The following is a 46,212-nucleotide window of genomic DNA, read 5'->3' as shown; positions in this document are numbered from 1 at the left end:
TTTCCAGTGAATCCAGCAATGAAATTGAACTGCTTCTCAGCATATTCTTTTACGTCCGATAATGCAAACTTATTGGACATAGCGAGGAATCGCAGGGTGGGGCGGTTTCTACACTATATGGTAGGCAAAAGCGCCGTGCTAAGATAGTGTAGTGGCATGCGCAATCAGCCCGCAACCATCTCTGACGACCAGACGAACCTACCGAAACTCCCGGGCTGGGTCACCTCCGGGCATGCAGAAACCCTTGAAACTGTGGCTTTCAGGTCAGGCGCGGCGCTGACAGTGCTGGATGCGTTGGTATCCGATCCGACTCACGGCGTCCCGGTGAAATTGCTTGCCAATCGGTTATCTCTGGCCGCTGCGACCGCTACCTCGAAGCTGGAAGGGCGCCTGGCACAGGAGGGCGATATCCGCGACGCCTTTCATTTGGCGCCACCCAGTGAGGTCCGCGGACCGGACGGCGATCTGCTGGCGTTCTGGCGCAAAGCCACGCAGATTCGACTGACCGGGCGCGATTGGCAAGTGGCGCTCGTGGCTCTCATCGGCTCCGACTTTGATCTAGAAGTCGATGCCTGGCTCGAAGCCGGGACTGCCCGTGCAAAGACCCACGGGCCGCTGGCTGGGTGCGTTTCGGTGATGCGCGCGGTTCTGGAGGTGGACGACCGGGCGGAGCGGCTGGCCTGTCTGCTCTCTGATGTTGCACTGGCGCGGGTCTTGAGCTGGCCGACAGTCTTGCCCGTCTCGGGGCACTGTCTGACGAAGGCGATGTTGCGCGATCTGGTCGGGGACGGGCAGGGGGCTGACTTGATTGTGCAACATCGCATGTTGCAATCCATTGAAGAGACGATCCGTCTGGCGCGGGATTTGGCGCAGCGCGGCGTGGCACTTCAAGGGATTGCCCCGAAGCTGCGGTCCAAGGGATCGGACGCAGCGGTCGCTCTGTTTCTGTCTGAGGATGCGGTTGCACCGTCAACGATGTTGTCACCAATGATCCAAGGGACCAAGATCCCCATGACCGACCGGGCAGCGCGGCGGCTCTGTGACCGGCTGGTCGCGCTCGGGGTTGCTCGCGAGCTGACCGGGCGACCGACCTTCCGGCTCTACGGGATCGCGCCATGACGACCGCAGCGACTAAAAGTAAGGCAGCCGATGAGGGCGGAGGCGTTTTCGACAGGGAACTGGAGGACCTGCCGCAAGAGCTGCGTTGGCGCGAATGGATGGGGCGGATCGAGGCCGTGCTGTTTGCCAGTGCCTCACCGATTGGTCGTGACGATCTGGTACGCGTTGTAGGGCAGGGGGCCTCTGTCGAGATGTTGATTGAGGATATTCAGGCGGAGCTGACCGGCCGACCTTATGAGCTCGCGCAGGTCGCGGGCAAGTGGATGTTCCGGACCCGTACACAATTTGCTGACGCCATTAAGGCAGCGGCTGATCTTGGGGAGCAGTCGCTCGCCTTCACCGAGATGGAGATGGGCGTGCTTTGCGCCATTGCCTATCACCAGCCGATCGATCGGGCTGGACTCAAGGGCATCTTTGGCAAGGAGGTCAGTCGTGATCTGTTGGCCCGGCTGCGGTTCAAGGACCTGATTGCAAGTGGTCCGCGCGCGCCGCGGCCTGGCGCGCCGCATACCTTTGTGACGACTGAGACATTTCTGGCGACGTTTGATTTGCAGACATTGCGGGACTTGCCAGAGTTGGAGTTGGCTGATGGAAACGCAGATGAGGCGACCCGAACGAAGCTGGTCTGACGCTCTTCGCTTTCAATTGGTCGGGCTTCGACTTTCAAGCAGTCAGAGGTGTGAGCAGACTTCACGTGCAAATGCACAGCAGAGTTTACGTGTATTTGCACATCTTTGAGGTATAGGATTGACTTCTATACCTCAAAAATGGTCACAATGTGAGCTATAGAAAGGAGCTCTATACCTCATGGCATGGAATTGGCAGATACCCGGTTGGCCGGAATTTCGGTATGACGCGGCAGCACTGGCACCGCTCGAGCAGCGTTTCTTGCTGTCGTCGGGCGAGATCCTGGGTGCCGTTCACCATGTCAGTCCAACTGAGCGCGATCAACTCCGCATCGACCTGCTGAGCGATGAAGCCATGAAAACCAGTGCCATCGAAGGCGAGATGCTGGATCGTCAAAGCGTGCAGTCCTCGCTGCGCCGTCAGCTTGGATTGTCGCCTGACAGCTACCCAACCAAGCCCAGAGAGCAGGGTGTGGCCGAGATGATGGTCGATGTCTATTCGACTTATGCCGAGCCACTCACGCATGAGACGTTGTTCAGATGGCATGACATGTTGTTGTCCCACGATCGGCGGTTAGAAAGCATCGGGGCCTATCGCCAGCATGAAGACGCAATGCAGATCGTATCGGGTCGTGTGGATCGGCCAATCGTTCATTTCGAGGCGCCGACATCGGCGCAGGTTCTGGGCGAGATGGAGCGGTTTGTGGATTGGTTCAATGTGACCGCGCCAGGTGCAGAAGAACCACTGTCGGCGCTGACACGGGCAGGTCTCAGCCATCTTTACTTTGAAAGCATCCATCCTTTTGAAGACGGCAACGGACGATTGGGCCGCGCTTTGGCCGAGAAATCACTTGCGCAAAACATGGGCCAACCGAGCCTGATCGCGCTGGCCTACTCGATCGAGCGGGAGCGGAAGGCTTACTATGATCAGCTTGAGCGGCACCAGAAGACGTTGGATGTCACGCCCTGGCTAGAATGGTTCGCGGAAACTGTTTTGTCAGCGCAAAAAGTTACTCTTGATCGAGTTGGTTTTTTCATTGCGAAGGCACGTTTCTATGATCGGCATCGCCTCCAGCTGAACGACCGCCAAGCCAAGGCAATCGAACGCATATTCCGGGAAGGACCAGATGGCTTCAAGGGCGGTTTGAGTGCCGAGAATTACATTTCGATCACGGGCACGTCGCGAGCGACGGCGACCCGAGATTTGCAAGAGTTGGTTGAGATCGATGCCCTGAGGCGGACCGGCGAACTAAGGTACACGCGTTATTGGCTGAACTTGCCAAGCACGAACGCATAATTAGGCGTTTAAGAGCGTCTCATCTATCTCTCTGAGAGTCCGCCGGTCCGGGTTGTCTGACGTCAGCGCCCATGGGTCCAAATAGCGTTATTTGCTAAGAGAGTGTTTGTTGCTCATCGTAGCCACTGAGGAGTGGACGATGAGAAAGACAACGAAGAGCCCTGGCGAGAAGATCGTCAAAGACATCAAGCGCGCCACGCGCAAGCATTATTCATCCGAAGAGAAGATCAGGATCGTACTGGATGGGCTGCGTGGCGAGGACAGCATTGCAGAGCTGTGCCGCCGTGAAGGCATATCGCAAGGCATTTACTACAAGTGGTCCAAGGACTTCATGGAAGCCGGTAAGCGGCGTCTGGCAGGCGACACTGCGCGGGCTGCAAACACCGATGAGGTCAAAGAACTGCGCCGTGAGGCCAAGGATCTCAAAGAGGTTGTCGCGGAACAGACGCTCGAATTGCGTCTTCTCAAAAAAAGCATGACAGGCGATGGGGGCGACCACGAATGAGGTATCCTGCATCAGAGAAGCTGGAGATCATTCGTTTGGTTGAGGGCAGCCATCTGTCGGCGCGTCTGACACTGGCCAAGCTGGGTATCCCACGCACGACGTTCTACCGTTGGTACGATCGGTACCTGCAGCGCGGTGAGGCCGGATTGCAGGATCAATCCCCCAAGCCCAAGCACGTTTGGAACCGCGTGCCTGACGAGGTGAAGCGCAAGGTTGTCGACTTCGCCTTGCAGGAAACGGAACTGTCACCGCGCGAGTTGGCGGTGACGTTCACGGATCAGGAGCGCTATTTTGTCTCAGAATCCACAGTGTATCGGGTGCTAAAGGCGCATGATCTAATCACTAGCCCGGCCTTCATCGTCATCAAGGCAGCCAGCGAGTTCAAAGACAAAACAACTGCGATCAACCAGCTTTGGCAAACAGACTTCACCTACATCAAGGTTCTGGGATGGGGTTGGTTCTATCTCAGCACTGTCCTCGACGACTACAGCCGCTACATCGTCTCCTGGAAGCTCTGCACCAACATGCGGGCTGAAGACGTTACCGATACGCTTGACCTCGCATTGCAAGCATCCGGCTGCGACCAAGTTCACGTCGTTCACAAGCCACGTCTGCTCAGCGACAACGGATCGAGTTACGTCTCTGGAGATCTGGCGGAATGGTTGCAGGACAAAGGCATGAAGCATTCTCGCGGCGCGCCATACCATCCGCAAACCCAAGGCAAGATCGAGCGTTGGCATCAGACTTTAAAGAACCGCATCCTGCTGGAAAACTACTTCCTGCCGGGTGATCTTGAAGCTCAAATCGAAGCCTTCGTCGACCACTACAATCATCAGCGGTATCACGAGAGCATCAACAACGTCACACCCGCCGACGTCTACTTTGGCCGTGACAAAGCCATTCTAAAACAAAGGGAAAGGATCAAACGAAAGACACTCGAAGCGCGGCGCTTGCATCACCGACAGCACGCCGCATAATGAAACCAACCAGATGAGCCAAACTCTCACTTAGTTTAAGCTGCCATTGGTTCCAAAAACCCTGACGACGGACAGAGCGGGACACGCAGGCGGATGGAGCGGCGGGATCGTTTTGCACCGCAAAACAGACCAGAGTGGAAACCGCAGGCGTGGCCGGATCACGACGTGCTCGCGAGACGGGCAAACCGGGACGCCAAGTGCGCCGCCGCGGTAAGGCCGCATGGCCGCATGCGCGACGGACCGCAGGGCCGTTCTCACCTGCAAACCAGCCTCGCCGCGCCACAAATACCGATCATACCAACGGTAAAATGTCGTCCGGGGGATACCTAGCTTGGCCAGCGTCATGCGGGCGGACAGATTGCTCTCTTCGACCAACCTGATGATCTCCAACTTCACCGGTGCAGGGTACCTCATTCGTGGTCGCCCCCATCGCCTGTCGTCCACAATCTAATAGCATTTTCTCTATTAGCCCCGATGCTGCCAAATTTTTGCACCGCCAAAAACACATGAACCCGCTTTTCCTGAACTCACCATTCAGCAAGAGGGTTTCATACGATGTCTACGGTCGCGCAAATCACCATTGAAGAGAATAGTGGAGTCTTTGTTACTGAAGACCATTTCGGCCTCAACCACGTCTTCGAGTTTGAAGCGATTGGGGATAAGCCCTGGGAAAAGTTTGATGACCTTATCGAGTTTACTGGCCTCAAGACCATTCGTTACCCTGGAGGCGTAAGCGCTGAAACTATCTTTGACATAACGAATCCCAACGCATCGACATACATTGATGAAAACGGGCAAACGAAATCGCTCACGCCACTTAACGACTTCCTATCGTTTGCTAGTGACGTCGATGCTCAGGCCATAATCGTGATACCCGTCGCGCGGCTCTTGACTGATGACATGCCTTATGGCCAGCGCGCCTTTGATTTACAGCACGCCGAAGCAATCCGTAGCTTTGTCTTGGAAGTGTTGGAAACCAGTTTTCCCAACCCAATCAGCGCGTTCGAATTGGGTAACGAATACGAAGGCTACATGACTGCCGCTGAGTACGGCAAATTATCCGGCGATATCGCGACCATTGTGGATGAAGTTATTGAACAGTTTTACAATAATAATACAACTTACTCGGGGCTCGAGCAGCCAGGCATCCTTATCCAATCATGGGTTCAGAGCGTTACCGGGCTCACCAGTGTTGATGAACTTCTTGAGCGTGCACAAAACCAACTCAATGAATACTCGATCGACGAACTCTCGGTGATCGACGGAATTGTAGGCCACTTCTATTTTCGAGATGAGTTGCTTTCTGGTCAAGACGGGACAAACACTTTCAATAATTTGGTGAGCGCAATCGAAGACTCGGTAGGAATCATGGGATTCTGGGAGGATGCTAGCGGCGTCGATCTAGACTTAATGATTTCAGAGTGGAACGTCCTCCACAAATCATACGAAAGTCATGGGCTGGAGCAAGCGGGCTTAATGCTCGAAATGTTTAATACCTTTCTGGTTAATGGCGTCGATATGCTATCCTTTTGGTCTGCACAATATCACCCCACAAGCATAGCGAATGCTGCTGGCGACATCATGGTCGCCGGTGAGGTTTTTGCTAGCTTGACCGAGAACACCCTCGGCGATGCGGTCTTGACTGTGTCTGGTCTACCCGATGGGATCCGGGCACAGGCATTTTCTGGCGAAACTGACCTAGACATGTATGTGTCTTCAATTGACGAAGGGGGATGGAATGGCGAACTGGACCTTTCGGCATTCGGGACGCCGTTACGACTATTGTCGGCACAAGTCTTGTCGGTGGATACAAGTAATGCAGATGGCGAGTATGGCAGTCAAGCTGGGCTTGCGTATTGGAATGAGCCAGATTTAACACCGACATGGACCGACATCAGTTTTGAGCAGATCCTTGATGGCAGCATTCTCGGCTTCCCCTTGTCGCCCTACGAGGTGCTGCATGTAAAATTTGAGATTGCAAACGAAGTTGTCGGCGAAGCAGATCAAGTTGAATTGTTTGGAACCGCCGGTTGGGATTTGATTCTTGGCAATGATCTTGACAACAGGCTGGTAGGCCACGGCGGTGGCGATGAGTTCTTTGGAGGTGCTGGCAAAGACATGGTTTCGTATCAAACGGTATCACAAGGCATCGTTGCGGACATAATGGGCTTGAATAATAACGCTGGCGCGGCAGCAATGGACGTCTACCACTCGATAGAAAGCCTTGAAGGATCTGAATTTTCTGATCAGCTCTTCGGAAATCATGCGAGCAACTATTTGGTCGGCGGCGCTGGCAGTGATAAGATTAACGGGCGCAATGGCAATGACGTACTCGATGGCGGTGACGGTTGGGATTTTCTGGTCGGTGGCAAGGGAGCGGACCATATTATTGGCGGCAACGGTGTCGATACCGCTGCCTATCAAACTGCATACTGGCGGGTAATCGTCGACCTCGTTAATCAAAGCACGAACATTGGCGACGCAAAGGGCGATCTTCTTGTTGGGATTGAGAACATCTTGGGGTCAAAATACAATGATGTACTGCGCGGCGGCGGCGACGCAAACAAACTTAGCGGCGGTCAGGGCGATGACAAGCTCAACGGTCGCCAAGGAGACGATCGGCTTTTCGGCGGCAGTGGAGACGATATCTTGTTGGGCGGTGATGGAGCCGATCTTCTCAGTGGTGGATCAGGAAGTGACACAGCGGCCTACTGGACGGCATGGAGTGGCATTACCGCAGACCTAAGTAACGCCACGAGAAACACCGGCAATGCGGCTGGTGACACGTTCGTTAGCATCGAGAACCTGATCGGATCAAATTTTACCGACCAATTGTATGGTAATGCTCTGGATAACGAAATTTCCGGTCGTGCCGGTGCTGACACCCTTCATGGGCGCGGCGGCAACGATACTCTTTCCGGAGGTGTCGGAGCCGACACGTTTGTCTTCATGAAGGGTGATGATCACGATGTTGTTTCAGATTTCGGCCTTGGTGCCGACCGCATTCAGCTTGATCAAAACCTCACGAACGACTCAAATCTCACAAGCGCAGAATTGATCGAGACTTTTGGAACACTCGAGGACTACGGTCAGTCACTGACTCTCGATTTTGGCGACGGCGATGCAATCCAAATCCTCGGTGTCGCTGGATTTGATTTCCTAGCGACGGAAAGTTGGTTCGAGATTGTTTGAAAACCAGAAAATACCTCAGAGTATCAGCTGAAATCAGACTCAGCATCTACGTCATGCGCGAGATCTGCATACCGTGTTTCATAAGGGTTTATCTGCCCTTCTGCGACTCCTCGAAGCAGTTTGATGCTATCAAGCATCTGATTGAGATAGGCGTCGGCCTCAAGTGCCAAGGCAGAGATTACAGCCGCCTGCGAAACTGGCAATTCAGTTTTGCTTTTGGTCAGTTCTACTGCCACCCTCGCCAAGACAGCAGCCAAACTACGTTCAATAACTAGTCTCACAGCGTCATCAAGTTGACCGACCTGATCAATCGGTAGGTCTTGCGTGTGGCGCAGGAGTTCTTCACCATCTACTTCTAGTATAAGTCGTGTTTGCATTTGCTGCCTCCGGTCACGCAGTTCTTTAAGATCTTCGGCCAACGGGCCGCTGTTGTCTATCATTGCATCTTGCATACCGCCTCTGTTAATGCACGAGAAACAGAGGTCGGAAATTCTGATCATGAGTAACGACAAGCGAATTTTCTTACATCTAGGTGCGCGTGGGAACCTTGGCCCAGCGTTGGAACTGGTTCTGCGTCGAAACCCCGAGATTAACTCGAAAAGCGGCCTAACTTGCCCTGTTGAAAAAGTCCACAAGCCTGTCCTTCGTGAACTGATGTCTGGAAAATACTTTGCAAGCGAAACTAAGGTGCTTGAGGCTCTTGGTATCTCGCATGGCTCAAATAGAGTATTTATCTCAAACCAACACGCTTGGGCTAGTCCGCCCAATGTCCTAGATAAAGGGGATGTTTACCCCAAGCCACTAAAAAATGTGCTGCATTGGCAGCCGCGTTCCCGACTTGGCATGTTGTGTTGATGATTGAAATCATGCCAATCCATGAACTACTTCTCAGCTTTGAAAACGAACAACTCAACAAAGCAATAAAGGCGACGGATTGGGCCGATCTCTATGAATTTTCGTGGAGCGAACTTGTAAAAAATATTAGGCAGCGGATGCCGTCAATATCGATTGAAATCCTTCCGCGCACAGTCGTGCCATACCGCTTGGCCCCAATTCTCGAACTGGTTTCAGGACTCAGTTTCCCCGATCGACTAAACAATGAGTATCATTTGGCATTTCATATGGCAGATCCAATCGGCCGCAAGCTGTTGAAAGGGCTCCTCCATAGAGCAGACTATCGCGGTAAACACCTACCTGACGCTGAACTTCGAGTGGTTACGCAGCATTTCAGTCCACACCATAGCAGCGCTGAAGCCAACGCTCTCGGCCTCGACTCTCAAACAATAGAATTGTTTGATTTGAGCTACCAAAGCGACTTGGAAAAGCTCAGAGGACTAGAACGCGTGCGAATTTGGAACTAGTGCTAGTTTCTGCGCAACATTGAGCTCAGGCACAATTGTCGTGTCCGTACATGCCGGCAGTTAAGCAAGAAGTACGGACAAATATATGGCAATTGAAGTGTTCAATTTCGGTAAACAAACGTTGGCGGTTTTGCCCGAATCTCGCGCTCTAGGGTTTCCAAAGCTTGCTCCAGCAATTTTGCAAACTGTGGACATTTGTTGTCGTGTGCCACCCTTACCATGTCTCTGCTGATGCAAAGCATTGGGTGCTCGTTTATGTGATCTCGTGCCAAATTCTATGCCTTTCCCGTTGATTCGATTCGTCCCTGTTCCCGCTGGCTAAGGTGGTACGACATAGTTAATGAAAAACTAACACTACAGTTAACACTCGGAGCGAATGTTGTTGGTGAAGCATGAGAGCACGGTAACCGTCCGGTCTGACCGCCCTGCTATACGCCAGTCGTGCTTTCGCTAGGCGACGTGCTTCATATTGACCTGGCTCCTCGGGTTCGCCTCGCGCAACCGCTCAGCCTCATACCGCTCCATCGCTGCATCCACGTCCCATTTCTTGATTTCTTTGGCCAAGAGTTGGCCCTTCTCTTTGAGGTGTTTGGCAATCTGGCGTTTGACCGCGCCCACCGTCAGGCATTCCCGCGCTGGCGGACCGTTCAGGGCCGCGTCGTGCGTCGGGGCAGACCCAAAGATATCCGTCACTGCCTGACGCTCGGTGGCCGTCAATCCATTGACCACCATCGGCCCAAGCAGCAGCGATTCCGACAGGCAGCCATTGGCGGTGACAACTTCGTGCCGGTCGCAGGCGAAATGTATCCAGGTGATTTTGGTTTTGCCCTTCATGTGGCGGATGCCGGGCACGGCCGTCAGGGATTTTGCGGGCGCAAACGCCTCGCTGGTGAATACCGGCTGCAATTGCCCGGCCCCGCCGACAAGGATGCGGTGTTGCGGCGACACGATCAGGTCGTGGGCGGGCAGGTTCCGGCCCAAGGCACCGGCCTTGATCTGCACCGGCTTGTCGTCAACTTCGGCGTCTTCCAGCGGATGGTCGCCGCTGTGGGTCCAACGGATCGGCTTGGGTCCGTGATCAAGCGTCTTCACCAGATCGCCGACTTCCAGGGTTTCCACGGCGCGCGGGCCATCCGGCGTGTCGATCATTGTGCCGGGAGCATAACACGGTGGTACGTCCGTGAAAGAGGAGTAAGCAGGTGCAGTACCCGCGTTGACATCACCAGTGGCGGATTGTGAGTACGTGGTCCCTGGAGTCAGTGGCGCATTTACGATGTAGCCGACATGAACGCCTGCAATTTCGACACTTTCGATATAGATATGCGGATTGATACCGTCCCAGACGGCAAAGAACTCTTCGTCATAAATTTGGCCCGACGCGATCAGGTTGCCAGCCATGTCATTGATAACAGCCGTCTGGTTTGAATCGGTGCCAATTTCGTCTGGGCTCGAGTTACCAAGAGATACAGCGGGTCCGGTAGTGGAATCGCCGTCCAAAACGCCGTCATCGTCAGTGATCGTGATATCTACCCGGTGCAATGCCGGATCGTAGTCAGGGCGCAAAGACCAAGAATTGTCTGACGTCAGCGCTTATGGGTCCAATTAGGCGTATTTGCTAAGAGAGTGTTTGTTGCTCATCGTAGCCACTGAGGAGTGGACGATGAGAAAGACAACGAAGAGCCCTGGCGAGAAGATCGTCAAAGACATCAAGCGCGCCACGCGCAAGCATTATTCATCCGAAGAGAAGATCAGGATCGTACTGGATGGGCTGCGTGGCGAGGACAGCATTGCAGAGCTGTGCCGCCGTGAAGGCATATCGCAAGGCATTTACTACAAGTGGTCCAAGGACTTCATGGAAGCCGGTAAGCGGCGTCTGGCAGGCGACACTGCGCGGGCTGCAAACACCGATGAGGTCAAAGAACTGCGCCGTGAGGCCAAGGATCTCAAAGAGGTTGTCGCGGAACAGACGCTCGAATTGCGTCTTCTCAAAAAAAGCATGACAGGCGATGGGGGCGACCACGAATGAGGTATCCTGCATCAGAGAAGCTGGAGATCATTCGTTTGGTTGAGGGCAGCCATCTGTCGGCGCGTCTGACACTGGCCAAGCTGGGTATCCCACGCACGACGTTCTACCGTTGGTACGATCGGTACCTGCAGCGCGGTGAGGCCGGATTGCAGGATCAATCCCCCAAGCCCAAGCACGTTTGGAACCGCGTGCCTGACGAGGTGAAGCGCAAGGTTGTCGACTTCGCCTTGCAGGAAACGGAACTGTCACCGCGCGAGTTGGCGGTGACGTTCACGGATCAGGAGCGCTATTTTGTCTCAGAATCCACAGTGTATCGGGTGCTAAAGGCGCATGATCTAATCACTAGCCCGGCCTTCATCGTCATCAAGGCAGCCAGCGAGTTCAAAGACAAAACAACTGCGATCAACCAGCTTTGGCAAACAGACTTCACCTACATCAAGGTTCTGGGATGGGGTTGGTTCTATCTCAGCACTGTCCTCGACGACTACAGCCGCTACATCGTCTCCTGGAAGCTCTGCACCAACATGCGGGCTGAAGACGTTACCGATACGCTTGACCTCGCATTGCAAGCATCCGGCTGCGACCAAGTTCACGTCGTTCACAAGCCACGTCTGCTCAGCGACAACGGATCGAGTTACGTCTCTGGAGATCTGGCGGAATGGTTGCAGGACAAAGGCATGAAGCATTCTCGCGGCGCGCCATACCATCCGCAAACCCAAGGCAAGATCGAGCGTTGGCATCAGACTTTAAAGAACCGCATCCTGCTGGAAAACTACTTCCTGCCGGGTGATCTTGAAGCTCAAATCGAAGCCTTCGTCGACCACTACAATCATCAGCGGTATCACGAGAGCATCAACAACGTCACACCCGCCGACGTCTACTTTGGCCGTGACAAAGCCATTCTAAAACAAAGGGAAAGGATCAAACGAAAGACACTCGAAGCGCGGCGCTTGCATCACCGACAGCACGCCGCATAATGAAACCAACCAGATGAGCCAAACTCTCACTTAGTTTAAGCTGCCATTGGTTCCAAAAACCCTGACGACGGACAGTGCTCGTGTTTCCTAATGTCTTTCTTAGTTGGCCTTGTAAGGGCGCGAAAGATTCTGATTTGACACATTGGCGGGACGGGCAGTGTTCTTTAGCCTCGCATGTTCACAAATCTCATGTTTGGCTATCCGTCGCGCCTGTTTGATAGTCATCCCGAGCGCAGGCAAATTGTTGCGTTGCGCGTAGGTTCCTAGATCTTCTAATACCGAAAGAATCCACTCGTGTTCCGACATAATTTCCCCATCCCTGTTGCCTCTTTCTATCTAGGGTTGAAAAGGTTACTAGTTTATAAACGAGGCACCACAGTTTGATAAAGATGAGTCGGAATTCGAACTGAGTTGTCAATGCGCGCAGAAGTCTAACGCCTTCAAGGCCAACACAGATCTAGCATCTATCGATTGATCCGTTGCGAACAGTTTGTGTGCTATTTCAATTAGAGCATCACGGGTGTTGGTAAACCCTAGCCGGTCGGCTTCAGAAATCGCTAGCAATGTACGCTCAACTAATTCTTTGTTTTCCATGTTAGTCCCCAAACTACTACGTTGCGTCAAGTTTCGTTAAGAACCCTTAACGAATGCCTAACGAACAGACCGCTGCGCGGACCTCCGCTCACCATATGGTAACCATTGGTTCGTGACATGGTGCATTTGGAGTTCGAGCGTTGTCAAAAACCACCTCGAGCTGAAGGAGATCGAGCTCCCGTCACTACGAATGCGGTCGGACTCTTAAGTTGAGTTTGGGCTGCATACGAGTTGCAAACCACCACAACCTGAGGGGGAAATGCAATGCCATACTTAAGGGCCATGGAAATTTGTGCAGTTTCCAGCTAGGTAAATGGCTTGTTTAGGATCAACCGATAATGTTGTCGGAGTATATCCTGGAGACGAGACATTGAAGATTTTTGGTATCGGGCTGAACAAGACTGGCACGCAGTCCCTACACTATGCTTTGCTTCAGCTTGGCTACAATTCGCAACACTGGCTCCCAGCAAACTTTGATCTTTTTGCACGAGGACGGTTTGACGAACTGCTTTCGATTGCCGAAGGATTTGATTGCTTGTCTGACTGGCCATGGCCCTTGATGATGGATCAATTACTTGACCATTACGGCGACAAAGCAAAGTACATCCTGACGACGAGGCGAGATTCCGTAGCATGGCTAAACAGCATTAAAAACCATGCCAATCGGCATGACGACGATGCTGCCCGTTCGATCAGAACGCGAATTTTTGGGTTTGCGAACCCCGTTGGTGTGGAGGAACACTACCTTGAGCTTTACGAACAACATAACAGGAGCGTCCGAGATTACTTTGTGAAACAGGGGTTGACTGACCATTTGCTTGACGTCTCATGGGACAAAGGCGATGGATGGCATGAACTGTGCGATTTCTTAGATGTATCAATCCCTAAGGTGAGCTTCCCTCACCAAAACAAGAGTGCCACTCTGCGACGGGGCAGTCTCTTGAAGCGTGGGAACGCCAGTATGATGCGACGCGTTGACTAGCGATTTCGCAAAGTGCAGTTTGTGTTAAACGAGTGACGAGCGGAGGCTCCTTTGATGGCAAACACTTCAGTTCAAGCCACTTCAATTAAAGCTACTTCGGAGATCGCCATTCCCGAGCCGAACAAAATATCTCAACGGCTTTTTGTAGTTGACGGTTTTCCTATTCGCTACTTAGTGATCCCGAAGTGCGGTTGCACCTACGTTAAGAACGTGCTTTGGCGACTTCAACATGGCCAATCGCACGATGCTCCTATTAGGGTTCATGATGATGATGAGCGTTTCGCGCGAGCCAGTGATCTGAACCTCACTCCCGTCGACATCGCCCATGAAGAACATGCGTTTACGGTCGTGCGCAAGCCGATCGATCGGTTTCTGTCGCTATATTTCGACAAAGTAGTTGGGCCCGGACGTAAGAATTACGTTCCCCTTGCAGCAACTTTGGAGGCAAAGAGAGGACTGATTGGCACTCCACAAGGCGCGGAGGAGCATCGCAAGAACATTGCCATTCTCATAGACTGGCTCGGCGACAACCTGTCCGACGAGGTTGATCTCCCTAAAGAAGCGCATTGGACACCGCAGATGTATCGAAAGAACATCTTGGAAAAATGCGACCTAAAGCTGCTCTTGGTCGAAGACCTTACGGTTCATCTCAGGGTTCTTTTGTCCGGGATCGTTCCTGGGATAGAAGACTTGTTAGGAACATCGGAAAGAAACGAGTCACCAAAGAAGGCTCAAAAGAACAGTATTCTTACCCCGAAGCTGCGCAATCGCATCAACGAAATTTATGCAGGTGACAAAAAGCTATATCAGCGCACGCGGAATGCATGGAAAGCTATTGACCTCGACAACGCAGATGCGGCGTCGGTTCCACGATACCGGTCAATTATTACCTAGTTTGTTGCTGACCGGAAATCGGATCGCTTTAGCGTCTTCGGAGACCGCTGTACGCCAAAGTTGCCTATGGACAAGTGGTGCGTCATGCGAATGCAACTTTGAGCAATGAGGCCGGACGCTTGCGGTGTAAGCGTCCGGCCTGGCTGCTCTGACGGTTCATAGAGTGTGTTGATAGTGTTCACCATTGATAGTGGACATCTTGAGGGCAGATATGGCGGGCAAGAAGGGTCAGAAGAAGCGGTTCTGGTCGGATGAGGAGAAGGTGTCGATCTGTGCGCAAACATGCGCGCCGGGGGTATCGGTAGCACAGGTTGCGCGGCGGTACGCCATGAACACCAATCTGATCCACAAGTGGTTGCGTGATCCAAAATTTGCGCCTGACCTGAAGGCCATCGAAGAACAGACTGCCCCGGAGCCGTGCTTTCTTCCAGTTGAGATTGTTGACCGACCTATGGTGTAAGCGTCCGGCCTCACTGCCCTATGGAGTGGTTTTCCAAGGCAGCAAGTCATCGACGCGGTTGATTTTGTAGTCTGGGATGCGGGCGAGAGTATCAGCCAGCCATGCCTGCGGGTCGACATCATTCAGCTTGGCGGTTTCGATCAGGGTATAGGCGATAGCGGCGGCGCGGCCGCCGGTCTGTGATCCAACGAACAGGTAATTCTTATGACCGGCATCGCCCCCAGCTGAACGCCCGCCAAGCCAAGGCAATCGAACGAATGTTCCGGGAAGGACCAGATGGGTTCAAAGGGGGCTTGAGTGCGGAGAACTACATTTCGATCACAGGAACATCGCGAGCGACGGCAACTCGTGATCTTCAGGACATGGTTGAGATCGCAGCTCTGACCCGTGAGGGCGAGCGGCGGTACACTCGATATTGGCTGAACTTGCCATGCGCGAACGCCTAATTAGGCTTTTAAGAGCGTCTCATCTATCTCTCTGAGAGTCCGCCGATCTCAAATAGCCTTGAAAGAACGAACCGACGGATTGCCGACCTTCGCTGCGCCGCGTACGGACTCACAGAAGGCGGACTTTGCTGCCGTTCATCGCAACCACTGCAAAGTCTGCTTTCGGTTTGGTCGCGGCCTCTCAACAGTAGTGATTAGAAGGCGGTACAGACGAAGCAAACGCGAGAGTGGCAAGATGATCTCTACAAAGTGTCTATCGACGAATGACTTGGCTATCCAGCTTGTCGCCCAAAAATCTGCGCGCGCGAAGAGCTGAATTGGTGGAGATTGTGCCTAAGCGTCAATATGGCGATGGCGTCGAGACATATAGGGATTTCATCCGGCATCAGCACGTTAGGGATGTGAACCAAAGAGCAGCTGCGAAGGAACTCTATTGGGTGCGTGTTTGGCGGGGCGAGATTTAGAAAACCAATGCCAATGATTTTGCCGATGGGATTGCTAGGGCTGCGACACGGGCGCGCGACTTTCTGCCGGATTACGGAATCGATTCTAAGGAGATGGGCTAGACCTATGTTTTCTGGTCCGAAAGCCGCTGCCGACATGTCCAAATTTGACGTGCCGCTGTTTGGAGCCGCTCCTTTGGATAGTATTAGCTGTACCAAAGGTGACTGTTTATGGGACTGAAACGGACGCAAGGAGGATTAAACGAGCACAAAGGGTTGCAGAAAAACGCGATGGGTCCAAATCTCTCAGAAAGAAGACCAATCCAGCGCACGGTTGTCCCTTTACCCGACCCTAACAAAACGAGTGATTTCCGCGACAAGACTCGATATATAAAAGCAGGGTGTTGTTTTTACCGAGTTTCATTAGTTTTATTGACAAAGACTAAGCGTCGGCAAGCCTTAAGACCTTGCCTCACTGGAGCGAATGCTTGGGAAAAATCGACAAACCATTCGAGCTCCTTGAGCCGCGTATTTTGCTGAACGCGTCTTTAGACTTTTCGTTCTCCGACACGCTCGATCTGGAAGCCACGATTGAGAGCATGTCCGCCCTCATCCGTGCCTTCGAAGAACAGTTTGATCCCGAGCAGGCAGGCCTTCTTAACTTGCTGCAAACAGAACTCGGCGTTGGCCTTGATGGCATGGACGATCTGTTTTCGTTGGTGGAAGGACAGGACGGCACGGGCTTTGGCGAATTGGAAGATCTGTTTGAACGGGTGCGGCTGTCTGGCATGCAGGTCGTTGAGGAATACCGCACTGACCTGAACGAGATATTCAGTCCCGCCACGTTTATCGCCACCGACGCGCTTGATCTGGACAGCTTGCGGAGCGGTTTAACAAACCCCGTCATCCTGACCCCGCTTGAGCTGATCGACAGTATCGGTCCTAGTTTGCGCATCAACGGGGATGTCTATCCGCCGAGCGCGACGTTGTCGGATATTTTATACTCGGACGCGGTGATCAACCAGATTTTCGGCGACGACCTTTTGTGGACGGGTGAGGACGCCGCAGATCGCATTGATACGTTCTTTGACGGCATCACGATTGAGTTTCGAACCGGAAACAATGCAGATGGCCCCACCTTTGCACCCGTGACCGCCTTTTTGACCCCGGCGGATCAAATGCTGTCGGACTTGGAATTTGAGTTATTTGTCGACGACCTAAAGGCCAATTTCCTTGCCGCCTATGATTCCGTTTTGGCAGGCGCCGATCTCGCTGAAATCCAGAATGTGTCTTTGGTGGATGTGGACGACGAAAACAACAACAGCATGATTACTTTCACCCAGACCACCGCGGATGAAGTCGCGGTGACGGTGCAATTGCCGCAAGTTCAAACGTTGCTGGATCGTCTTGATCTGGACGCGGACCTGCGCACCATCCTGCCGATTGATTTCGCCTTTACGGGCGAGAGTGCCGTGTTTGAATATTCGATCAGCGCCAGCACGGTGGCGGATGATCTTGGCGCGGTCGGGGCCAGCGATGAAGATACCGTCACGTCCACGTTATCGCTGACAGATATCGGCCTTGCCAGTGATGAAACCGACCCCACAGCTATTGCCGCGCTGTTTGAATTTGGCCTGAACACGGGCACGGGCATCAACTTCACCGATCCGCTGCTTGGCGGCAATATTCCTGAGACTGCCGTTGGGCTTTTGACCGGCACGGTGACATCGATTGAGACGGGGCATTTCGGCCTGTTTGATGCGGGCAACATGTGGACCGGCCTGAGCGTTGATGTGCAGTCGGTTTATACTGTGGACCCGCTGATTGATGCGGTTCAAACCGCGACGATCACGGGGGCAGGGGCCGTTGATTTCACCATGCGCGCGACAGAGCTTGATGCGGACGTTGCCGATCAACTGCTGGAGCTTGATGCCGCCGCGATGCTGGACCTTGTGCGGTTCAACTTTGATATGAACCTGCCGCTGTCGCTGGATTCCGGTGTGAGCTTTGAGGCGAGCCTGACGCAATCGGTCACCTTTGGTGGTGTGACCGCCGACCCGACCGTTGCGGGATTTGGCGACAGCGTGGATGTCGATTTCGACGTCACCAGTTTTGCAGGCATTGATCAGCAGTTTATCGACCCGCTGAACCGTTTGGCCAATGCGTTCTATGAGGCGAGCACCGATGTCTTTTCGGGCTTTTTTGACTCGCTAGGTGACGGGGTGTCATCTGTTCTCAATGATGCGGGGTTCTCTCTCGGGATACCGTTGACGGATTTTGACATCACTGAGAGCTTTGGCCAGATCGCTGATATCTTGCAGGCGATTCCTGATGTCTTCGCGGCCAACCCTGGTGACTTCGGGTTTGCCGAAACGGTCGGTTTTGTCGATTTCAACGAAATTGATGAGACGGGTATTTTTGTTGACCTTGCCTCAGATCTCAGCAGCCAGACGGGCAGCGCCTTAAGCGATGATCAGGCCAAAGCAATTGCGCTGGAAACGTCGCTTACGTTTGCGATTTTCGGGTCGGATGCGGACGGCATTGAAACCCGCCAAGACGTTGTCATCGATATCACCGATTGGGCAGAACGCGATGATTTTGGCAACATCACTGATGAGGCGTTTGATGCGCTCGCCAGTTTGATCGATGCCCAGCTGAGCACCTATGGTTGGGCTGTGTCTATTGCCAACCGCGCAATCACCTTTGCGCTGAGCGGGACGGGCCCTGTGCAGTCCTTGGGCATGGATGTGAATTCTGGCGGGACGTCTTTGCGCGATCTTGGCTTTGTGCAGCCGCAGCTTGATACGGGCGATGTGGGCGGGGTTGAGGTCGCGACGTTGGATGTCCACCGCGAGATCAGCAGCGTGACCTTGAACGAGATGGACCTCGACGTGCTGCGCGGTATGAATTCACTGCGGTTTGATATTCAGATCGGCGATGAAATCCAGACCGTCAACATCAACCAGCCGACAGACGGTTGGGGCGCCAACATGGGCGGCGATCTGTTGCAAGGGTTTGTGGACGAATTCAACGCGGCGCTTGATCTCAAGGGGATCGGGATCACCGCCGTCAGCACAACGATCACTGTGCCTGTCGAAGGCACCGATCCTGTCGTGTTCGAAAACGTGCCAGCCCTGCAGTTTGATTTGGACGCGGGGACGGTAGGAGACTTCAAGATCGGTCTTGATCTGGACTCGCTGACGCGGGCCAACAGCCTTCAGGGTATGTTTGGCTGGATGATCGAGACGGTCGGCGATTTGCCCTGTTTCCCTGGCACACCGGGCAGTCCCGGATTTGAAATTGAGGTTGATCTTGAAACAGGCGATGTGATCTTTGATTTTGATCCGTTCGTGGCCTGCGGGATCGACGCGGACGGCGACATAACCACTGGCCTGCCGACGGTCACGGCGGGTCTGTCGATTGACGGATCGTCTTTGGGTGACTTTGCCAATGTTGATCTGCAAGCCCAGCTGGAGGGCACGCTCAGCGCCGAACTGAACCTTGCCGCGGGCTTTAACATCTTCGACATCCAAGAAGACTTTGCGCAAAGCGAGGACATCTCTGCCTCGATCCTCGACAACGTGTTTTTTGATGAACTGTCGCTGAACGCCGTACTGGATGCGAGTGCGACCAATATCGTTGCGGGTCTTGAGATCGGCATGGTTGAGATCGGGGTTGGCACGGGTGACAACGCAGGCGACCCTGCAAACTTTATCGCGATCAACACCGAACTTGATATCACAATCGTCGGCCAGTCCGATGGGGCGTTTTCCAACCGTTTGACGGGCACGCAGCTTGCGAAATTGGGCACCGACATGGGCGCGGGCAGCCGTCTGACTGATTTGCTGGGCCGCGTTGATCTGACGGGCGGCATTGCTGTCACGCCGCTCGTGACCGACCCGACCGCCGATGACCGCGATTTTATCATAGATGACGGGGCAGGGGGCGCGTTGATTTTGATCTTCCGCCAAGCACTCTTGCGGATCCCGATGACGCCGCCGCCGAGGACCGCCAGAACGTCCTTGATCTCTTGACCATCCACAACGGCGATGACCGTGTGGACGGGCAGGATTATGTGATGGTCGCGATCAACCTTCAGGGGATTGATCTTGGCTTTGGGGGGCTGACGCCCGCTGGCCTTGAAGACACACCGATCTTTGCCTCGATCGGCGATATTTTTGACCCGGTGAACACGACCGACATCGTCTATGACATCGAAGAGCTTGCCTGTCTGACGCTGGTGGACCCGAACCTTATTCTTGATGCGATGATCGGCCTTGGCGATGTGATCGCGATCTATGAAAACAACCTGCAAGAATTCCTGCCGTTCCTGTTTGAAGATGTGCCGCTGCTTAACGATTCACTGCTGGCCACGTTTGATTTCACGTCAGGGTTTAACGACGCGCTGCAAGACCTGCGCGATGCGGGGGGCTTTAGTTTTGAAAACATCAATGATGTGTTTGCCTCGGTGTTCGGGGAAAACGTCGTCACGTTGGAATTGCTGACCGAAGACCCAGTCACAGGCGCCTCTGTGTGTGAGCTTTTCTTTACCCTCGATATCGATTTCCTGAGCGACTTTACGCAAGAAATTCCGTTTAATTTCAATCTTGTAGAACTTCTGGGCACCGAAGGTCTGACCACGTTGCTAGAAGGGGCCGACGACAACGAAGAAGCTGAAAACCAAGGCTCGGAAACGGTTGATGTTCTGGGCGATCTGCTGACCAATCTGGTGGATGCGCGGGCGGATGCGGCGCTTGTGCTGGACCCTGAACTTGGTCTCGATCTGCGGTTCGGGATTGATATTTTTGCCATTGGTGGCTTGCAGGTGTCTGATGCCCAAGCCGACACCACTTTGGCCGAGATTGCCAATGTCACATCCCTTGTGACCAATGGTGCGGGTTTTAACGATCTGCGCATTGATTGGGTGGATACCACCACAGGCGATCAGGCGACTTACCTTCTGGATGTGGACAGCCTGCTTCCCCAAGCCGAAGGCGATCCAGAAGCGACGTTGGACGATGTGGTTGGTGCTATTCGCGCCCTGTTTGATGCGGACGGCACCAACGGGCTGACCATTGATCTTGTCACCAATGACGACGGTGATTTCGTGATTGAGATCAAGGATCCCAATTCCACAGACCGCAACACCGACGGACTTGAGGCGTTGTTCGGGGGCACTGACACGATCACCGTTCCCGCCGCCGATCTTGTTGTTCCAGATGAATACCCTGCGCGGGTCATTCCATTGGCGGATCCCGTTGATCCGGAAGCGGCCTTTACATTCACCATCGACATTGCGGGATCAGGGCCGATCACGATTGAGGTCGCCGCCGAAGTGGGTCGTGATGTCGAAGGTCTCGAACATGCGATTAACACGGCCTTTAATACCGCTGACCCAAGCATTCCCGCCGCCACGGCAAATGCCATCCTGATCGACAATTCCGTTCTTGACCCGTCTGACACATCGGGCGACGGCACACCGCTTTTGCGTTTGTTGCTGGTGCGTCTGGATGGGGACACGGGCGCATTGACGCTTGAGACAATAGCATTTGCCAACAGCCAAGGTTGGGATGAATTCTCTATTGATATCGTCGATGTGACAGGCGCGCTGTTTGATGGCGGCGCATCTGATGCAGGTGGCGCGTTTGTGCAGTTGGAAGGCACCGATCCTTATACCCGCGTGAGGTCACTCTCACGTCGCTGGATGTTCTGGTTCCCGATGAATTTGAGCCGCGCACATTGATCATCGCGCCGCCGCTGCCTGATGCGACGATCCCGCCGACGATCCCGCAGATCAGTGACGGGTTCACGCTGACGATTGATGTGACAGTGCCCGGATCAACGCAGACGGATACGCTTGATCTTGTGATCGCCGATGACCCAAGCCGCATGACCGCCGAAGACCTGGTTGAGGCGCTGAACGAGGCATTGCGCTTCACTGCCCCGGACACCCTGCGAGAGCTGAGCCTTGGCACCCTGACGACCTCTGCAGAATTCGGGTCCATGACCATCAACACAGATCTGGCTGAGGTTATGATCCTTGCCGGCAATATCTTTGAGTTTGAGGTCAATGATCTTGGGCTTGTTGCCCTTACGACAACGGATGCGCTGATCAAGTCGGGCCTGCCCGAGTTCGGGTTTGAGGTGTCTTACACGGCCGTGGCCGCGGGCCTTCAGACGGGCGGGGCCGCCTTTGGAAATATCCACGCCACGGGCACCCCGTGGGAAGCAACCGATGCGTCAAAGGGCTACAGCTTTGCCATTCAAATCGGCGATGGCGACCCGATTGATGTCATCCTTGAGGAAGATTTCAGCCGTGTGGCGCGGGCTGATTTGGTCGAAGCGCTGAACGAGGTCCTGCTTGAGACGGGCGTGGATCGTGACCTGTTGTCTGACACGGCAGTGATTGGCACGACAACAACGCTGAGCCAGTTGTTCCGGTTTGTGGCGAATGGCGATGACCTCACCTTGCAGACGACGAATTTCGCGCAAGTGAACGGGTATGATGATTTTGCCTTCAGCGTGTTGGGCAATGACACCAGCCATGACATCACCTTTGAAGTGACTGAGCTTGAGGAATCCAACATCGCACAGGCACTTGGATTTGCCTCTGCGATTGAACTCGCCGATCTGCTGAATGATCCGACCTATAATGTGGTCGAGGGGGACATCACGTCTTCCGCGCTCAAGGCGAAAGATATCAGCCATGATGCGCCGATTGTATTTATTGACACAGAGGCCACTCAGATTTCCGCGAACCTGAGCGTGGGAACGCCAGACGGGCTGAACATGGTGCTGGCCCTTGGTCCGCTTGAAGTCGGGATTGAAGGCGGGTCTGCGTTCATTGGCGCCAGTGGCGGCGAAGGACGCGGCTATATCGCGGGTGTGGTTGAAGACATCGATGGCACTGATGACGGGCGCTATGACTTTGCCCATCTCTATGGCATTTTCCAATCCGATGACCCTGATTTCCTGCCCTTGTTCGGGCTGGATGTTGATTTTGAAACGCGGATTGACCTGCCGTTCAGCGGGGCCTTCGGGCTGTTGAATCCTGATGATCACGGCTTCATCTATGAATCCACTTTGCTGCGCACCACGGGCAATCCGAGCGATCCAAACGACAACGTTGTATCTGCCGCCGACCTGTTTGGCACCGTTGAGGATGCGCTGAACGCGCTTTATCTTGATGATCCCTTTGCCAGTGACACGGACGCTGCGCGTGCTGCTGCGATTGCTTTGCTGGACGAACATTTTGTCGGTGACGCGCAGTCATTGGCGTTGATCGGTTTTGCCCTGACGCAGGATGAACTGGACGGATTGTCTGAACCCATCGCGGACCTTGCAGTGCTTGGCGACACGCGTGCGGGTGATCTTTTGCCCGATGGCACCTTGCCGTTTGATTATTACGCGCCGTCTGGCGGTGCCGCGTATGGCCCCCACTATATGGAACTCAACCTGCCCGGGGTGGGTCTGTTTGATTGTGCGGGAATTCTTGATCTGCTGAATGATCCATTGGCAATTGTGAATGGCCTCGACATGATGGCGGGCACGATTCAGGGCTTCATTGATGAGTTCATGGCAGACCTTAATCTACCGTTAATTGGCGAGAATCTCGCTATTGGGGCAGGGTTCTTTGATGATCTGGTCTATGACGTGCTGGACGAGGTGCGCGCCGATCTGGAAACACCGCTGGCGGAAACGGGCGCGTTGCCGACGACGCTTGATCTGATCAACGTGTTGATGAACCGCGCGTTGAACCTGATGCTTGATCCCGAGGATACAGCTGCGGACCAACAGTATATTGCTGCTGCGATCTATGGCGGTGCGGGGGAGCCTGCGATCTACGGCAGCATGTCGTTCAATTATGAGGTCTTCAACGCCGACCTTGCGGTGGGCCTTGCGCTCGAGATTCCGGGTCTCAACCTTGAGGCAGAGAGCGGATCAACGATCAACCTGACCACGACCATGGATATTGACCTGGGCTTTGGGCTGGATTGTGACGGGTTCTTTGTTCTTAACGATACAGACAGCCCCGAAATCGCCCTGATCTTTGCTGCAACGGCCAATGATTTTGAGGGCGGTTTCAACGTCGGCGGGGTCCTCGACATTGAGGCAACGGCGACGGCGGGCGCACAGACCAGCGTCGTTTCAACCGTCGGCCTTGATCTGTTTGGCCAATCAGGGATCGACACGGGCGCGGGTCTGGAACTGGATCGCTCATACGGGTTTGCGGAAACCGAACTGCAGGGCCTTGTGGCCACAGATGCGGGGAGCGCCAACCAGCTTGGGCCTGATCGTTTTGACAAGACGGTCTACCTGCCGCAGATCGACTTTGGCGATTTTGCCACCTTCACATTCAGTGCCGATGTCCAGATGCATCTTGATCTGCTCGCGCGTTTTGATGTTGGCAGCGGCGCGCCGGAACTGACGACAGATTTCATCTTTGTCGCGGCTATCCCGCCCAATCCTATCGGTGAGGCCACGTCAAACGACATCATCATCACCGAGTTGAAGTTTGACAATATTGCCCTGCAAACGGGCACGATTGCAGAAATGGTTGGCACGGTCCTCAACCCAATTGGCGACATGTTGGCACCGGTAACGGATGTGTTTAACCAGCTGTCCACGGTGACGCCGCTGAACTATGCGCTGAGCGCAATCAGCACAGTGTTTCCGGTCATCAATGTGGGCAACCAGATCAACAGTATTCTTCAATCGTTGGGGCCTGCGGGCGATTTGCCGACGAGCGCAGACGGCGGCATTTGCATCGGCACCTATAACTTCCTGGGCTTCAAGTCGCAGGTCGCGTTGTCCGATTTCCGCGCCAGTGATGCGATCTTTTTCCCCTGCATCGGCATCGACTATAATTTCGGCTTTTCGTCGGCAGTGTCGGGGCCGGGCATTAGCATTGATATTCCGCTGCTGACCGATCCATCCAATGCGCTCAATATGTTGCTTGGCAATTTTGACCGCGTCAGTCTGGTTGAGGTGGATTTCAACCTTTTGGATGCGGATATCAACGCCAATATCTCTGCAGCGATCACCGGCAACCTTGGTTTGCCGAGTTGGATCAGCGGTGCTGTGCGCAATGCGTTTACCGCCGAGGTCGATATTGATTTTAGTGCCGGTATGACGGTGGGCTATGATCTGAGCGGGATCGTCAACTTTGCCAATTCCTATGATCCTGAACGGCTGCTGGACGGTGTGTTCATCGATGCCGCCCCTGGTGCGCTGATTGACGGGTCCATCCGCGGGAACTTTGGTCTTAACGCCAGCATTGCAGGCGCGTCGGGCAGCATTGGCGGCGATGTTAATCTGACGTTCACGGACCCCAACAACGACGGCAAGCTGCGTCTGACAGAATTGATAGCACAGGTTGAACTGCTAGGAACGCTTGAGACGCCGAGCCTTGATGAAATCCTTGGTGTGTTCTTCACAGGCGAAGTCAGCTTTAGCGCGGCGTTGAGCATTTGGGGTGGCATCAACTTCCCGTCGCCACTGCCTGATCTGAGTTTTTCAACCACGGTGTTTAACGAGACATTGTTTAGTTACACGCTGGATCCGACGCTGGTGCCGCCTGAAATCGCCGATATGTTCGGATCAGGCAGCAACACGACAGCCGTTCTGAATGTCGGGGCGCGGGCAGGCAATAACCTGTCCTCGATTTCCCAAGACGGGGACGACACGATCGTTGTGAATGCAAATGGCTTCGTGAATTACACATCCAACGGACAGGTATTTTCGACATCGGGTGGCCAGACGATTGACCCAACACGCGGGCTTGTCATTGCGGCGGGTGAGGGCACCAATACGATCGATCTTTCTGCACTGACCAGCGGCACAAGCGCGTCGATCACCTATACAGGGGACGGCAACGACACGATCAATCTGGCGCAAAACGGCACTCATGTGGTGTTTGCGGGCGGCGGAACCGATACGATCAACCTCGTCAATGGCAGCGGCACCTATTACATCTTTGCCGAAGACGGGGCCGACACTATGAACCTGACCACCGCAGCGGGCGGCACGGTCTATGTGTTTGGTGGCGATGATTTCGGGATGCGGGAGCACTTCCTCAGCACGTTTAATGCCAACGGTCAGTCAATTTCGCAATTTGTCACTCCTGCGACGATTGCTGCACAGTTCACCAACGCCAACATGCAGCTGAGCGGTGTGGGCAACAGCCTCTCTACGTTCGAAGACCTTTATACACGATCAACCCAGTTGACGGGGCAGGGCGATGACGAAGTCATCACCATTGGCGGATCAGGTAATGCCAATATCTTTACAGGTCGCGGGGATGATCTGATCGCTGTCTCGGGGGCAGGGGACGCGAATGTCTACACGGGCGGCGGCAATGACCAGATCAACTTTACCGGAACGGGCACGACCCAAACCGAAGCAGGGGCAGGCGCTGACCTTGTGACCTTCACCGGCGGTGCCAACACCGCCTACGGTTGGGGCGAAGTCTCTGCGAGCGACGAAGCCTCTGGCGCGCTGGATCACCTGATGCGCGCGGACGGCGATGACATCATCATCGGTGAAGCAGGGGCTGACAGTTTCTTTGGCCAATATGGCAATGACATTCTGGGCGGCGGTGAAGGCAATGACCTGCTGGATGGCGGCTTTGACGATGACCTGATGTCGGGCGGCAACCTTGAGGTGCGCACGCTGGATTCAGATGGGGTGCCCAGTGCAACCCTGATCGATCTGACCGATCCGAATGCCGTTGATAACCTGCAGTCGCGCCTTCAGGTCACGACGCAAGACCTCAACGATGGTCGCGATTCACTGCGCGGCGGGGCAGGCAATGACATCTTGCTGGGCGGTGGCGGCAACGACACGCTTGCCGGCGGAGATGGTGCCGACCTTGTGGTGGGCGATTATGGCCAGATCAACGTGTCCACCAACCGCGTGGCCGAAACCTTTGTGTCCACGGGCATGGAGTCTGTCACAGCTGGAACGGATGTTCTGGATGGCGGCGCAGGGGGTGACATCCTGATCGCGGGCGGCGCGCAGAATGTGGATGTCACCGAAGTTATCGTCGATCTGGTGGGCGACAACATCGTGTTTGGCGACTTTGGATTGGTCGAAGGGTCCCGTATTCTGGAGGCCGTCGACGGCTACCGCGCAATCGCATCCGACACAGGCACACGCGACGACATCACGACAGGTGCGGGCAATGACGTTATCATCGGCGGTGAACGCTCTGATACGATCAATGCCGGCCTTGGAGGAGATTTCGTCATTGGTGACTTGGGTGATTTCCTGCCGACAGGGGGCCTTGTAAACGGCGAAGACATTCGCGATGCGGTGATCGTCAGCACAGTTGATCCCAACGATGGCGACGATCAAATCTCGTTCGGTGTTTCTGGCGAAGATGATCTGTTTGATGTCGTCGTTGGCGGTGGCGGGGACGACGATGTGACCTCTGTCAACGGTGGTCTGGCGATGATCGGGGATTACGGTCAGATCTTCCTGAGCCCCGCAGGTGTGCGCGCATTGCTGGGGCTTCTGCCTTTGTCCACCACCGCAACACCGGAGCAAATCGAGGCCTATAATGCCCAGATCGCCTTGATCGAACGGTTGGTCAAAAGCATGGAAACCATCGATGCGGACGGCAACGTCTATGGCGACATCGGGGCCGGGTCCCTGTTTGGTGATGACAGTATTACCACGACAGAAGGTGGCAATGTCTTTGCAATTCTGGGCGGCAACACCATGGCGCCCGATGGCACCATGGGCGGAGACACGGCAACGCTTGCTGATGGGCTGAGCTATCTGATCACCGATGATGGCCGTCTGACGATTGAACAGATTGCAGCGGATGTGCCTGGCGGGTCCTTTGGCGCTGTCACGGGCGACGCGTTCAGCACCCAATTTGCGGGCAACGACACTGTGATCACGGGGGAGGGGCGCGATATTATCCTCACCGGTGATCTGGATGACGTGGTGTCTGCGGGCGATGGGCTGAATATCGTGATGACCGACAACGGCACGCTGCTGACATCTGATGTGCTGACAGCGGCCCCCACCACACTGACCAGCCGCGCTGGGCGGGCGATGGCAATGACACATACACAGGCGGAGCAGATGACGATTTGGTCGTGCTCGGGGTGGCATCAATGATGGCACCAACCCGACCGATGTCGCGACATTGGGCGAAGGCGAGAACTTTGCCATGGGTGATTCAGGGCAGATCAGCATCACCCTTGGCGTTGATGGATCACAGGTGGTGTCTTTGGTGTCTGATCCGGTCGTTGTGGGCAACAACGACGGGATCGACCAGATCACCGCAGGCAGCAGCGACGACTTTATCGTGCTGGGTGGCGGCGGTGATATTGCCGATCTTGGCGATGGCGTAACCTATGTGCTGGCCTCATCTGGGTCACTGAACACGACCACATCCGCCGATGGTCGCCTGACTGTGCAGATCACGTCCGCTGATATTGTGCCGGGTGCCACAGACGGCGATGACACCGTCACCGCGGGTCTGGGCGATGATTTCGTGGTGCTCGGTCTTGGGTCTGACACGGCTGATCTGGGCGACGGCACAGTGCATGTGATCGGCGGCGAAGGCACGCTGACGTATGAAAGCACGGCGGACGGTGAACGGGTTCTGGATCTGACCAGCCAGCTTCCTGTCCTCAGTGATCTGGACGGAAACGAACGCATTATCGCAGGCAACGGGGATGATTTTATCATCCTTGGCCTTGGCGATGACTACGTTGAAACAGGCGACGGCGACAACCGCGTGATTGCCGACCAAGGTCGGTTGACACTGGACACTGGCGCGGGCACCGAAACGCTCACCTTCCTGTCACCTGAACTCGGCGGGGATGACACGGTGTTTGGCGGCGCAGGAGATGACCAAGTGCTTCTGAGCCAAGGCGATGACTTCGCCGAAACCTTTGGGGGCAACGATTTGGTCGCAGGGGACAATGCGACGATCACCCGCGACGAAGTGGCGAACCTGCACACAATGGTGGCCGACACGGCCCCGTTTGGCGGTGATGACGAAATTATCGCAGGCGACGGCAATGACCTCATTGTTGGCTCTTTCGGGGCGGATGAGATTGAGACGGGGATCGGCGACGATTTTGCCCTTGGCGATCTTGGCACCCTGACGTTCCGCAATGAAACGGACGTTGAAACGCTCGACTATACCAGCACCGATGTGGGTGGTGATGATGTCATCACCGCGACGGGCACGGGGTCTAACATTCTGATCGGTCAGTTTGGGACAGACATCATCACGGGTGGCGACGAAGATGACGTGCTGATCGGTGATCTCAGCGAATTGCAGCTCAGCAGTTTTGCCGATGTTTTGCCTGGTCAAAGCCATGTGGAGCGGATCATGTCCGTAACATCAATCGCGCCGGAATTCGGATTTGACGACACGCTAATCGGTGCGGGTGGCAACGATGTACTGGTCGGCGGATTTGGCGCGGACAGTCTTTTGGGCGGCGAAGGTCAGGACTTCCTGTTCGGGGATATGGTCGATGTGACCCGCGACTATGACCCCGACACGCAGATCGAAACGATCGATTTTGAAACCAACTTCGCCTTTGAAACCGGCGGTGTGGACGTCATGGATGGCCAAGCAGGGGGCGATGTTGTGGTCGGTGGCCTTGGCGCTGATCTGTTCTTTGGCAACACAGAGACTGATATCCTTGCGGGGGATGCGTTCACGGCGAAATTCATCACGTTCTTGCCTGAAGGTCTTGTCGGCCCTTCCCTGAACGGCTTTTGGAGGAGGCCAATTTCGCCGCGTTCTCGCCTGTTGATGTGCTGACCAATGCGCAGGTCTTAGCTTCTGTTGGGGTGTTTGCGGGCGCTGGCTTTTATGACTTGGAAGACGAAGATGACAGTGCGCGCGGTTTTGTCTTTACCTCTGACACGGCCCCCTTCGGTGAGAAAAACACCTTTGAGCGGGGCGACGGAGTTGCGCCTGATCGTTTGTTGTTCCTGCGCGTGATCGAAGGGTTCCTGAGCGATGAGGACATCATCAAACGCATTGCGGAAACCATGTATTTCGGCGCGGACATTGATCTCGCCGTTGAAGACCTGACTGAGGCTTTCCGCGCTTATATGATCAGCATTGGAGTTGCGGAGAGTGACGTGGATATGGCCGTGTTCGAAACCTTGTTGCGCCGCGTTCTGGCCGATGCGGCTGAAACCGGTGAGGCCCCTGAAACGGCCGCAGAGCAGGATCAGACCATTGATCCCCAGATCGCATTGTGACGTGATCGGCACCTGTGGAACAGATGACCCTGACACCCGACTTTATTGCCCCGCTTACCGCTCAGGGGCTTGGCCCGCCGACAACAGGTGAATGCCCCGATTTTTCTAGTGAGGGCCTTGATAAACTGCGCGGCGCGCGCGCGACGGCTCACAAGATTGATGGCTGGATATTATGCGCCGCTCCTGTGGCGCAGGGGCATAGCCTTGTGCATGGATACCGCAGCTTGCCCAAAGGCGTGCCCTTGCCTGACCTGATCCGCGCGGTTGAAACACAGGCCCGACAGCAAACCACCCAAACCACAGCCACTCCGCAAGACAACATTCAAAGGTTGAAAACGGCTGCGGTTGCATTGTCCCAAATGCCGCCCAAGAAACGTTTGGGCCAAGCGCTTTATGCAATCCGTGACGCGGGCGTGGTCGGTGTTGCGGCCATGGCGCAACTCAAGGGCGGTAAGATTGCGAAGCTCTATTTCACCGACAAGTCAGCTACCAATTCCGCGATGAATTGGGCGCTGTGATTGCAGCGCCACCAGATCAGGACATCACAACAGACCTGAACCTGATTGCGTCTAGTTTGGGTGGGCGCACTGGCACGCTTTTTCGACCTGACGATACGGACAACGGTTTGGTATTTTTCGGGGTCGATCTGTCGGACGCCAATGCGGCAGCGCTGGAAAGTGCCAATGGGTTTTTTGCACTTCTTATCGACAAGCCGAGCGCGAAGGGGCGAAAACTCGGAGGGCTTTGGGGCCTTGCAGGATTTGGGGCCATCGTTGCCGCTGCAATCTATTTGATGATGCCGCCCCGGTCTATGTGTCCAATTTCGCCCAAGCGCGGCCCAGTCAATCGGTTACGATCGCACTGCCGTTCGGCGCGTTTCTGGAAGACACTCTTGTGCGTCCTGGTGATGTTTTGCAGAGCGGTGAAATCGCGGCAATCCTGCGGTCTCCTGAAATTGAAAACGGCATCGTCGAACAAACCGTCACTCACAGTCTGGAATTGATCAATGCCCAAGACGCCCTGAACACAGGCAACCTTGGCGAATTCCAACTGGCCGAAAAGCGTGCCGAAATCGCGTTGCTACGGCGCGATCAATTGCAAAGCCAGCAACAGCAATTGACCGTCACAGCGCCGAGCGAAAGCCGTGTTGTCACAGCCCTACCACAGGGAGAACGGGGCAATTTCCTGCCCACAGGGTCACCCGTTGTGGCATTGCAGCCGATGTCAGGATTTGATGTGTTGATCGATGTCGCCCCCTCGGACGCCGCATTGATTGAGGTCGGTCAAACCGGTCATGTCTTTTTTCGCGGGTTAAGCGATGAGACCTTCCCGCTTGAGGTCGTCAGCGCGCCAACGCAAACCACAAACCCCGATACCGGCGAAACCCGCACTCAAGTGCGCGCGCGCCTGATGGAGGCCGGGCAGGCCGATCTGTTGGTCGGACTGTCGGGCTTTGCGAGACTTGAAATCCGTACTGCCCCGCGCATCGTCGGGCTGACACGACCCTTGGTCGATTACATGAGGCTTCTGGCTTGGAAGACACTTGGCTTCACTTTCTGAGCGGCCTTGAGGTCAGCTGTTCCAGCGGCGATGGCATGCGCTATGCGGTGCATGAACCGCGCAGTGGCAAAATCTTTCTCACCAATGAGATTATCGCCGGGTATTTGAACGCCCTGCAAAGGCCGCGTTGATCCGCAATCGGTTGATCCCGAAGAAATGGCGACGGTTTACGGCTTTGTTGAAACCGTGCGCAGTGCATGCACCAGTGATCTAACGACCAAGCCAGCGTTCAATCCGTTGTTTGTACGCTGGCAAGGCATCGATCTTGGACAATATGATGATGGGCTGGCGCGGTGGCAAGGCGGTTGGCACTGGCGTGGCCAGTGTTGCCGCGTTGTTTGTCGTCTGCATCTGGCTTGGTCTGTTCAGCGAATGGGCGATCCTTGGGGCCGCGGCGCAGGCCATTTCGCTGGAGGGACTGGCGACTTTCGCGCTGTTGTCGCCGTTTCTGAAACTCCCTCACGAGCTTGGGCATGCCTTGGTGGCGCGGCGCTGTCATGTGCCGTTGCGCCGTGCGGGGATCATTTTTGTCGGGTTGTTTCCTTTGCCGTTCGTGGACACCTCGGCGGCAGATATTTGCGCCAACCGCGCCCAGCGTATCCGTATCAGCCTTGCGGGTATCTTTGTCGACCTGTTGATCGCCATGCTCGCCTTTGTGGTGGTATCTGTTGGAGGGGACATTCTTTAAGACCATCGCCGCGAACATTTTTATTTTCAGCAGCCTCAATTCGATTCTGTTTAACGGAAACCCTCTGATGCGATTGGACGGCTATTTCGCATTTTCCGACTGGATCGGGCACCGCAATCTCTCAAGCGCCTCAGCGCAGATTTACAAAAGCGCGCGCAGCTACGTGGCGACGTTTGGAGGGCAGGGGGCGTGGCCCGAAACGCGCCGTGATCGTGCCTATCTTTGGTATGGCGTGGCATCGGGCCTTTATAAGATCAATCTTGCTGACGATCCTCTGGCTGACCCTACCGCGGTTTTTCGGCCTTGGATTGCTGTTGGCGATCTGGGGCGGCTATGCGATGTTTTTCTCGCCCTTGTTGAACAAATTGCAGGCAGAGCCCGTGGCGGACAAACAGACATTTATAGGTCGACGTATGGTCTTTTGGGGCGGTGTCTAGGAGTCGTGGCGGCCTGTATGTTCATCCCGCTGCCGTTCAAGGTGACCGTGCCCATGGCGCTGGATGCGCAAGGTACCTACGCCGTGCAGACCCAACAGGGCGGCACGTTGGACTTCGTGGCAAACAGCGGAACCGTGACCGAAGGCACGCAACTTTACCGCCTCACCAACAGCCTGCTGGACGGGGACATTGCGCTGGCCCAAGCGAATTTGGAATTGGCAGAGCTTCAACGCGCCACCGTCGTGCAAAGCAACGCCACTCAAAATCTCATTGCCACCACCCAACTTGAAGCACCCGAAACCGAACTGGCGTTGCTTTTGAATTCTCAAAAACTGCTCGATGGGTACGCAAAGCAGGCAGGATTTTTCGAACCCGGCTTTGAAGTCCGGACAGGGGCGTATCTGGTGGAAGGCTCACGCATCGGCGCGCTTTATCCTGCCGGCGACACCGCAGTCTTGATCGGCCAGTTTCCGGAAAACCGCATTGCACGGCTGCGCGATGGCGATCCGTATTTTCCCTTTGGAACGGCGCGCAAATCCTTGGGATGATGCGGTTGCCGCGTTCAATCTGGTGCAGATCAACCAGTTGGCGGCGGACACGGGCCAGCGGTCTTACCAGTTGATCGCCACGATCAATGCGCCACCCGAAGCGCTTCATGGTCGCGCCCAATACCTGAAACTGCGACTGCAAAACGCGCCGATCTATGAACATCTCTATGATGTGTTCCTGAACCTGCGGCGCAATTATCTGAACGCGCGGATTGGACAAACGGCGCAATAGGGCGCGGCCCTAAAACTCAAAATTCAGGTTAAGCGATACTATCTCTTCCTCATCAAACTTTGGCTTTGAAGGGGTTTGGCGACATTGACCTGCATCAGGCCAATCGGCGTATCCCAATACACCGCGATCCCTGCGGAACTGCGCACGAACTGGCTGTCATCAATCGTGCCTGATGCGCCGCCGCCGTTACATCAAGATCCCACAAAGACCCCGCATCGACAAAAGCGCCAAACGAAACGGCAGGATTTGCGGTTGGCGTGCACCTCAAGAGAGGCGGTCCAATAGGTTTTGCCTCCAAGGGCTGTGTTGACGCTGCCATCGACAAAATCACGCGGTCCGATGCCCGTGTCTGTAAATCCGCGTGGGGCATCACTGCCAATAAACGCGCGATCAACGATGTTGACGATGCTGTCGCCTCGTCCCTCGATTCGCCCTGCATCCGCACGCATCGCCAGCACCAGACCATAGGGCAGGGCGGTGTTATAGCGTGTACCCACTTCGGCGGCCATCCATTCACGATCCCCAAGGGACGTGGCGTACGTGAGCGTGCCGCCCATATCAAAGCCAAGTGCAAGCGGGCCGCGATCTGTAAAGGTCGAATACCCCAGTCCAATGGAAACACCCGTTGCCGTCGACCCATCCGTATCATTGGCCACAAGGGGCGACACGCTGGGATCAAAATCGGCCAAGGTGTCCGATTGCCAGAACAGTTGCGCGTCATAGGTCAGACCATTTGCCGCCGTGGCCCACATGGTGACATTCGCACTGAAATGCTCGATCGAAAAATCACGGGAGTCGAAATTCGCCGTCTGCGCGCCGAGACCCACACGCACGAAGGTATCAAACCCTAACGCGGTGTCGCCCAGCCCATAGCTTTTCGCGATAAAGCCGTTCAGCGCTTCGCCGTCATCGCCCGCCTGATAATCCAGCGACAGATCAATACCTGTGCCCAGCAGATCATCCGCCTGCACCCCGATAAACGCCAAACCACCGTTGAGCGATGAATAGCTGACACCTGTAGTTAGGCTCGCTGCGCCGCCATCTTGGGCCATCGCCATGCCTGCGCTGAACCCCAGCACCGCGGCCCCATGCAGAACTTTTTGGATTGGCGCGCCCATTAGTTTGTCTCCAGCGGGAACAGGCATTGATAGCCCGGCAAAATCTCATCCGAGGTGAGCGTGAAGTAAACACTTTGGGTGCCCGACGACAGATCAGCCACCTGCGCGACATAATCGGGTGTCACTTCGACAGGGGCGCTGGTGTTACCATTGACGACAATTTCAAACGTCTCGCGGGCAAGAAAATCCGCCAGCAGGGGGGTGGCAACAAAGGCCTCAACCCGAAGGGGCGTGTTCACATAGATGATGGCAACATGACGCCCTTGCGGACTTTCGCCCACATCAATGAGGTCTTCACCCACTTGCCCTGCCACAGGGCTGCGCACTTCGGTTTTGCAAGGCAATGCGGGCTTCTTCGGCCTCAAGCGCTGCCAGTCGCAGTAATTCGGTCTCACGGTTGAGGGTGCCGATGGCGGTCGCTAATTCGAACCGTGCTGCTTCCAGATCGGCCTGACTGACCGCTCCGCGCGCCACACCTTGGCCCAACCGGTCCACCCGCGCCACGAGAGCCGCACGCTGCCCTTCTGCCGCATCGCGCCCTGCCGTCGACGCCGCGCGCGCTTCGGCTGCGCGCAGCTGAACTTGGATCAGGTCTGAATCAAAACTTGCAATCAGATCGCCCGCCGCCACCGTATCACCGGGCGCACGTGCACCGCGCTGACAATGCCGGGCACCGGGGCCGCGACTTCAACAACCTGCAAAGGACGAATGGTGCAATTGATACCGAAGCCGCTGGTTTGCGCGGCCAAAGGGGTGCTGCACAGGGCAAAACCCACGACAAGGCTTGCAGAGCGCAGTCCCATCACAGGCCCCGCGCTTGCAAAGATGCGCCCGTCAAAAACTGATAGCGCCCCCAGGCCTTGAGGTACTCCAACTGCTGGAACTCCAAGGCGTCTTGCGCGGAATTGAGCGACAGTTGACGGTTCAGCACAGCCAGTTCCGTACTTTCGCCCGAGGCCACGCGGTTGCGCTCGAGGGTCACATTGCGCGATGCCAGCGACACCGCGGATTGCGACTGCGCGATGGCATCAGACAAGTTGCTCATCCGCTCATAGGTCGACGTGATCTGTGAGCGCAACTGGCGACGGATCGCGAAATATTCCAATGCGGAACTGCGCAGATCAACGGTCTCGACCGCTGTGCGATAACCTTGACCGTCGGCGTTGAAAATCGGAATGGTCAGGCGCAAACCAACAGTTGTGTCGCGGGTTTGGGACCCACCCCCGAAACGAGATCCTTCGCGCGTCTCATCCTCAAAACTGGCAAACGCATCAAGCACAGGTGCGAAATCTGCCGCGATGGCTTGTCTGCGGCTTAACTCCGCTTCGACCACGGAAATAGCTGTGGCCAGCAAGGCAGGGTTGTCGTCTTCTGCTGCCGCAATACCCGCGGCAATAGATGTGCTGCGTTCTGCACGGCGAATACCAGAGGGCAGGGTGACTGTGTCGATATTTGTGACAGTCGTGCCCGTCAGTTGGGACAGTTCGGCCAAAGCATCCGCCAGCCGCGCCTGTTCAATCGCTTCTTCTGACGACAGGGACGCAAGTTCTACAGCGTAATTGTTGCGCACAGCCGCTGTGTCGAGGCCGAGTTCAACCCGTGTGTTTTCCGCCGCGATCTGGCTGCGCAACAATGCGGCGCGGGCCGTCAGACTGCGCGCCTTTGCTCGCGCTTGGGCGGCGTCCACATAGGCCACAAAGATGTCAAAACTGACCCGTTGAACTGCCGCGATATATTCCACTTCGGCCACTGTCTGTGCCGTGGTTTGAAGCTGGATGTTGAAAATTTGGCTGAGATTGAAGATCGGCTGCACCAGATCCACCCGCAGCGACGTGACAGGATAGTTCGCCGTGCCCTCATTGAAGACCGCGTTGTCAGATTGCACGACTTCTTGGTCGATTTCGCTGTAGGTCGCGCTGGCTGACAGTTGCGGCAGGTAGCCATAAATCGAATTCATCCGCGCAACATCGGCACGGTTGAGGTTTTGCACCGCGCGGGCAATATCGGTATTTCGATCCAGCGCCCGGCCCAACAAAAATTCGAGCGATTGCGCCCTGATCCCACGGCAGGATCTTCGGCAAATTCTGCAACCAACGCGCCCGTTGCATCATCGCGGCTTAGGGCGGCGTTGAGCCGTTCATCCGCTTGGGCCAGAGCCTCTTGATCGACACCCAAGCTGCGCAATTCTGCCAGACGATCCGATGTGGCACGGTTGGTTTGCGCATCTGTGCAACCAAAAAGGGCCGCCGTTGCCAACGTCATCACCGCAGTGTTGTAAAACCGTTTAATTGTCTTTCCCCCAAAACGTCACTCTGGCCGAAATATAGCCCCGTAAACGCACCCATCGCTGGCACAGATAGACACATTAACAGCTGTCGACACAAGACCACTGACGTTCACGGCAGGTTTTTAAGGACCGCATCGCAAATTTGCATCACACCCCCAATGCGCAGGGTTTGGCTTGTGATTGCGCGTCGCAACGTTCACATTGATTAGGAAAGACTATCTGGCATTTGCACCCCAACGTGTTGGCAGCAAAGGGCCCTTCATTTGGGAGAATGAGAATGGCGAAAGAAGACAAGACAGACGTCGTAAAAGGCACTGAGGGTACCACATCAATGGCATGTCGATCAATTGGGACGATGGCGAAATGGAAAGCATTTATGCCAACATCGCCACAGCCACAGCCAACCGTGAAGAGTTCTTTTTGCTGTTTGGCACCCATCAGAACTGGCGGGGCACGGATATTGAACGCAAGTCTGTCGATGTTCAGCTATCAAAACGCGTCGTGATGAGCCCCTTTGCCGCAAAGCGCCTTGCAATCATCTTGCAGCATTCCATGAAAGCCTATGAAGACCAGTTTGGCGAAGTGAAACTGTAGGGGTAATTAGGGTAATTTTCGAAATAATGGACCTTGCGCGCCGTCGATGTTCGACCCGCTCGAAGCCATAGAGGCCGGTACAGTCTCGCCACTCCACGGGCAAAGCTCTGGCGTGTCCGTCGTCAGGGTTTTTGGAACCAATGGCAGCTTAAACTAAGTGAGAGTTTGGGCTCATCTGGTTGGTTTCATTATGCGGCGTGCTGTCGGTGATGCAAGCGCCGCGCTTCGAGTGTCTTTCGTTTGATCCTTTCCCTTTGTTTTAGAATGGCTTTGTCACGGCCAAAGTAGACGTCGGCGGGTGTGACGTTGTTGATGCTCTCGTGATACCGCTGATGATTGTAGTGGTCGACGAAGGCTTCGATTTGAGCTTCAAGATCACCCGGCAGGAAGTAGTTTTCCAGCAGGATGCGGTTCTTTAAAGTCTGATGCCAACGCTCGATCTTGCCTTGGGTTTGCGGATGGTATGGCGCGCCGCGAGAATGCTTCATGCCTTTGTCCTGCAACCATTCCGCCAGATCTCCAGAGACGTAACTCGATCCGTTGTCGCTGAGCAGACGTGGCTTGTGAACGACGTGAACTTGGTCGCAGCCGGATGCTTGCAATGCGAGGTCAAGCGTATCGGTAACGTCTTCAGCCCGCATGTTGGTGCAGAGCTTCCAGGAGACGATGTAGCGGCTGTAGTCGTCGAGGACAGTGCTGAGATAGAACCAACCCCATCCCAGAACCTTGATGTAGGTGAAGTCTGTTTGCCAAAGCTGGTTGATCGCAGTTGTTTTGTCTTTGAACTCGCTGGCTGCCTTGATGACGATGAAGGCCGGGCTAGTGATTAGATCATGCGCCTTTAGCACCCGATACACTGTGGATTCTGAGACAAAATAGCGCTCCTGATCCGTGAACGTCACCGCCAACTCGCGCGGTGACAGTTCCGTTTCCTGCAAGGCGAAGTCGACAACCTTGCGCTTCACCTCGTCAGGCACGCGGTTCCAAACGTGCTTGGGCTTGGGGGATTGATCCTGCAATCCGGCCTCACCGCGCTGCAGGTACCGATCGTACCAACGGTAGAACGTCGTGCGTGGGATACCCAGCTTGGCCAGTGTCAGACGCGCCGACAGATGGCTGCCCTCAACCAAACGAATGATCTCCAGCTTCTCTGATGCAGGATACCTCATTCGTGGTCGCCCCCATCGCCTGTCATGCTTTTTTTGAGAAGACGCAATTCGAGCGTCTGTTCCGCGACAACCTCTTTGAGATCTGTCCGTCGTCAGGGTTTTTGGAACCAATGGCAGCTTAAACTAAGTGAGAGTTTGGCTCATCTGGTTGGTTTCATTATGCGGCGTGCTGTCGGTGATGCAAGCGCCGCGCTTCGAGTGTCTTTCGTTTGATCCTTTCCCTTTGTTTTAGAATGGCTTTGTCACGGCCAAAGTAGACGTCGGCGGGTGTGACGTTGTTGATGCTCTCGTGATACCGCTGATGATTGTAGTGGTCGACGAAGGCTTCGATTTGAGCTTCAAGATCACCCGGCAGGAAGTAGTTTTCCAGCAGGATGCGGTTCTTTAAAGTCTGATGCCAACGCTCGATCTTGCCTTGGGTTTGCGGATGGTATGGCGCGCCGCGAGAATGCTTCATGCCTTTGTCCTGCAACCATTCCGCCAGATCTCCAGAGACGTAACTCGATCCGTTGTCGCTGAGCAGACGTGGCTTGTGAACGACGTGAACTTGGTCGCAGCCGGATGCTTGCAATGCGAGGTCAAGCGTATCGGTAACGTCTTCAGCCCGCATGTTGGTGCAGAGCTTCCAGGAGACGATGTAGCGGCTGTAGTCGTCGAGGACAGTGCTGAGATAGAACCAACCCCATCCCAGAACCTTGATGTAGGTGAAGTCTGTTTGCCAAAGCTGGTTGATCGCAGTTGTTTTGTCTTTGAACTCGCTGGCTGCCTTGATGACGATGAAGGCCGGGCTAGTGATTAGATCATGCGCCTTTAGCACCCGATACACTGTGGATTCTGAGACAAAATAGCGCTCCTGATCCGTGAACGTCACCGCCAACTCGCGCGGTGACAGTTCCGTTTCCTGCAAGGCGAAGTCGACAACCTTGCGCTTCACCTCGTCAGGCACGCGGTTCCAAACGTGCTTGGGCTTGGGGGATTGATCCTGCAATCCGGCCTCACCGCGCTGCAGGTACCGATCGTACCAACGGTAGAACGTCGTGCGTGGGATACCCAGCTTGGCCAGTGTCAGACGCGCCGACAGATGGCTGCCCTCAACCAAACGAATGATCTCCAGCTTCTCTGATGCAGGATACCTCATTCGTGGTCGCCCCCATCGCCTGTCATGCTTTTTTTGAGAAGACGCAATTCGAGCGTCTGTTCCGCGACAACCTCTTTGAGATCCTTGGCCTCACGGCGCAGTTCTTTGACCTCATCGGTGTTTGCAGCCCGCGCAGTGTCGCCTGCCAGACGCCGCTTACCGGCTTCCATGAAGTCCTTGGACCACTTGTAGTAAATGCCTTGCGATATGCCTTCACGGCGGCACAGCTCTGCAATGCTGTCCTCGCCACGCAGCCCATCCAGTACGATCCTGATCTTCTCTTCGGATGAATAATGCTTGCGCGTGGCGCGCTTGATGTCTTTGACGATCTTCTCGCCAGGGCTCTTCGTTGTCTTTCTCATCGTCCACTCCTCAGTGGCTACGATGAGCAACAAACACTCTCTTAGCAAATACGCCTAATTGGACCCATAAGCGCTGACGTCAGACACGGGGGGCATTTGCATCTGGAAAACCGAACCGGACGTGGATTATCAGCCACTGTAACCTTCCGTGCCGCTTTAACAATAAATTCAAAGGAAAAAGAATGAGCTTACCCTACGACTCTGCACACGAGGAACTGCATTACATCAATCGTGCTGGCTGGCTGCGCGCGTCTGTTCTAGGTGCCAATGATGGCATTGTATCAGTTTCGTCGCTGATCGTAGGTGTCGCGGCAGCTGATCCCAGTCCCACCGCAATCCTGCTGGCAGGGGCTGCCGGACTTGCAGCGGGCGCGATGTCCATGGCCGCTGGCGAGTATGTTTCAGTCAGTTCGCAGTCAGATGTAGAACGGGCCGATATCGCGCGTGAAAAGCAGGCGCTCATCGATACGCCAGAGGCGGAAGAAGCGGAATTGGCATCGATCTATCAGGCACGTGGGCTGACCGTCGAAACAGCTGCGTTGGTTGCACGAGAATTGACGGCCAAGGATGCACTGGGCGCTCATGTGCGTGACGAGCTGGGATTGTCTGAAGTGCATACGGCAAATCCATTACAAGCCGCGATCGCTTCAGGTTTTACATTTACAGTTGCAGCAGCTCTTCCGCTCGCCGCCGCCATTCTTGCACCAAGTGACAAGATCATTCCAACCGTCGTTGTCACAACCTTGATCTGTCTTGCGGGTCTGGGTGCATTGGGAGCCCAAGTTGGAGGCGCGCCGAAGCTACGCGCAACAGCCCGCGTGTTATTTTGGGGCGCGGCGGCTATGGCCATCACTGCAGGCGTGGGAAGCATATTTGGCGTAAGCGTTTAGCTTTAGGCGGACTAACTGTAAGCACGCAGTTGCCACACTTCCAGAAAGAATCCTATTGTTCGGATATTTTCCAACTTTGACCGTTCCTAAATACTAGTTTATGAAGCGGCTGTCGTTTTATTCCATTGCTACCAAAGACCACGCCTAAAACCTGAGCGGCTAATGAAGATTCTTGTCTGAACTCCGACAGCCGCCATTCGCTGCGAAACAGCATTCTGGCAAGATGGGCTTTTTTGACACCTTCGCTGCGTAGATCACCAATGGCTGCTTAAACCTTACCGTAGGATTCTGCCCCCTTCGTCATCAGCCACCCCTAACGAAGGTCGAAAACCTGCCAAAACAGCGACGGTTTTTTAGGGGAGTTTTGTCATAGCCAAGCGCCTGATTCCACGTGGGCGCGGATGGAATGACCAAATGGACCGTTTTTGGAACAGGCAGCGTTGCAGTCGATCTGAAGGTCTTTCTTCGACACAAAGCTGCCGCTGGTGCAACCGCAGCGAATTCACACTTCGTCCGCTCTGCGGGCCTTCAATTCAGCTGCGGCGAATGACCGGTTCAACACAAACCTGCTCCGCGGGCTCAACTGCGCCATAGCCCACTCAACCAGAGATACCCTCCCCCTGCTTCAACTGGCTTTCCAGCCCATCCAAATCATCCACCACATTATCGAGCCGATCTCTATCGCCACCATCGATTTCCTCAATTTGCATCTCAACCTGGTCGGCAAAGCTCATTTCAATTTGCCGCTGCTCCTCTTCGACAACGGCTTGAACAGCTTTTGAGCTTTTCTTGGTGGGCGGCACAGATATACCTGAGCTGATTTCTTTTGAGCCAAGTAGACGCTCATAATGCGCATTAGGCTCCGCACTCGTTCCAGCTTGGCTCGGGCCCTGCTTTGACCCGCAAGAATCTGGCCCGTGCGCCTTACCGCCACCCCCACCCCTCGCTGGAAACGGCAGCTCACCCTTCTGCGCGCTATGGATCGCCGCAAACAGCCGATCATCAAAATACTGGATCCGTTTCGCCCGTACTGGCATCTGCGCATCCACGACCATGATAATTTCATCCAGCGGCAAACGACGGGCTTCATCTTCGGGCAGTAGCGACGTTTCTTCCGTCCGTGTGGACTGACTGCGCCCCTCGAACGGATTCTTGCCAATGGACCGTGACCGCGTGACCACCGTTTTGGTCGTCTTGCCTACGGCCTTGCTCAGCTCCTCAATGGTCTTTTCATCTGACGGGGTGAGGTAGAGCTTTACGCCTGCGTTTCCCTGCAAGGCGCGGCGGGTGTTTTCACCATAGATTTCATCGAGAGCGGGAATGGTTTGGGTCACCACCGCCAAGTGGCCGCGATACGTGCGCAGGGTTTCAATGCTCTCGACCACAATGGGCATCTTGCCAAGGCGGTTGAACTCATCGAGCATGATCATCACAGGCCAAGGCTCATCTTTGCCCGGTTCCTTCTCTTGCATCGCCGAGAGAAGGTCTGAGAAAAACAACCGGATCAGTGGCGCAAGCGGCTTTACCATCAAGGGCTGGACAACGAGATAGACCGTAATTGGCTTTTTGCGGATCGTGCGGAAATCAAAGTCGGAAACCTGCGTTGCCTCATCAATCGCGGGGTTCTGCCATTGGTCCAGACCTGAGGTCATCAGAAGCGAGACATAGGAGGTCAGCGTGTCGTTGTTGGTGGAGGCCAGCCGCGTAAAAATCAGCTTTGCTGCTTTGTTGTCGATCTCGTGGCCCCGCGCCACATATTCTTTCTGCTTGTTGCCCCCCGAGGCCGCGATCCGGTAGATCTCGCCCAAGCTCGGCTTTTTGCGCTGGAAGGCCAAGAGGCCTGCAGCCACAAACAGATCAATTCCTCCCTTCAAAAGCCCTTGAACGCGATCATTGTCACTTTGCAGGAACAGGGTCGCCAGTAACTGCAATTCCATCTGCTGCCGCGCGGGGTCTTTCAGCTCATAGATGCGCAAAAGCGGATTGTAGCGATGCGTCCGCTTGCCTTCCCAGTCCGTGGGCGCGAAGCGGTAGACCTTGTCACCTTGGGCCGCACGATGTCGCGCTGTCGCCTCAAAACACTCGCCCTTTACATCCAACGTGACGGCAGACCCCTGCCATGTCAGCAGGTTCGGGATCACAAAGCCGGTGGTTTTACCTCGCCCGGTTGGTGCCACGATCAGCGCATGTGGAAAGACCTTAGAGGTGATGTAGCGGGCCCGCGACTTTGGGCCGCCCAATTTGCCCAGAATAAACCCGGTGCCAGGCTTTCCAAAGAACCCGTTAGCTTTCATCTCACCGCGCTTTTGCCAGTGGGTCTGACCAAAACGAGTAAGGGCCGATCCGGACAGGGCAAGGCTCATCATCAGCCCCGCGACGGCAGCACCGCCGATGATCAGATTGATCAGTTGGAAATCATCAGGCCGTCTGTCTCTGATCCAGAGGTAATTCTGCGCGATATATCCAAAATCGATATCGGCGCTGAACCCAAGTGCCTTGAAGGTCAGCACAGCCGAGGCAATGGTGTAGCCCATCGCACCCGCCACCAAAGTGACCAGAACTACCCCGATAGCAATCCAAGCCTTGCCCATGGATCCACTCAATGGACCTGGCCCCGCTCTGTCTCGCCGTCCACGTCCGCCGCGCGGTGTCTCTCGACTTCAACATCTGCCAGCTCATCGACAACCTGTCGCAACGCCTCCGAGTTTGCCGTTGCCGCATCCGATTGCAAATAGACCTTTGCGGCATAGAGACGGTCGAGGCGATCTTCGATGATGTTTTCCAAAGCATCGCTGTCGCCATCGTTCAGACGATCCAGCTGCGCCGCGTCCAAAACCCGCGCCACCTCGGTGCGGAAGGCCTCACGTTCGGTTTCGGTCTCAAAGGGCGACGACAATTCCCCTGCCCGTTCATGGACGAGAACACGGGACAGTTCGGGCGTTTCATTCCGGTCCGTCTCGCGCTCCGTAAGGTTTTCCTCCCGTTCAGCGTCGCGCGCTTCATAAACCCGCTCGTATGTGTCGCCGAGACCATCCGCCAATTGCTCGGGCATATCGGGATATCGCGCCTGTAGGTCGCGCGTGACGGAAACCGAGATTGGCGTGCTGCTGTGTGCGCCCAACCGCGCCGCTTCAACCTCAATGATAACCCGCTCTGCAGCGGCCCGATCTACGATCACCGCCCTGCCCTCTTCATCCGTGCGGATCACATCGGTCGGGCGTGCAATCAGCTCTGGATGGTCGCGCAGATAGTCCCGCTGTGCGTCTTCCAAACGCTCTACGGCACGGCTTTCGATCACCGCTTCGTCCCGATCTTTAGTCCCGGCCTCAATCCGAGTCTCGATGCGAACGGCATTGGCAGCGGTTTCGATCTGAGCATCAGTCACATGCGCCTGAACCTCGCGGGCTTCTTCAATGACCCCGTCACGGCGCAGCACACTTTCCCGCTCCAGCATGGTCCCCAGCTGCACATGTACATCATTGAGGATATCCCGCGCCTGTTCCAAATCCGCACGGCGCTCGAGGTTCAGATCCTTCGCCTCGGCCACCTTGGACAGATCATCCGCAATCCATTGATGTTCCAGAGCCGCGTTCTGTGCCCCTGTCTCCATCCGGGCCACAACCTGCGCTGTGCTGATCCCCGTGCCGCGCAATGCTGCATCAACGCGGGCGCGCACCCGTGGCTCAGACAGACGCTCCAGTTCGCTTTGCTGAATATTGGCTTCAGAATAAACCCCACCCTCTGACGGACCCTCCGAGAGGGAATTGGACCGCAACCCGAGCGGCTGCATATGCTGCACCCGCGCTTGAATGGCGTTGAGGGTTTTCTCCAGCGCGGGCCGCTCCGCATCCGGCTTTGCCGCGATCAGGTCTGTGATGTTAGTGACCTTTTCCGCGCAACGGCTGCGCAGATCCTCGAACGTTTCGTCTTCGGCCATGTAAATGCCTCCTGCGGTTTCAACGTGACCACCCTTCGCCAGTACCTCGCCGGCACGGAACAGCACTTGGGCAATATCTGCGCGGTTCTCGGAAGACGCTTCCGCTGCCAGCGAGTGAAATACGATCTTGGTATTCGCGATCTCGGCAAGCGTCCGGGTCAGATCCTTACTAACGCGTTCCCGTTCTTGGGGCACCCTGCCCTCTTCCTTGGCGGCATAAACCTCGCGGGTCTTGGCCGGGTAATGCACCTCGCCGCGATCCACCCGCCGCGTGGCTTCCAACCGCACGCCATACTTTTCCGCTTCTTCGACCATCGCCAGCCGGAAGTCGTCATAGTTGAACCGATGATTGCGCGCCAAATAGAAGAACTCGCCCTCTTGCGAGCGGCGGTTCAAAACGAGATGCGCATGCGGGTGGTCACGGTCCTCATGCACGGCGATGATGTAATCAAAGTGCCCCTCATCGGTTTGGAAAAACCGCTCGGCCACGTCGGTCGCGATGTCGCGCACATCCTCCCCGCGTGTGCCAATTGGGAAGGACATCAACAAATGTGTGGTTTGCCCCAGCTTGGGTTTGAACCCGGCGCTCCAGCGCTTGGCAAAGCGCTCTGTCAGGTCTTTGATCTCGCCGCGCTCAAGCTTGGATTTGCCATCCAGGAACCCGCTGCTGTCGACGATGTGGGTGGACTTTGTCGTAAGATATTCGAGCTGGTTTGCGAGCTGTGATTTGGTGTGCGTGCCCCCACCCCGGATCGCCTTGAACACAGCTGCCCGATGTCCAGCAGCAGCACGCACCATCTGCTTTTGCTTGGCCACATGCAGACCCTGCATCGAGCCCCGGATCCGGCTCCACCCATCCTCAAATATCTCTCCGGTGACGGCACCAACCGCATCATTCCGCTGCATGGGCGAACTCCCTCAGAGCGGCTGTCGCGTCCAGCTGCATCGCATCGCGACGGCGGCGCACCAGCAGGTCAATCTCGTCTGCACTGTCGAGAATGAACCGCGCTAGCCCGCGCATTTGCGCAAGCCGCAACTCGGAGAACTCTGCACCAGATCCCTGCCCCGCCCGATTGGCCTTTTGCATCTGCTTGACAATCTGGGCGACA

At 55.3% G+C, this 46,212-nt stretch carries 33 protein-coding genes and 6 pseudogenes (1 of these 39 cut by a window edge); 23 read left to right on the top strand and 16 right to left on the bottom strand.

The window, feature by feature from the left end; genetic code table 11:
- Positions 1 to 156 precede the first annotated feature (156 nt).
- The 4 genes from FTO60_RS17565 to FTO60_RS17550 all read left to right on the top strand — a co-directional run bounded on the left by FTO60_RS17565 (position 157) and on the right by FTO60_RS17550 (position 4,524).
- Positions 157 to 1,119, top strand: coding sequence for a DUF1403 family protein (locus FTO60_RS17565; protein WP_148057328.1), 963 nt, complete (start codon positions 157 to 159; stop codon positions 1,117 to 1,119).
- A complete protein-coding gene (locus tag FTO60_RS17560; RefSeq protein ID WP_148057327.1) occupies positions 1,116 to 1,748 on the top strand; it encodes an SMC-Scp complex subunit ScpB in 633 nt (210 codons plus the stop codon). Before FTO60_RS17565 ends, FTO60_RS17560 begins: the two co-directional genes overlap by 4 nt.
- A 178-nt stretch (positions 1,749 to 1,926) precedes the next feature.
- A complete protein-coding gene (locus FTO60_RS17555; protein ID WP_148057326.1) occupies positions 1,927 to 3,042 on the top strand; it encodes a Fic family protein in 1,116 nt (371 codons plus the stop codon).
- 139 nt (positions 3,043 to 3,181) lie between these two features.
- Positions 3,182 to 4,524 (top strand): IS3 family transposase gene (locus tag FTO60_RS17550; protein ID WP_148057338.1). Its coding sequence is split into 2 segments (ribosomal slippage): positions 3,182 to 3,508 and positions 3,511 to 4,524, totalling 1,341 coding nucleotides; the frame shifts between segments, so codons are not numbered across the junction.
- Between the two features lie 30 nt (positions 4,525 to 4,554).
- On the opposite strand, the pseudogene FTO60_RS17995 reads toward FTO60_RS17550, so the two are convergent.
- Positions 4,555 to 4,962 (bottom strand): annotated as a pseudogene (locus FTO60_RS17995) (helix-turn-helix domain-containing protein); the annotation flags it as partial.
- Positions 4,963 to 5,079: 117 nt separating this feature from the next.
- Between FTO60_RS17995 and FTO60_RS17540 the strand changes: the two are divergent.
- Positions 5,080 to 7,716, top strand: coding sequence for a calcium-binding protein (locus FTO60_RS17540; protein ID WP_148057325.1), 2,637 nt, complete (start codon positions 5,080 to 5,082; stop codon positions 7,714 to 7,716).
- A gap of 23 nt (positions 7,717 to 7,739) precedes the next feature.
- On the opposite strand, the gene FTO60_RS17535 is transcribed toward FTO60_RS17540, so the two are convergent.
- Positions 7,740 to 8,168 (bottom strand): hypothetical protein, encoded by a 429-nt coding sequence (locus FTO60_RS17535; RefSeq protein WP_148057324.1) that lies wholly within the window; start codon positions 8,166 to 8,168, stop codon positions 7,740 to 7,742.
- A gap of 402 nt (positions 8,169 to 8,570) precedes the next feature.
- Here FTO60_RS17535 and FTO60_RS17530 point away from each other — a divergent pair, with 402 nt between their 5' ends.
- The gene (locus FTO60_RS17530; RefSeq protein WP_148057323.1) at positions 8,571 to 9,077 is read left to right on the top strand and encodes a hypothetical protein; all 507 of its coding nucleotides are present in this window, start codon (positions 8,571 to 8,573) and stop codon (positions 9,075 to 9,077) included.
- 450 nt (positions 9,078 to 9,527) lie between these two features.
- Here FTO60_RS17530 and FTO60_RS17525 read toward each other — a convergent pair whose 3' ends face one another.
- Positions 9,528 to 10,475 carry a Hint domain-containing protein gene (locus FTO60_RS17525; protein WP_148057322.1) on the bottom strand — a complete coding sequence of 316 codons (948 nt, stop codon included), beginning with the start codon at positions 10,473 to 10,475 and terminating at the stop codon, positions 9,528 to 9,530.
- 262 nt (positions 10,476 to 10,737) lie between these two features.
- Here FTO60_RS17525 and FTO60_RS17520 point away from each other — a divergent pair.
- Positions 10,738 to 12,080, top strand: a protein-coding gene (locus tag FTO60_RS17520) for an IS3 family transposase (RefSeq protein WP_148057338.1) whose coding sequence is annotated in 2 segments (ribosomal slippage) — positions 10,738 to 11,064 and positions 11,067 to 12,080 — 1,341 coding nt in all. Because the reading frame shifts where the segments join, the coding sequence is not laid out codon by codon here.
- Positions 12,081 to 12,494: 414 nt separating this feature from the next.
- Here the strand turns inward: FTO60_RS17520 and FTO60_RS17515 are convergent.
- Complete coding sequence (locus tag FTO60_RS17515) at positions 12,495 to 12,674, bottom strand: hypothetical protein (RefSeq protein ID WP_148057321.1); 180 nt, start codon at positions 12,672 to 12,674, stop codon at positions 12,495 to 12,497.
- Between the two features lie 370 nt (positions 12,675 to 13,044).
- On the opposite strand from FTO60_RS17515, the gene FTO60_RS17510 reads away from it, so the two are divergent.
- The 3 genes and pseudogenes from FTO60_RS17510 to FTO60_RS17950 form a co-directional block, all read left to right on the top strand.
- On the top strand, positions 13,045 to 13,656 hold the full coding sequence (locus FTO60_RS17510) for a sulfotransferase family protein (RefSeq protein ID WP_148057320.1): 612 nt from the start codon (positions 13,045 to 13,047) through the stop codon (positions 13,654 to 13,656).
- A gap of 54 nt (positions 13,657 to 13,710) precedes the next feature.
- On the top strand, positions 13,711 to 14,550 hold the full coding sequence (locus FTO60_RS17505; RefSeq protein WP_148057319.1) for a sulfotransferase family 2 domain-containing protein: 840 nt from the start codon (positions 13,711 to 13,713) through the stop codon (positions 14,548 to 14,550).
- A gap of 292 nt (positions 14,551 to 14,842) precedes the next feature.
- Positions 14,843 to 15,010 (top strand): annotated as a pseudogene (locus tag FTO60_RS17950) (IS66 family insertion sequence element accessory protein TnpB); the annotation flags it as partial.
- Between the two features lie 18 nt (positions 15,011 to 15,028).
- Here the strand turns inward: FTO60_RS17950 and FTO60_RS17495 are convergent.
- Positions 15,029 to 15,220: pseudogene (locus tag FTO60_RS17495) on the bottom strand (transposase domain-containing protein); the annotation flags it as partial.
- Here FTO60_RS17495 and FTO60_RS17945 point away from each other — a divergent pair.
- The 11 genes and pseudogenes from FTO60_RS17945 to FTO60_RS17440 form a co-directional block, all read left to right on the top strand.
- A pseudogene (locus FTO60_RS17945) lies at positions 15,214 to 15,456 on the top strand (DUF4172 domain-containing protein); the annotation flags it as partial. The pseudogenes FTO60_RS17495 and FTO60_RS17945 sit on opposite strands and share 7 nt — an antisense overlap.
- A 976-nt stretch (positions 15,457 to 16,432) precedes the next feature.
- Positions 16,433 to 19,933, top strand: a complete 3,501-nt coding sequence (locus FTO60_RS17485; protein ID WP_172623959.1) for a hypothetical protein — start codon at positions 16,433 to 16,435, stop codon at positions 19,931 to 19,933.
- Positions 19,930 to 21,642, top strand: a complete 1,713-nt coding sequence (locus FTO60_RS17480) for a hypothetical protein (protein ID WP_148057317.1) — start codon at positions 19,930 to 19,932, stop codon at positions 21,640 to 21,642. The genes FTO60_RS17485 and FTO60_RS17480 overlap by 4 nt, the downstream gene beginning before the upstream one ends.
- Positions 21,639 to 28,028: a calcium-binding protein gene (locus FTO60_RS17475; protein WP_148057316.1), complete on the top strand. Its 6,390-nt coding sequence runs from the start codon at positions 21,639 to 21,641 to the stop codon at positions 28,026 to 28,028. Before FTO60_RS17480 ends, FTO60_RS17475 begins: the two co-directional genes overlap by 4 nt.
- Before the next feature lie 52 nt (positions 28,029 to 28,080).
- Positions 28,081 to 29,694 (top strand): calcium-binding protein, encoded by a 1,614-nt coding sequence (locus FTO60_RS17470; protein ID WP_148057315.1) that lies wholly within the window; start codon positions 28,081 to 28,083, stop codon positions 29,692 to 29,694.
- A gap of 56 nt (positions 29,695 to 29,750) precedes the next feature.
- Entirely contained in the window at positions 29,751 to 30,143 is a 393-nt protein-coding gene (locus FTO60_RS17465) for a hypothetical protein (protein WP_148057314.1), read from the top strand.
- Between the two features lie 14 nt (positions 30,144 to 30,157).
- Positions 30,158 to 30,661: a hypothetical protein gene (locus FTO60_RS17460; protein WP_172623958.1), complete on the top strand. Its 504-nt coding sequence runs from the start codon at positions 30,158 to 30,160 to the stop codon at positions 30,659 to 30,661.
- A gap of 295 nt (positions 30,662 to 30,956) precedes the next feature.
- Positions 30,957 to 31,703 carry an HlyD family efflux transporter periplasmic adaptor subunit gene (locus tag FTO60_RS17455; protein ID WP_172623957.1) on the top strand — a complete coding sequence of 249 codons (747 nt, stop codon included), beginning with the start codon at positions 30,957 to 30,959 and terminating at the stop codon, positions 31,701 to 31,703.
- A gap of 274 nt (positions 31,704 to 31,977) precedes the next feature.
- Positions 31,978 to 32,391, top strand: a complete 414-nt coding sequence (locus FTO60_RS17450; RefSeq protein ID WP_368074281.1) for a site-2 protease family protein — start codon at positions 31,978 to 31,980, stop codon at positions 32,389 to 32,391.
- Complete coding sequence (locus tag FTO60_RS17445; protein ID WP_148057310.1) at positions 32,372 to 33,376, top strand: hypothetical protein; 1,005 nt, start codon at positions 32,372 to 32,374, stop codon at positions 33,374 to 33,376. The genes FTO60_RS17450 and FTO60_RS17445 overlap by 20 nt, the downstream gene beginning before the upstream one ends.
- The gene (locus FTO60_RS17440; RefSeq protein ID WP_172623956.1) at positions 33,348 to 33,608 is read left to right on the top strand and encodes a hypothetical protein; all 261 of its coding nucleotides are present in this window, start codon (positions 33,348 to 33,350) and stop codon (positions 33,606 to 33,608) included. Before FTO60_RS17445 ends, FTO60_RS17440 begins: the two co-directional genes overlap by 29 nt.
- A 38-nt stretch (positions 33,609 to 33,646) precedes the next feature.
- On the opposite strand, the pseudogene FTO60_RS17430 reads toward FTO60_RS17440, so the two are convergent.
- The 6 genes and pseudogenes from FTO60_RS17430 to FTO60_RS17405 all read right to left on the bottom strand — a co-directional run bounded on the left by FTO60_RS17430 (position 33,647) and on the right by FTO60_RS17405 (position 36,988).
- Positions 33,647 to 34,660 (bottom strand): annotated as a pseudogene (locus FTO60_RS17430) (BamA/TamA family outer membrane protein).
- A 65-nt stretch (positions 34,661 to 34,725) separates the two neighbouring features.
- Positions 34,726 to 35,028 (bottom strand): hypothetical protein, encoded by a 303-nt coding sequence (locus FTO60_RS17425; RefSeq protein WP_148057307.1) that lies wholly within the window; start codon positions 35,026 to 35,028, stop codon positions 34,726 to 34,728.
- Positions 35,021 to 35,356, bottom strand: a complete 336-nt coding sequence (locus tag FTO60_RS17420) for a hypothetical protein (RefSeq protein ID WP_148057306.1) — start codon at positions 35,354 to 35,356, stop codon at positions 35,021 to 35,023. Before FTO60_RS17420 ends, FTO60_RS17425 begins: the two co-directional genes overlap by 8 nt.
- A complete protein-coding gene (locus FTO60_RS17415) occupies positions 35,338 to 35,529 on the bottom strand; it encodes a hypothetical protein (RefSeq protein WP_148057305.1) in 192 nt (63 codons plus the stop codon). The genes FTO60_RS17420 and FTO60_RS17415 overlap by 19 nt, the downstream gene beginning before the upstream one ends.
- Positions 35,529 to 36,716 carry a TolC family protein gene (locus tag FTO60_RS17410; protein ID WP_148057304.1) on the bottom strand — a complete coding sequence of 396 codons (1,188 nt, stop codon included), beginning with the start codon at positions 36,714 to 36,716 and terminating at the stop codon, positions 35,529 to 35,531. Before FTO60_RS17410 ends, FTO60_RS17415 begins: the two co-directional genes overlap by 1 nt.
- Entirely contained in the window at positions 36,680 to 36,988 is a 309-nt protein-coding gene (locus tag FTO60_RS17405) for a hypothetical protein (RefSeq protein ID WP_148057303.1), read from the bottom strand. Before FTO60_RS17405 ends, FTO60_RS17410 begins: the two co-directional genes overlap by 37 nt.
- Positions 36,989 to 37,349: 361 nt before the next feature.
- On the opposite strand from FTO60_RS17405, the gene FTO60_RS17400 reads away from it, so the two are divergent.
- Positions 37,350 to 37,607 carry a DUF3467 domain-containing protein gene (locus FTO60_RS17400; protein WP_148057302.1) on the top strand — a complete coding sequence of 86 codons (258 nt, stop codon included), beginning with the start codon at positions 37,350 to 37,352 and terminating at the stop codon, positions 37,605 to 37,607.
- Between the two features lie 188 nt (positions 37,608 to 37,795).
- Here FTO60_RS17400 and FTO60_RS17395 read toward each other — a convergent pair.
- Together FTO60_RS17395 and FTO60_RS17390 are read right to left on the bottom strand one after the other, a co-directional pair.
- Positions 37,796 to 38,862: pseudogene (locus tag FTO60_RS17395) on the bottom strand (IS3 family transposase); the annotation flags it as partial.
- 71 nt (positions 38,863 to 38,933) lie between these two features.
- Positions 38,934 to 40,276, bottom strand: a protein-coding gene (locus FTO60_RS17390; protein WP_148057338.1) for an IS3 family transposase whose coding sequence is annotated in 2 segments (ribosomal slippage) — positions 38,934 to 39,947 and positions 39,950 to 40,276 — 1,341 coding nt in all. Because the reading frame shifts where the segments join, the coding sequence is not laid out codon by codon here.
- Positions 40,277 to 40,458: 182 nt separating this feature from the next.
- On the opposite strand from FTO60_RS17390, the gene FTO60_RS17385 reads away from it, so the two are divergent.
- A complete protein-coding gene (locus FTO60_RS17385; RefSeq protein ID WP_138925349.1) occupies positions 40,459 to 41,166 on the top strand; it encodes a VIT family protein in 708 nt (235 codons plus the stop codon).
- A 599-nt stretch (positions 41,167 to 41,765) separates the two neighbouring features.
- Here FTO60_RS17385 and FTO60_RS17380 read toward each other — a convergent pair.
- The 3 genes in view from FTO60_RS17380 to FTO60_RS17370 are tightly spaced (at most 8 nt apart) and all read right to left on the bottom strand, a layout consistent with a single transcriptional unit that may run on beyond the window.
- Entirely contained in the window at positions 41,766 to 43,757 is a 1,992-nt protein-coding gene (locus tag FTO60_RS17380) for a type IV secretory system conjugative DNA transfer family protein (RefSeq protein WP_148057301.1), read from the bottom strand.
- An 8-nt stretch (positions 43,758 to 43,765) separates the two neighbouring features.
- Positions 43,766 to 46,009, bottom strand: coding sequence for a relaxase/mobilization nuclease domain-containing protein (locus FTO60_RS17375; RefSeq protein WP_148057300.1), 2,244 nt, complete (start codon positions 46,007 to 46,009; stop codon positions 43,766 to 43,768).
- Positions 45,996 to 46,212 carry the end of a helix-turn-helix domain-containing protein gene (locus FTO60_RS17370; protein WP_148057299.1) on the bottom strand. 365 nt of this gene lie beyond the right edge of the window, so the window shows 217 of its 582 coding nt (coding positions 366–582); its start codon lies beyond the right edge, outside the window — the gene reads right to left on this strand; the stop codon is at positions 45,996 to 45,998. Before FTO60_RS17370 ends, FTO60_RS17375 begins: the two co-directional genes overlap by 14 nt.

The sequence above is a fragment of the Octadecabacter sp. SW4 genome, from assembly GCF_008065155.1.
GTDB lineage: Bacteria > Pseudomonadota > Alphaproteobacteria > Rhodobacterales > Rhodobacteraceae > SW4.
The sequence above is the reverse complement of the archived record's forward strand: the minus strand, read 5'-3'. Positions and strand labels throughout refer to the sequence as shown.

What these genes read in the sequence shown, in the direction of transcription:
- FTO60_RS17505 (WP_148057319.1), top strand. Translation starts at nt 13,711, where the DNA reads ATGGCAAACACTTCAGTTCAAGCCACTTCAATTAAAGCTACTTCGGAG.
- FTO60_RS17400 (WP_148057302.1), top strand. Translation starts at nt 37,350, where the DNA reads ATGTCGATCAATTGGGACGATGGCGAAATGGAAAGCATTTATGCCAAC.
- FTO60_RS17555 (WP_148057326.1), top strand. Translation starts at nt 1,927, where the DNA reads ATGGCATGGAATTGGCAGATACCCGGTTGGCCGGAATTTCGGTATGAC.
- FTO60_RS17530 (WP_148057323.1), top strand. Translation starts at nt 8,571, where the DNA reads ATGATTGAAATCATGCCAATCCATGAACTACTTCTCAGCTTTGAAAAC.
- FTO60_RS17375 (WP_148057300.1), bottom strand. Translation starts at nt 46,009, where the DNA reads ATGCAGCGGAATGATGCGGTTGGTGCCGTCACCGGAGAGATATTTGAG.
- FTO60_RS17525 (WP_148057322.1), bottom strand. Translation starts at nt 10,475, where the DNA reads ATGGCTGGCAACCTGATCGCGTCGGGCCAAATTTATGACGAAGAGTTC.
- FTO60_RS17535 (WP_148057324.1), bottom strand. Translation starts at nt 8,168, where the DNA reads ATGCAAGATGCAATGATAGACAACAGCGGCCCGTTGGCCGAAGATCTT.
- FTO60_RS17450 (WP_368074281.1), top strand. Translation starts at nt 31,978, where the DNA reads ATGATGATGGGCTGGCGCGGTGGCAAGGCGGTTGGCACTGGCGTGGCC.
- FTO60_RS17565 (WP_148057328.1), top strand. Translation starts at nt 157, where the DNA reads ATGCGCAATCAGCCCGCAACCATCTCTGACGACCAGACGAACCTACCG.
- FTO60_RS17380 (WP_148057301.1), bottom strand. Translation starts at nt 43,757, where the DNA reads ATGGGCAAGGCTTGGATTGCTATCGGGGTAGTTCTGGTCACTTTGGTG.
- FTO60_RS17540 (WP_148057325.1), top strand. Translation starts at nt 5,080, where the DNA reads ATGTCTACGGTCGCGCAAATCACCATTGAAGAGAATAGTGGAGTCTTT.
- FTO60_RS17385 (WP_138925349.1), top strand. Translation starts at nt 40,459, where the DNA reads ATGAGCTTACCCTACGACTCTGCACACGAGGAACTGCATTACATCAAT.
- FTO60_RS17405 (WP_148057303.1), bottom strand. Translation starts at nt 36,988, where the DNA reads ATGACGTTGGCAACGGCGGCCCTTTTTGGTTGCACAGATGCGCAAACC.
- FTO60_RS17470 (WP_148057315.1), top strand. Translation starts at nt 28,081, where the DNA reads ATGGGTGATTCAGGGCAGATCAGCATCACCCTTGGCGTTGATGGATCA.
- FTO60_RS17515 (WP_148057321.1), bottom strand. Translation starts at nt 12,674, where the DNA reads ATGGAAAACAAAGAATTAGTTGAGCGTACATTGCTAGCGATTTCTGAA.
- FTO60_RS17560 (WP_148057327.1), top strand. Translation starts at nt 1,116, where the DNA reads ATGACGACCGCAGCGACTAAAAGTAAGGCAGCCGATGAGGGCGGAGGC.
- FTO60_RS17415 (WP_148057305.1), bottom strand. Translation starts at nt 35,529, where the DNA reads ATGGGACTGCGCTCTGCAAGCCTTGTCGTGGGTTTTGCCCTGTGCAGC.